The sequence below is a fragment of the Methylobacterium sp. CM6244 genome (assembly GCF_054817885.1).
In genome coordinates this window covers 2807963-2864543 of sequence record NZ_CM139247.1, presented here as the reverse complement: position 1 = coordinate 2864543, position 56581 = coordinate 2807963, and the positions used below count along the sequence as shown (strand labels likewise).

General features: G+C 66.7%; 55 protein-coding genes and 1 pseudogene (2 of these 56 cut by a window edge). 25 read left to right on the top strand and 31 right to left on the bottom strand.

Features of this window, described 5'->3' with window-relative positions; all coding sequences use genetic code 11:
- Positions 1-429: the beginning of a YhdP family protein gene (locus tag ACYQML_RS13325; RefSeq protein WP_461233075.1), read on the bottom strand. Its footprint begins 3027 nt before the window's first position; 429 of the gene's 3456 nt are visible here — the first part of the coding sequence; the start codon lies at positions 427-429; its stop codon lies off the left edge, out of view.
- Between the two features lie 169 nt (positions 430-598).
- On the opposite strand from ACYQML_RS13325, the gene ACYQML_RS13320 reads away from it, so the two are divergent.
- Entirely contained in the window at positions 599-1066 is a 468-nt protein-coding gene (locus ACYQML_RS13320) for a peroxiredoxin (protein ID WP_056423820.1), read from the top strand.
- 104 nt (positions 1067-1170) lie between these two features.
- Positions 1171-2442, top strand: a complete 1272-nt coding sequence (locus ACYQML_RS13315) for a M23 family metallopeptidase (protein WP_461233073.1) — start codon at positions 1171-1173, stop codon at positions 2440-2442.
- Between the two features lie 27 nt (positions 2443-2469).
- Here the strand turns inward: ACYQML_RS13315 and prfB are convergent.
- A protein-coding gene (gene prfB, locus ACYQML_RS13310) for a peptide chain release factor 2 (protein ID WP_461226523.1) occupies positions 2470-3598 on the bottom strand; the annotation gives its coding sequence in 2 pieces (ribosomal slippage) (positions 2470-3528 and positions 3530-3598; 1128 coding nt in all).
- A gap of 129 nt (positions 3599-3727) precedes the next feature.
- Between prfB and ACYQML_RS13305 the strand changes: the two genes are divergently transcribed.
- Entirely contained in the window at positions 3728-4153 is a 426-nt protein-coding gene (locus ACYQML_RS13305) for a ribosomal maturation YjgA family protein (protein ID WP_461233072.1), read from the top strand.
- Positions 4154-4156: 3 nt separating this feature from the next.
- Here ACYQML_RS13305 and ACYQML_RS13300 read toward each other — a convergent pair whose 3' ends face one another.
- On the bottom strand, positions 4157-4477 hold the full coding sequence (locus tag ACYQML_RS13300; protein ID WP_461233071.1) for a hypothetical protein: 321 nt from the start codon (positions 4475-4477) through the stop codon (positions 4157-4159).
- A gap of 223 nt (positions 4478-4700) precedes the next feature.
- Between ACYQML_RS13300 and ACYQML_RS13295 the strand changes: the two genes are divergently transcribed.
- Entirely contained in the window at positions 4701-4994 is a 294-nt protein-coding gene (locus ACYQML_RS13295; protein ID WP_461233070.1) for a hypothetical protein, read from the top strand.
- 105 nt (positions 4995-5099) lie between these two features.
- Here the strand turns inward: ACYQML_RS13295 and ACYQML_RS13290 are convergent, their stop codons facing one another.
- From ACYQML_RS13290 to ACYQML_RS13280, 3 genes are all read right to left on the bottom strand, one after another.
- Positions 5100-5312 (bottom strand): hypothetical protein, encoded by a 213-nt coding sequence (locus ACYQML_RS13290; protein ID WP_056423810.1) that lies wholly within the window; start codon positions 5310-5312, stop codon positions 5100-5102.
- A gap of 127 nt (positions 5313-5439) precedes the next feature.
- Complete coding sequence (locus ACYQML_RS13285; protein ID WP_311274703.1) at positions 5440-6657, bottom strand: LL-diaminopimelate aminotransferase; 1218 nt, start codon at positions 6655-6657, stop codon at positions 5440-5442.
- 107 nt (positions 6658-6764) lie between these two features.
- Entirely contained in the window at positions 6765-7136 is a 372-nt protein-coding gene (locus ACYQML_RS13280; protein WP_056423807.1) for a hypothetical protein, read from the bottom strand.
- Between the two features lie 114 nt (positions 7137-7250).
- On the opposite strand from ACYQML_RS13280, the gene ACYQML_RS13275 reads away from it, so the two are divergent.
- Entirely contained in the window at positions 7251-9053 is a 1803-nt protein-coding gene (locus ACYQML_RS13275) for a PHA/PHB synthase family protein (protein WP_461233069.1), read from the top strand.
- A gap of 248 nt (positions 9054-9301) precedes the next feature.
- Here the strand turns inward: ACYQML_RS13275 and ACYQML_RS13270 are convergent, their stop codons facing one another.
- Positions 9302-10624, bottom strand: coding sequence for an OmpP1/FadL family transporter (locus ACYQML_RS13270; protein ID WP_461233068.1), 1323 nt, complete (start codon positions 10622-10624; stop codon positions 9302-9304).
- Between the two features lie 390 nt (positions 10625-11014).
- Between ACYQML_RS13270 and ACYQML_RS13265 the strand changes: the two genes are divergently transcribed.
- The 3 genes from ACYQML_RS13265 to bioB all read left to right on the top strand — a co-directional run bounded on the left by ACYQML_RS13265 (position 11015) and on the right by bioB (position 14112).
- Positions 11015-11899 (top strand): fumarylacetoacetate hydrolase family protein, encoded by an 885-nt coding sequence (locus tag ACYQML_RS13265; protein WP_461233067.1) that lies wholly within the window; start codon positions 11015-11017, stop codon positions 11897-11899.
- A gap of 109 nt (positions 11900-12008) precedes the next feature.
- The gene (locus tag ACYQML_RS13260; protein WP_461233066.1) at positions 12009-13001 is read left to right on the top strand and encodes a DUF808 domain-containing protein; all 993 of its coding nucleotides are present in this window, start codon (positions 12009-12011) and stop codon (positions 12999-13001) included.
- 91 nt (positions 13002-13092) lie between these two features.
- Positions 13093-14112: a biotin synthase BioB gene (gene bioB / locus ACYQML_RS13255; protein WP_461233065.1), complete on the top strand. Its 1020-nt coding sequence runs from the start codon at positions 13093-13095 to the stop codon at positions 14110-14112.
- A 2-nt stretch (positions 14113-14114) separates the two neighbouring features.
- Here bioB and ACYQML_RS13250 read toward each other — a convergent pair whose 3' ends face one another.
- The 4 genes from ACYQML_RS13250 to mnmA form a co-directional block, all read right to left on the bottom strand.
- Positions 14115-15599 carry a sensor histidine kinase gene (locus ACYQML_RS13250; protein WP_461233064.1) on the bottom strand — a complete coding sequence of 495 codons (1485 nt, stop codon included), beginning with the start codon at positions 15597-15599 and terminating at the stop codon, positions 14115-14117.
- A 193-nt stretch (positions 15600-15792) separates the two neighbouring features.
- The gene (locus ACYQML_RS13245; RefSeq protein WP_056423796.1) at positions 15793-16575 is read right to left on the bottom strand and encodes a TVP38/TMEM64 family protein; all 783 of its coding nucleotides are present in this window, start codon (positions 16573-16575) and stop codon (positions 15793-15795) included.
- Between the two features lie 22 nt (positions 16576-16597).
- Complete coding sequence (locus ACYQML_RS13240; protein WP_461233062.1) at positions 16598-17248, bottom strand: class I SAM-dependent methyltransferase; 651 nt, start codon at positions 17246-17248, stop codon at positions 16598-16600.
- Positions 17249-17303: 55 nt separating this feature from the next.
- Complete coding sequence (gene mnmA / locus ACYQML_RS13235) at positions 17304-18461, bottom strand: tRNA 2-thiouridine(34) synthase MnmA (protein WP_207410508.1); 1158 nt, start codon at positions 18459-18461, stop codon at positions 17304-17306.
- 266 nt (positions 18462-18727) lie between these two features.
- Here mnmA and ACYQML_RS13230 point away from each other — a divergent pair, with 266 nt between their 5' ends.
- The 10 genes from ACYQML_RS13230 to ACYQML_RS13185 all read left to right on the top strand — a co-directional run bounded on the left by ACYQML_RS13230 (position 18728) and on the right by ACYQML_RS13185 (position 28461).
- Entirely contained in the window at positions 18728-20359 is a 1632-nt protein-coding gene (locus ACYQML_RS13230; RefSeq protein ID WP_461233061.1) for a flagellar hook-length control protein FliK, read from the top strand.
- Positions 20360-20369: 10 nt separating this feature from the next.
- Positions 20370-21050, top strand: coding sequence for a flagellar hook assembly protein FlgD (locus tag ACYQML_RS13225; RefSeq protein WP_056423787.1), 681 nt, complete (start codon positions 20370-20372; stop codon positions 21048-21050).
- A 104-nt stretch (positions 21051-21154) separates the two neighbouring features.
- Complete coding sequence (gene sciP / locus ACYQML_RS13220; RefSeq protein WP_018044452.1) at positions 21155-21430, top strand: CtrA inhibitor SciP; 276 nt, start codon at positions 21155-21157, stop codon at positions 21428-21430.
- 249 nt (positions 21431-21679) lie between these two features.
- Positions 21680-23293, top strand: a complete 1614-nt coding sequence (gene fliF, locus ACYQML_RS13215; RefSeq protein ID WP_056424440.1) for a flagellar basal-body MS-ring/collar protein FliF — start codon at positions 21680-21682, stop codon at positions 23291-23293.
- A gap of 55 nt (positions 23294-23348) precedes the next feature.
- Positions 23349-24398: a flagellar motor switch protein FliG gene (gene fliG, locus ACYQML_RS13210; protein WP_461233060.1), complete on the top strand. Its 1050-nt coding sequence runs from the start codon at positions 23349-23351 to the stop codon at positions 24396-24398.
- The gene (locus ACYQML_RS13205; RefSeq protein WP_056423783.1) at positions 24395-24988 is read left to right on the top strand and encodes a FliH/SctL family protein; all 594 of its coding nucleotides are present in this window, start codon (positions 24395-24397) and stop codon (positions 24986-24988) included. Before fliG ends, ACYQML_RS13205 begins: the two co-directional genes overlap by 4 nt.
- Before the next feature lie 45 nt (positions 24989-25033).
- Positions 25034-25378 carry a flagellar motor switch protein FliN gene (gene fliN / locus ACYQML_RS13200; protein ID WP_056423780.1) on the top strand — a complete coding sequence of 115 codons (345 nt, stop codon included), beginning with the start codon at positions 25034-25036 and terminating at the stop codon, positions 25376-25378.
- A 52-nt stretch (positions 25379-25430) separates the two neighbouring features.
- Positions 25431-26795, top strand: a complete 1365-nt coding sequence (gene flbD, locus ACYQML_RS13195) for a sigma-54-dependent transcriptional regulator FlbD (RefSeq protein WP_056423778.1) — start codon at positions 25431-25433, stop codon at positions 26793-26795.
- A gap of 145 nt (positions 26796-26940) precedes the next feature.
- Positions 26941-27240, top strand: coding sequence for a (2Fe-2S) ferredoxin domain-containing protein (locus ACYQML_RS13190; protein WP_244478134.1), 300 nt, complete (start codon positions 26941-26943; stop codon positions 27238-27240).
- Between the two features lie 144 nt (positions 27241-27384).
- Complete coding sequence (locus tag ACYQML_RS13185) at positions 27385-28461, top strand: lysylphosphatidylglycerol synthase domain-containing protein (protein ID WP_461233059.1); 1077 nt, start codon at positions 27385-27387, stop codon at positions 28459-28461.
- 7 nt (positions 28462-28468) lie between these two features.
- Here the strand turns inward: ACYQML_RS13185 and ACYQML_RS13180 are convergent, their stop codons facing one another.
- The 10 genes from ACYQML_RS13180 to ACYQML_RS13135 form a co-directional block, all read right to left on the bottom strand.
- Positions 28469-29275: an SDR family NAD(P)-dependent oxidoreductase gene (locus tag ACYQML_RS13180; RefSeq protein ID WP_461233058.1), complete on the bottom strand. Its 807-nt coding sequence runs from the start codon at positions 29273-29275 to the stop codon at positions 28469-28471.
- A 143-nt stretch (positions 29276-29418) separates the two neighbouring features.
- A complete protein-coding gene (locus tag ACYQML_RS13175) occupies positions 29419-29808 on the bottom strand; it encodes a glyoxalase superfamily protein (RefSeq protein ID WP_461233057.1) in 390 nt (129 codons plus the stop codon).
- 13 nt (positions 29809-29821) lie between these two features.
- Positions 29822-30475, bottom strand: a complete 654-nt coding sequence (gene gmk / locus ACYQML_RS13170) for a guanylate kinase (RefSeq protein ID WP_461233056.1) — start codon at positions 30473-30475, stop codon at positions 29822-29824.
- Between the two features lie 11 nt (positions 30476-30486).
- The gene (locus ACYQML_RS13165) at positions 30487-31365 is read right to left on the bottom strand and encodes a YicC/YloC family endoribonuclease (protein WP_311274714.1); all 879 of its coding nucleotides are present in this window, start codon (positions 31363-31365) and stop codon (positions 30487-30489) included.
- Between the two features lie 158 nt (positions 31366-31523).
- Positions 31524-32900 carry an endolytic transglycosylase MltG gene (gene mltG, locus ACYQML_RS13160; RefSeq protein ID WP_419952880.1) on the bottom strand — a complete coding sequence of 459 codons (1377 nt, stop codon included), beginning with the start codon at positions 32898-32900 and terminating at the stop codon, positions 31524-31526.
- A gap of 627 nt (positions 32901-33527) precedes the next feature.
- Positions 33528-34787, bottom strand: a complete 1260-nt coding sequence (fabF, locus tag ACYQML_RS13155) for a beta-ketoacyl-ACP synthase II (RefSeq protein WP_056424431.1) — start codon at positions 34785-34787, stop codon at positions 33528-33530.
- Between the two features lie 93 nt (positions 34788-34880).
- On the bottom strand, positions 34881-35117 hold the full coding sequence (locus ACYQML_RS13150) for an acyl carrier protein (protein WP_018044468.1): 237 nt from the start codon (positions 35115-35117) through the stop codon (positions 34881-34883).
- Positions 35118-35409: 292 nt separating this feature from the next.
- On the bottom strand, positions 35410-36150 hold the full coding sequence (fabG, locus tag ACYQML_RS13145) for a 3-oxoacyl-[acyl-carrier-protein] reductase (protein ID WP_461233055.1): 741 nt from the start codon (positions 36148-36150) through the stop codon (positions 35410-35412).
- 14 nt (positions 36151-36164) lie between these two features.
- Positions 36165-37106 (bottom strand): ACP S-malonyltransferase, encoded by a 942-nt coding sequence (gene fabD / locus ACYQML_RS13140; RefSeq protein WP_461233054.1) that lies wholly within the window; start codon positions 37104-37106, stop codon positions 36165-36167.
- Between the two features lie 241 nt (positions 37107-37347).
- Complete coding sequence (locus tag ACYQML_RS13135) at positions 37348-38070, bottom strand: carbonic anhydrase (protein WP_207410526.1); 723 nt, start codon at positions 38068-38070, stop codon at positions 37348-37350.
- A gap of 255 nt (positions 38071-38325) precedes the next feature.
- Between ACYQML_RS13135 and rpoZ the strand changes: the two genes are divergently transcribed.
- The 4 genes from rpoZ (at position 38326) to ACYQML_RS13115 (ending at position 42899) form a co-directional block, all read left to right on the top strand.
- Positions 38326-38736: a DNA-directed RNA polymerase subunit omega gene (gene rpoZ / locus ACYQML_RS13130; protein WP_019904660.1), complete on the top strand. Its 411-nt coding sequence runs from the start codon at positions 38326-38328 to the stop codon at positions 38734-38736.
- A 179-nt stretch (positions 38737-38915) separates the two neighbouring features.
- A complete protein-coding gene (locus ACYQML_RS13125) occupies positions 38916-41153 on the top strand; it encodes a RelA/SpoT family protein (protein ID WP_056423761.1) in 2238 nt (745 codons plus the stop codon).
- Between the two features lie 104 nt (positions 41154-41257).
- Positions 41258-41848 (top strand): orotate phosphoribosyltransferase, encoded by a 591-nt coding sequence (gene pyrE, locus ACYQML_RS13120; RefSeq protein WP_056423759.1) that lies wholly within the window; start codon positions 41258-41260, stop codon positions 41846-41848.
- Positions 41849-42200: 352 nt separating this feature from the next.
- Positions 42201-42899 (top strand): LabA-like NYN domain-containing protein, encoded by a 699-nt coding sequence (locus ACYQML_RS13115; RefSeq protein ID WP_056423758.1) that lies wholly within the window; start codon positions 42201-42203, stop codon positions 42897-42899.
- Positions 42900-42978: 79 nt separating this feature from the next.
- On the opposite strand, the pseudogene ACYQML_RS13110 reads toward ACYQML_RS13115, so the two are convergent.
- A pseudogene (locus ACYQML_RS13110) lies at positions 42979-43587 on the bottom strand (prephenate dehydrogenase/arogenate dehydrogenase family protein); the annotation flags it as partial.
- Between the two features lie 228 nt (positions 43588-43815).
- Between ACYQML_RS13110 and ACYQML_RS13105 the strand changes: the two are divergent.
- Complete coding sequence (locus ACYQML_RS13105; RefSeq protein ID WP_156467672.1) at positions 43816-43989, top strand: hypothetical protein; 174 nt, start codon at positions 43816-43818, stop codon at positions 43987-43989.
- Positions 43990-44212: 223 nt separating this feature from the next.
- Here ACYQML_RS13105 and smpB read toward each other — a convergent pair whose 3' ends face one another.
- Both smpB and dapA read right to left on the bottom strand, forming a co-directional pair.
- Positions 44213-44686, bottom strand: a complete 474-nt coding sequence (gene smpB, locus ACYQML_RS13100; RefSeq protein ID WP_018044478.1) for an SsrA-binding protein SmpB — start codon at positions 44684-44686, stop codon at positions 44213-44215.
- 136 nt (positions 44687-44822) lie between these two features.
- Positions 44823-45722, bottom strand: a complete 900-nt coding sequence (gene dapA, locus ACYQML_RS13095) for a 4-hydroxy-tetrahydrodipicolinate synthase (RefSeq protein WP_056424428.1) — start codon at positions 45720-45722, stop codon at positions 44823-44825.
- A gap of 185 nt (positions 45723-45907) precedes the next feature.
- On the opposite strand from dapA, the gene ACYQML_RS13090 reads away from it, so the two are divergent.
- Positions 45908-48214 carry a lytic transglycosylase domain-containing protein gene (locus tag ACYQML_RS13090; protein ID WP_461233053.1) on the top strand — a complete coding sequence of 769 codons (2307 nt, stop codon included), beginning with the start codon at positions 45908-45910 and terminating at the stop codon, positions 48212-48214.
- Between the two features lie 27 nt (positions 48215-48241).
- Here ACYQML_RS13090 and ACYQML_RS13085 read toward each other — a convergent pair whose 3' ends face one another.
- From ACYQML_RS13085 to ACYQML_RS13060, 6 genes are all read right to left on the bottom strand, one after another.
- Positions 48242-48625: a hypothetical protein gene (locus tag ACYQML_RS13085; RefSeq protein WP_461233052.1), complete on the bottom strand. Its 384-nt coding sequence runs from the start codon at positions 48623-48625 to the stop codon at positions 48242-48244.
- 12 nt (positions 48626-48637) lie between these two features.
- Positions 48638-50632 carry a BON domain-containing protein gene (locus tag ACYQML_RS13080; protein ID WP_461233051.1) on the bottom strand — a complete coding sequence of 665 codons (1995 nt, stop codon included), beginning with the start codon at positions 50630-50632 and terminating at the stop codon, positions 48638-48640.
- A gap of 810 nt (positions 50633-51442) precedes the next feature.
- Positions 51443-53257: an ABC-F family ATP-binding cassette domain-containing protein gene (locus ACYQML_RS13075; RefSeq protein ID WP_461233050.1), complete on the bottom strand. Its 1815-nt coding sequence runs from the start codon at positions 53255-53257 to the stop codon at positions 51443-51445.
- A gap of 57 nt (positions 53258-53314) precedes the next feature.
- Positions 53315-53545: a hypothetical protein gene (locus ACYQML_RS13070; protein WP_056162480.1), complete on the bottom strand. Its 231-nt coding sequence runs from the start codon at positions 53543-53545 to the stop codon at positions 53315-53317.
- A gap of 82 nt (positions 53546-53627) precedes the next feature.
- Positions 53628-53945: a polyhydroxyalkanoic acid system family protein gene (locus ACYQML_RS13065; RefSeq protein WP_027172816.1), complete on the bottom strand. Its 318-nt coding sequence runs from the start codon at positions 53943-53945 to the stop codon at positions 53628-53630.
- Positions 53946-54158: 213 nt separating this feature from the next.
- Complete coding sequence (locus ACYQML_RS13060; protein ID WP_018044485.1) at positions 54159-54464, bottom strand: septal ring lytic transglycosylase RlpA family protein; 306 nt, start codon at positions 54462-54464, stop codon at positions 54159-54161.
- A gap of 646 nt (positions 54465-55110) precedes the next feature.
- Between ACYQML_RS13060 and ACYQML_RS13055 the strand changes: the two genes are divergently transcribed.
- Positions 55111-56304: a DNA methyltransferase gene (locus ACYQML_RS13055; protein WP_461233049.1), complete on the top strand. Its 1194-nt coding sequence runs from the start codon at positions 55111-55113 to the stop codon at positions 56302-56304.
- 67 nt (positions 56305-56371) lie between these two features.
- Here the strand turns inward: ACYQML_RS13055 and mutY are convergent, their stop codons facing one another.
- Positions 56372-56581, bottom strand: partial view of an A/G-specific adenine glycosylase gene (gene mutY / locus ACYQML_RS13050; protein WP_461235723.1) — the end only. The gene runs 1116 nt beyond the window's last position; the window shows 210 of its 1326 coding nt (coding positions 1117-1326); its start codon lies beyond the right edge, outside the window — the gene reads right to left on this strand; the stop codon is at positions 56372-56374.

Genomic DNA, 56581 nt, shown 5'->3' with positions numbered 1-56581 from the left:
CCCGTCGCGGTGGACCAGGGCCGTCATCTGCAGATCGCGGAACTCGATGGCCCTCGGCTGGACGGCGAGGCGCAGCAGACCCCAGGTGTCCAGGCTCACCACCGCCATGGGAGCGCGTAGCACAAGGGCGCCGTCCGGGTTGTGGATGTCGAGGCCGACGACCTGAAGCGCCAGGGAATTCTCGGAATCGAGCTCGACGGTGCTGTCGCGCAGGTCCACCCGCCAGCCGGGGCCGATGCTGCCCGCGATGGCCGAGGCCACGCGTTCGGACATGCCATCGATGCGCAGGGGACCGTTGGTCAGACGCCAGAACGCGCCGGTAACGGCGAGCGTCAGGGCGACCACGAGCACGACCGAGCACCATAGCAGCGGGCGCCGCCGGCGGCGCGACCTGCACCGTCGCAAACCTGTGGCCGTGTCCTGGTTCATCGATCCTTGAGCCGCTGGATCGGACGGGCCGCTCACGCTATCGAGCGGGTGTCCGGGATTCGGGGTTGCCTTGACCCGGCAATCTTTCGGTCCTCAGCCGAGGGGTTACGTGCACCCCCCGATCAACGCCTCTTGTGGCACACTATCAATCGGCCGAAAGGAAGGCATCATGCCTCTCGACACCGGAGATCACGCTCCCGCCTTCACGTTGCCCGGAGCGGGCGGCGCGGAGATCAGTCTCGATGCGCTCTTGGGTCGCAAGGTCGTACTCTATTTCTACCCCAAGGACGATACCAGCGGATGCACCCTAGAGGCGCAGGGGTTCAACGCTCTTGGCGACGCCTTTGCAGAAGCCGGTGCCGTCGTGGTGGGCGTTTCACCCGATTCGGTGAAGAGCCATGACAAGTTCCGGGCCAAATACGACCTGACCTTCCCGCTCGCCTCAGACGAGAGCAAGGCGATGCTCGAAGCCTACGGGGTGTGGGTCGAGAAGAGCATGTACGGCCGTAAATATATGGGCGTCGAGCGCACCACGGTGCTGATCGACGCGCAGGGCCGCATCGCCCGGATCTGGCCGAAGGTGAAGGTTCCCGGCCATGCCGAGGAGGTCCTGGCGGCCGCGCGCGCCCTCGCCTGAAAGCTGTCCCCCTCCGGCATCATGGCTAATCCCCTGACGCGCGATTTTGCGCTTCTTTAACCCTGATCCCCTCCAATGGCGCGAGTTGGATTGGGGTTGCCCGTATGCGCCTGTCGTCACCTATCGCCGGAGGGTTGCGCTTGCCGAAAGCCAGGCGGCGCCTCGTGCCGGCTTTGGCCTGCGGGCTGGCGATCGCCACGCTCTGGGCCGGGGGCGCCACGTGGTACCTGGTGTTCCACGACGAGGTGCTGGCCCGGTTCGTGTCCCAGCAGACCGCCCTCCAATACGGGTACGAGGAGCGGATCGGAGCCCTCAGGCTTCAGCTCGACCGGGCGACGATGGAGCATCTGGCGACGCGTGAGGGCATCGCCGCGCGCATCGCCGATCTCTTGCAACGTCAGGCCGTGCTGGAGAAGCGTCAGGCCCAGCTCGCGCTTCTCGCCGGCGAGGCGCAACGCCCAATGATTGCCGCCGACCAGATCGGCGCCGACGATCCAGTCGAGACCGGGGCCCTCGGCTATGCCGGTCCGGTGGCCGATCCCGTTGCTAAGTCGTTTGCTGCGCCATTGCCCAAGTCGATGCCGAAGCCGTTTCCCACTCCGGATGCACTCGAACTGCGCTCGCGCGACACTGACGGACAGCCCGGCCGCCAATCCCTGCGGAAGAGCGAGCAGGTTCTGGCGGCGCTCGACCAGCGCCTCGATCGACTGGGAGCGGACCAGATCCGAACCCTGGACGGGTTGGGCGTGCGCGCGATCCGTGGGTCCCAGCGCCTGCGCGACATCGTGTTCCGGGCCGGCCTCGACCCGCAGCGTTTCGAGCGCCAGCGCGAGGCGGGCATTGGCGGGCCGCTCGTGCCGCTCTCTGCCGATCCGTTCGGCATCGCGGTTGGACAGGTTCAGCGAGCTCTCGGCGAGGAAGACCGCCTGCGCCGCATCGCATCCGCCCTCCCCGTCCGGCAGCCCCTGACCGGCAAGTACAGCCTGTCGAGCGGTTTCGGACCGCGTCTCGATCCGTTCACGCGCGGGCTCGCCCTGCATACCGGCCTCGACATGAAGGCCGAGTTCGGGGAAAGCGCGCGCGCGACGGCGGCCGGCCGGGTGACGGTCGCAGATTACAGCGGCGGCTATGGCAACATGGTCGAACTCGACCACGGCAACGGGCTCGTCACCCGCTACGCCCATCTCTCGTCGGTCTCGGTCGGGCCCGGAGAATGGGTCGAGGCCGAAGCCGCCATCGGCCGCGTCGGCTCCACCGGACGCTCGACGGGAAGCCACCTGCATTACGAGACGAGAATCGACGGCGAGCCCGTGGACCCGCTGCGTTTCCTGCGCGTCCTCAGCGGATCGGACGCGCAGTTCCTCGCCGCCCGCTAGGAGCGCACATCTGAAGGCAAGCGAGGATCAGTCGATGTCCTCGACCTCGCCGGCTCCGCCATAGACGCGCTGGGCCAGCGACGCTTCCATGAAAGGATCGAGCGCGCCGTCCAGTACCTCGTCGGGATCGGTGGACTGGGTGCCCGTGCGCAGGTCCTTCACCAGCTGATACGGCTGCAGCACGTAGGACCGGATCTGGTGGCCCCAGCCGATATCGGTCTTGGCCGCGTTCTCGGCGTTGGCCTTCTCTTCGCGCTTCTTGAGCTCGGCCTCGTACATCCGGGCGCGCAGCATGTTCCAGGCGGTGGCCCGGTTCTTGTGCTGGGACCGCTCCTGCTGGCACGCCACCACGATCCCGGTCGGGTTGTGGGTGATGCGCACGGCCGAATCGGTGGTGTTCACGTGCTGACCACCGGCGCCCGACGAACGATAAGTGTCGATGCGGCAATCCGATTCCTTGATCTCGATGACGATGCGGTCATCGATCACCGGATAGACCCGGACGCTGGCGAAGCTGGTATGCCGGCGCGCGCTGGAATCGTAGGGCGAGATCCGAACGAGGCGGTGAACGCCGGATTCCGTCTTGAGCCAGCCATAGGCGTTGTGGCCTTTGACCATGAGCGTGGCGCCCTTGATCCCGGCCTCGTCGCCATCCGACCATTCGACGATGTCGACCTTGTACTTCCGGCGCTCGGCCCAGCGGCCGTACATGCGCTGGAGCATGTTCGCCCAGTCCTGGCTCTCGGTGCCACCGGCCCCGGCATGGACCTCGACATAGGTGTCGAGGCCATCGGCTTCGCCGGACAGGAGGGTCTCGATCTGGCGGCGCGCAGCCTCCTTCTCGACGGCGCGAACGCCATTCTCGCCCTCGAGAATGGTGTCCTGGTCGCCTTCCATCTCGCCGAGCTCGATCAGCGTGACGGCATCGTCCAGATCTTGGGCGAGTTTTCTGATCGCAGCCACGGCCTCTTCGAGGGCGCCGCGCTCACGCATGACCTTCTGCGCCGCCTCCGCATCGTTCCAGAGGTCGGGGTCTTCGGAAGCCGCATTCAGCTCCGCGAGTCGTTTCTCGACGGTATCCCAGTCAAAGATGCCTCCTCAGCAGTCCGATCGACTGCTTGGCGGCATCCGAGAGTTGTTCGATCTCGGCGCGCATCTGGTGTTTCGGCTCGTGGTGAAGGTATGGGGCTCGGCGTGTGAGCGCGGGTGATACCGAGACGCCTGCCCGGTGTAAACGGCGGCGCCCGTCTTCCTTATCCGTCACGATCCGAGACGCTGCGAACGCATGGCGCCAAACATCGCTTCCAGATCCACCGGCCGCATGCGGGCACGCGCGCTCTATCTCGAGGCTGGCCTGGCCATCATCGGCGCGGGATTGACCCTCCGCTTCGTCCCTGTCGGACTGCCCTCGGGGATCGTAAAATACGGCGGCTCAGCCCTATGGGGGGCTATGGTCTATTGCCTGGTCGCGGTGCTGCTGCCGGGCCGGCGCACGAGGGCTATTCTCATCGTTGCCGGGACGATCGCCCTCTTGGTCGAACTCTCCCGCCGCATCCATACGCCAGCGCTCGACGCTTTCAGGCTGACGCTCGCCGGTGCTCTTTTGCTCGGACGGATCTTCTCGCCCTGGAACCTCGTCGCCTATGCGGCGGGCCTCGCCGCGTCGGCCCTCGTGAATCGTCTGGTCAGATCGCGGGCGGATGGGGAATAGAGGTCAGCGCCCGTAGGCGGGGGGCGCGACGCGCGCCGGGGCCAGGACGAATTCGTGCGGCCGCTTGCGTCCGTTCAGCAGACCTTCCGTCGGTGAATCCTCGAAATAGCTGTTGCCGCTGAGGCCGAACCCTCCGCCATTCATGACGCTCGGCACGGGAATCGCGCGCGCATCGTCAGGGACGGGACGGCCCGTCGCCCTGTCCGTCGGCAGGATGTAGGGGCCATGCGAGGCCGTATAGGAGGTCTGGGCGACCGCGCCGGTGGCGACGGACAGGCCGAGGCCGATCAGGCCGGCGGCGGCGAATGTCGAGAGATGCTGCACGGGTCGCTCCGTCGCGGTGTTCACATGCGGCCGCGGCCGCTCTTGCTCTTACCATGACTCAGGAGAGGTTGCCTGTCCGTGTCATTGGCGCGCCAAGCCGCAACTTTTTCACGTCCGCCCTCCGGGCTCGGGATGGGCGTCCGATCCCTGGGGCAACCGAGCCGGACGCGCCGCGTTAACCTCCCAAGCGCGATCTTCAAGCGCATCCAACAAGGAGCCCAACGTGACCGACATCAAGATTTCTGCCGCCGCTGCCGCAATGGTCGTTGCCCTGTCCGGTGCCGCCTTCGCACAGACCGGCATGCCCGAGAGCCACGGCACCAACGCCGCCGGTTCGAAGTCGGGTGTCGTGGGCAAGGGGGACAGCCTCGAGGCCGGCCCGGCGACCACCGGAACCGCGACCGCACCGGGTGCCCGCACGGCACCGGGCAATGCCATGCCGGCCACTCCCGGTATGACGACCAACGATCCGAGCGCGGCACCGCGCCCCGTGAGCCCGGCGCCGGCCGCCCGCTGAGGCAAGGTTCGACCGGTGTAGGAAAGGGCTGATCGCCCTTTGAAAAGAAAAGGCCGGAGCGATGCTCCGGCCTTTTTCCATGAAAGGGTGCTCCGTCCGGGCGGATCAGCCCTTGGAACGAAGCACGACCTGCGGCTCGCGATGAACCGGTTCGCAATTGCTGACGACCGCATTTAGAACGAAGGGCCGGGAATCGCAGACATAGCTCAGGCCCGGCTCAGGCGCGGGAACGGGGTCACGCGCGACGATCGGGTTCGGCGCACAAGCACCGGCCGATCCGGCCAGCAGCAGCGCGACGGTCAGGGTCAATCCGCGCATACGATCCTCGGTGGCAGGCGACATCCCGCGACCCTGCTCACCGGGACGGCATGTGACAAGCACATGAGAGGGTCACCGGCCGCTTTGGCGCGACCTGTCTCCTCCCCGCAACATCGTCTCCGATGCGTCAGCCCGCTTTGGTCAGCGGCACGACGTTGTGCAGCGTGCGGTCGGACGTCTCGAAGAAACGGCGAATATTTCGGGCCGCCTGACGGATGCGCTGCTCGTTCTCGACCAGCGCGATACGGACGTAATTGTCGCCGTGTTCGCCGAAACCGATACCCGGCGCCACCGCGACGTCCGACTTCTCGAGAAGCAGCTTGGAGAATTCCAGGCTGCCGAGGCTCTGATACTTTTCCGGAATCGGCACCCAGGCGAACATCGAGGCCGACGGGCTCGGGATCTTCCAGCCGGTCTTGTCGAACGACTCGATCAGCGCGTCCCGGCGTTTCTTGTAGATCCCGCGCATCTCGACGATGCAATCTTCCGGGCCGTTCAGGGCGGCCGTCGCCGCGACCTGGATCGGCGTGAAGGCGCCGTAATCGAGGTAGGATTTCACGCGTGTCAGCGCCGCGAGTAGGCGCTCGTTGCCGACAGCGAAGCCCATGCGCCAGCCGGCCATGGAGAAGGTTTTTGAGAGCGAGGTGAACTCCACCGTGCAGTCGATCGCGCCCGGCACTTCCAGAACAGAGGGCGGCGGCTCGCCGTCGAAATAGACCTCCGCATAGGCGAGGTCCGACAGGATGATGATTTCGTGGCGCTTGGCGAAGGCGACGAGGTCCCGGTAGAAATCGAGGCTCGCGACGTAGGCCGTGGGGTTCGAGGGGTAGCAGACCACGATCGCCACCGGCTTCGGGATCGAGTGCTGCATGGCCTTCTCGACGGCCGGGAAGAAGGCCGGGGTCGGCTCGGCCGGCACGGAGCGGATCACGCCGCCCGCCATCAGGAAGCCGAAGGCGTGGATCGGGTAGCTCGGATTCGGTACCAGCACGACGTCGCCCGGCGCGGTGATCGCCTGCGCCATGTTGGCGAAGCCCTCCTTCGAGCCGAGCGTCGCCACCACCTGCGTGTCGGGGTTCAGGCTCACGCCGAAGCGGCGCTTGTAATAATTCGCCTGGGCGCGGCGCAGACCGGCGATGCCCTTCGAGGACGAGTAGCGGTCCGTGCGCGGCCTGCCCGCCGTCTCCACCAGCTTGGCGATGACATGACGCGGGGCGTCGAGATCGGGATTGCCCATGCCGAGATCGATGATGTCGGCGCCATTGGCGCGCGCCTGGGCCTTGATCCGGTTGACCTGCTCGAACACGTAGGGGGGCAGGCGCTTGATGCGGTGAAAATCGGTCATGGGCTTCACGGGGTCCGATGCGCGAATCGCATGATTCGCGCGTTCAAAACTGTCATCACTCTGACGTGGTCGGCCTGTCTACCATTTCGGCGGCCCGGAGCCGACCGTTATTGTGCAGGCTGGATCTGGCCGGTGGCGCGGGCGGCGCTCTCGGCGGCGCGGCCCTTGGCCTCGTTACGCCCACGAGCGCCCATCAGATCGTTCTCCAGACTCTTGGTCCCCTCGGCGGTGCGGGCGCTGATGGGTCTGGCGGGTGCTGCGACGCCGACGGGCAGGTAATCGGCGTCGGTCTTGCGGGACTGCACCACGAAGTCGGGCGCCTTCACATCTTTCGGCCCTCCGCCGGCGAGCGTATAGGCGCCGCGCATGGCGTTGAGGTCGCCGGAGCATCCTCCTGCGGCGAGAAGTCCGCCGAGGACGAGGGCGAAGCGCGGAGCAAAGCCGCACCGCCTGTGATTCCGTGATGAAGGCTCTGACATAATGACCTGAAACGTAAGCCGCGCCCTGGCGGAAAGTCGAGGTGCCGCGTTAATTTGTCGAGAACGAGGACGGTTCGGCCGGGCCGTCCCACGGAATAGAGGGGAAATCCACGCGTGACGACCGACAGGACGACACCGCTTCCCGATATCGACGCCTTGTCCCGCAACGCGACGTTGCTGATCGAGGAGTTCACCCGGACTGCCGGCGCCTACATGAAGCCAATCAGCCAGGCCGACCCGCTCGACCCCGAACTGGCCAAGCCCCCGGAAGAGGTCAACGACGTCGTCAAGACCCTCGGCACCGTCGCCGAGCGTTGGATGGTCGATCCGCAGAAGTCCCTCGAAGCCCAGAAGAAGCTCAGCGACGCGTTCATCACCCTGTGGGGCTCGACCTGGCATCGCCTCCAGGGCGAGGAAGCCCCGCCCGTGGCTTTGCCCGAGGCGAAGGACAACCGCTTCAAACATGCCGAATGGTCTACCAACCCGATCTTCGACTTCATCAAGCAGAGCTACCTCATCACCTCCCGCTGGGCCGAGGAGCTCGTCGACGAGGCCGATGGGATCGACGAGCATACGCGCCACAAGGCCCAGTTCTACCTCCGGCAGATCGTCGGCGCGCTCTCGCCGTCCAATTTCGTGATGACCAATCCCGAACTGATTCGGCATACGCTGCAGGAGAACGGCGCCAATCTCGTGCGCGGCATGAAGATGCTCGCGGAGGATATCGAAGCTGGCAAAGGTCAGCTGCGCGTCCGCCAGACCGATCCGTCCGGGTTCGAGGTCGGCGTCAACGTCGCCGTGTCCCCCGGCAAGGTGGTGTTCCGCAACGACCTGATGGAACTGATCCAGTATTCGCCGATCACCGAGACGGTGCTGAAGCGCCCGTTCCTGATCGTGCCGCCCTGGATCAACAAGTTCTACATCCTCGATCTCAACCCGTCGAAAAGCCTGATCGGCTGGATGGTGTCGCAGGGCCTCACGGTCTTCTGCATCTCGTGGGTGAACCCCGACGAGCGCCATGCCGACAAGGATTTCGAGAGCTACATGCGCGAGGGCATCGAGGCGGCCATCGACGCGATCGGTGTCGCCACCGGCGAGAGCGAGGTCGCGGCGGCAGGATATTGCGTCGGCGGCACTCTGCTGGCGGTGACCCTGGCCATGCAGGCGGCCACCGGCAACAAGCGGATCAAGAGCGCCACCTTCCTGACGACGCAGGTGGATTTCACCCATGCCGGCGATCTGAAGGTCTTCGCCGACGAGGAGCAGATTCGCGGCATCGAAGCCCGCATGAAGAAACGCGGCTACCTCGAAGGCTCCGGCATGGCGGCCGCCTTCAACATGCTGCGCCCGAACGACCTGATCTGGTCCTACGTGGTCAACAACTACGTGAAGGGGCAGACGCCCTCGGCCTTCGACCTCCTCTACTGGAACGCGGACGCCACGCGGATGCCGGCGGCCAACCATTCGTTCTACCTGCGCAATTGCTACCTCGATAACACCCTCGCTCAAGGCCGCATGATCCTCGGGAACGTGCGTCTCGACCTGAAGAAGGTGAAGGTGCCGATCTTCAACCTCGCCACCCGCGAGGATCACATCGCCCCCGCCATCTCGGTCTTCGAAGGGTCGTCCAAGTTCGGCGGGCCGGTCGACTACGTGCTGGCCGGGTCGGGTCACATCGCCGGCGTGGTCAACCCGCCTTCCAAGCCGAAATACGGGTACTGGACCGGCGGGGCGGCCAAGGGACGCCTGGAGGATTGGATCTCGGCGGCGACCGAGCACAAGGGGTCGTGGTGGCCCTATTGGTTCGAATGGCTGGAAAAGCAGGCGCCCGCCCGCGTGCCTGCCCGGATTCCGGGAGAAGGAGGCCTCGCCTCCCTCGGGCCGGCGCCCGGGACCTATGTCCGCATGAAGGCGTGATCGGATCGAATGACCGGGTCGAGAACGCGACCGTCGGTGGCTCGTGCAGCCGGCTGACAGGTGTTCGACTGCCTTTTTTCGAATCTCCGTCACCTCATTCTGAGGTGACGGAGCGTAGGCTTCGAGGGAGCCCTCCAGTTCGCGCAACGGTGTCTGGAGGGCTCCTTCGGGGCGGCTATCGCTGCACCTCAGGATGAGGTCGAGGGGGGAAGTTCTCCTCAAAGCCGCGGTGTTCCGGTCGAGGACCCTCAGAATTTCCGCACCAGCGGCGCGGGAGCGATCGGAGCGGCCGGCGTTCCGAAGACGTAGCGGAAGCCCACTGAAACGATGTCCGCGCTGCCGCTCGTATCGGCCGCGAAGGGGATGTCGCGGAAGTTGTAGTCGCGGCCCGGCCCAGCGAGGAGCTTCGAATCGCCCACGAGGAAGAGGTGGGAATAGGCGATGTTCAGGGTCAGCTTCTCGCTCCAGCGATAGCTGCCGCCGAGCGAGACGTTGAAGCGGTCGCTGTCGGGCAGCCGCACCGAGCGGTTCGAGAAATCGATGGGCGATTGTTCGTAGGCGAGACCGGCCCGAACGGTAAGGGCCGGCGACCAATCGTACTCGCCGCCGACGGAATAGGTGTAGCCGTCCTTGTAGTTCAGGGGCAGCGTGGTCGCGATGCCGCCGGTGGTGCGGCCGACGATGCCGACATCGCCGAGCCTCGACCAATTGTCCCACTCGAAACCGAGATTGACACGGGCGACCGGGCTGACGGCCTGGGTCAGGCCGACGCTCAGCTTTTCCGGGGTGTTGAGGTTGGCGGTCGCCTGCTGGCTCAGGAAGGCCGCCGGCCCCGGCAATAGGAAGGCGCCCTCGATGTCGTGATGCACGGAGGAGCGATAGCCGACGCCCAAAGCCGTCCCGGCCCAGGGGGTGATGAGCACGCCCGCCGTGAATCCGACGCCCCAGGACTCGCCTTTCAACGAGGCATTGGGGGCGATGAGAGGGCTGAACGAGAGCGGGAAGGCTTGGCGAAGGGTCAGGCGGAAATACTCGATGTTCGGCCCGGCGGCGATCGAGAGCCACTCGTTGACCTTGAAGCCGATGGTCGGGTTGAACGAGAGCGAGAAGATTCGGCTCGACCGTCCATAGACTTCACCGGCCCAGTCATCGCGGGGCTTGGTCACGAGGCCGAACGGAGCGCCGGTATGGATACCGATCCAGAGCCTGTCGGTCAGCTGATAGGAGGTGGCGCCGGCCGGGATCACGGCTCCCTGGCCGATATCGCCGCTGCCGCCCAGTGGCGCGAATAACGGCGAGGTGCCGTCGGTCGGGGTGATCTTGGAGGAGAGGTTGATAAAGCTGAGATTCTGCTCGCTGACCCAGCCGGGGTTCATGGTGATCGTGGCCGGGTTCCAGAACATCGACGAGACGCCTCCGGAGCCGGATGCCGCACCGGCGAAAGCCTGACCTTCGGCAAGGGTGCTCTGTTCGCGGATACCGAACGCGCCGGCCAGGGCTCCCCCCGCCGTCAGGGTCAGGAGCACGGTAGAAATTCCCGCCAGAGCCGCGTTGCGAATCGTCATGGCCATGTCCTCTTCCCGACCCTTGCTTACGATGCTCGGATTTACCGTAGAGTGATCCCCGGCCCGCATCTTGAGCAGAAGAGTGCCGTTCTTGGTCGGTCTGTGCAATCCATGTTAGTTGAGGTGTTAATCGTTTCCTAATCTGAGGTTTACTTTGAGGATGCATCTGATGACATCATCGGCTTGTGTCACCGAAAAGCATCGCGGTAGATAGTTCACATCTAAACTGTCGGATTTACGTATCGGCGTTCATGCAAGAAAATGCGTATTCTGGCGGGTTTCCCGAGCAGTGTATGAATTATGCAACATGCGCGTGTCCGGCCTCGACACCTTGCCAGGGACGGTAGTGGGACCGATCTCAGTGCCAGTCCATCGATCGAAGGGGAGTGAGAGCCGATGAAACTGGTGCGTCATGGTGATGTGGGCGACGAGAAGCCGGGTCTGATCGATGCTCAGGGCGGATTGCGGGATCTGTCCGGTGTCCTGCGCGATATTTCCGGTTCCGCCCTCGCGACGACGTCGCTGGAGCGGCTGCGGTCCCTCGATCCCGAAACCTTGCCGCTCTTGTCGCCGGAGACACGCCTCGGTCCCTGTGTCGGCGGAACGCGCAACTTCATCGCCATCGGGCTGAACTATACCGATCACGCGGCGGAGATCGGCGCGGATATCCCGGCCGAGCCGATCGTCTTCAACAAGGCGCCGTCTTGCATCTCCGGTCCCAACGACCGGGTCATTCTGCCGAAAGGGTCGGCCAAGACGGATTGGGAGGCGGAGCTCGCCATCGTCATCGGCGCACGTGCATCCTACGTCCATGCCAACGAGGCTTTGTCCTATGTGGCCGGCCTCTGCCTCTGCAACGACGTCTCCGAGCGGGAGTACCAGTTCGATCGCGGCGGGACATGGAGCAAGGGCAAGGGCTGCCCGACTTTCGGCCCCCTCGGGCCCTGGCTGGTGACGCTGGACGAGATCCCCGACCCGGCGGCCCTCGACATCTGGCTCGACGTGAACGGCGAGCGGATGCAGACCGGGTCGACCTCGAGGATGATCTTCGACGTCGCCCAGATCGTCGCCTATCTCTCGCATTTCATGATGCTGGAGCCGGGCGACGTGATCACCACGGGAACGCCCCCTGGCGTCGGCATGGCGCGCAAGCCTCCGCGTTTCCTCAAGAGCGGGGACGTGATGACCCTCGGCATCACCGGCCTCGGTGAGCAGCGGCAGGAAATCGTCGCCTTCGACGATTGGACCGCGAAGGTCGCGGCCGGCGAACCGACTCATTGAAACGGGGCGGGGATCGAAATCCCCGCTCGCTCGTCTCCTCTGCTAGAGGCAGCTTGGCCGGTAACCTGCGTCGCGCGGCCCGGCCCATGGCAGTTGGAAGGACCTAACCTTGAGCATCGGACTGATCGCCCTCCTCGACGACATCGCGGGGCTCGCCAAGGTCGCGGCCGCTTCCCTCGACGACGTCGCCGGGCAAGCCGCCAAGGCCGGTGCGAAGGCGGCGGGGGTCGTCATCGACGACGCCGCCGTGACGCCGCGCTACGTCGTGGGCTTCGCGGCCGAGCGCGAATTGCCGATCGTGGGCAAGATCGCCATCGGTTCGCTGCGCAACAAGATGCTGTTCCTGCTGCCGGCGGCCCTGTTGCTGCAGGCCTTCGCCCCCTGGGCCATCACCCCGCTGCTCATGCTCGGCGGGGCCTATCTCTGCTACGAGGGCACTGAGAAGGTCTACGAGGCGCTGTTCCCGCACAAGGCGCATGCGCATGAGGCCAAGCTCGACGCCGATGCCGGCGACGGCGCGGCTATGGAAGCGCGCAAGGTCTCCAGCGCGATCAAGACGGATTTCATCCTGTCGGCCGAGATCATGGCAATTTCCCTGGCCTCCCTCCCGGAAGGCAGCATCTGGACGAAGGCGATCGTGCTCGCGGTCGTCGCCATCGGCATCACGGTATTCGTCTATGGCGGCGTGGCGCTCATCGTGAAGGCGGACGATGCCGGGGTCGCGATGGCGAAGAACAATTCGGCGTCCGTGTTCGGCAGCGCGATCCGCGGCTTCGGCCGTGCCCTGGTCAAGGGCATGCCGGTCTTCCTGCAGCTTCTGGCCATCATCGGTACAGCCGCGATGATCTGGGTCGGCGGCGGCATCCTCGTCCATGGTCTCGAAGGTTACGGCCTGCCCCAGGTCGCCCACGTGATCCACGAAGCCGCTGCCGGCAGCGCGAAGATGGTGCCGCCGGTCGGACCCGTCGTCGAATGGATCGTCACCGCCATCGGCTCCGGCATCGTCGGTCTGGTGGTCGGCGCTGCGCTGATTCCGATCACGAGTTACCTCATCGCGCCCCTCTGGTCGGGCCTGTCGGGATTGCGCGGCAAGACGGCGTGAGGGGGCTATCCTGGCCGGCCTGAAGCCAAATGCATCGGGTCATGCGGCCGGCCCGGCTTGATTTTCCGGCGAAGATTCGCCTCATGGGGCCATGACTGACACCGTGGCCCCCCTCGCCCCCTTCCCCGCCACCGCGATCCCTGCGATCCGGCACGATTGGACCGTGGCGGAGATCCAGACGATCCACGACCTGCCGCTCCTCGACCTCGTGTTCCGGGCGGCACAGGTCCACCGCGCGCATAACGACCCGGCCGATATCCAGCGCGCCGCCCTGCTGTCGATCAAGACCGGCGCCTGTCCGGAGGATTGCGCCTATTGTCCACAATCGGCGCATCACAAGGGCACCGGCCTGCCGCGTGAGCGCCTGATGGCGGTGGACAAGGTGCTGAAGGAGGCCGCCGCCGCGAAAGCCGCCGGGGCCCATCGTTTCTGCATGGGTGCCGCCTGGCGCCAGCCCAAGGACGGGCCGGAATTCGATGCGGTCCTCTCCATGGTGCGCGGTGTCCGCGGCCTCGGAATGGAAGCCTGCGTCACGCTCGGCATGCTCACCCCATCCCAGGCCGGGCGCCTCGCCGAGGCCGGGCTGACCTCCTACAACCACAACCTCGATACCGGCCCGGATTTCTACGGCGACATCATCTCGACGCGGACCTACGAGGATCGCCTCAACACCCTTCAGAACGTGCGCGATGCCGGGATCGGCGTCTGTTGCGGCGGCATCGTCGGCATGGGCGAGGGCGTGAAGGACCGCGCGGCGATGCTCCAGGTGCTCGCCAACCACGCCCCCCATCCCGAGAGCGTTCCGATCAACGCCCTGGTGGCCGTCGAGGGGACACCTCTCGAGGACCGTCCGCCCGTGGACCCGCTCGATCTCGTCCGGATGTGCGCCACCGCCCGCATCGTCATGCCGAAGGCGCGTGTGCGTCTCAGCGCCGGCCGCAAGGGGCTCACCCGCGAAGCGCAGATCCTATGCTTCCTCGCCGGCGCGAACTCGATCTTCTACGGTGAGCGTCTTCTCACCACGGCCAATAACGAGACCGACGCCGATGCGGAACTGCTTCGCGACATCGGCATCACCGTGCCGGGCCTGACCCTGGCGGCGGCGGAATAAGCTCAGAGCGAAGTCGGCGCGCGGTCCGGGATCACGATCCGGAAGCGGGCGCCCTCGCGTTCTTGCGTCTCATCGAGGGTGAGACGCCCGCCCTGAAGCTGGATCAACTCGGCGGCGATCGGCAGGCCGAGCCCCGTCCCCCCCGCGCGCATCGACCCCTCGAAGGGCGCGAACAGGTTCGCTCGCGCCCGTTCGGGAAGCCCGGGTCCGTTATCCGAGACGACAACGGTCAGGTTTCCCGAACCCGGCTTACCGTGGCGGCTGGCCTCGATCTCGATGACCGGATCGGGCGCTCCGGCTTTCTCGGCGCCCATGGCCTGCACGGCGTTGCGCACGATGTTGGTGAGCGCGCGCGAGAACTGGTCCGGATCGATCTCCACCTCGATATCCGGCTCGCATACGACGCGGATCGTCACGCGTGACGCGTCGTCGAGCCTCGCCAGATCGGACAGTTCAGCCAGCAGCGGTGCGAGCTGGATTGTGCGCCGCTGCGGCATTGCCTCGGTCGCCCGACCATAGGCCAAGGTCTCCTCGCAGAAACGGATCGCCCGGCCGAGCGTGGCGAGGAGGCGGGGGGCGATACGCTCCACCGCCGGGTCGGACACCGTCTCAAGACGGTCTCCGAGCAGCTGGGCGGTGGTGAGGAGGTTGCGCAGCTCGTGGTTGATCTTGCTCACCGACAGGCCAAGCTCGGCGAGGCGGCGCTTTTGGCGTAGCTCGCCCGCGAGCGCCGTCTCCATGCGGGCCAGGGCCACCTCAGCGTGGCCGATCTCGTCGGTCCTGCGCGAGGGTGTGATGATGCGGTCGCTCCCCTGGGGATCGTCCGCGAATTCCGTGATGTTGCGGGCGAGGCGCCGAACCGGCCGCACGATGATCCGCTGCAGCATCAGAAAGACGAGGCCGGCCACCGTGGCGGCGATCGCCAGCGACGAGAGCAGCAGACGATCGGCGAAGTCGATCAGCGCCTCGCGCAGGGGCGCCTCGTCGAGCAGGATCTCCACCAGGTCGAACCCGTCCCGCCCATGGCCAATGACCCGGATCGGACCCTGATTCTCGGAGAAAACGGTCCGCCATGCCCCCCCGATGGAGGTGATCCAGTCATGCGAGCGCAGATCGACATGGCCGGTGACCTCCGACGGCACGGCGTCCACCGCGAGCAGGCGGCGTGTGCCGTCGCCGCGAACCGCGATGGCGCTGGCGCCGACACCCTTCAGAAGATGCCGGGCCAGTTCATCCGAGACATGCTGATCCGGCGAGGCATCGAGGACCAGAGCGGCGATCTGCGCGGCGGCGATCCGGTCCGACAGCCACATGCGCCGGTAATTCGCGACGGTGGGCACGTAGATTAGGATTTCGACGAGGGCGACGAAGGCGATGGTCACGAGGAACAGCCGGCCCGACAGGCCGAGATGTCGGCCGATCCCCGCCCGAGCCTCCGCTGCGACGGGGACAGGTGTTTCCATGTCGGCGCGTGGCGTCGCGTCCATCACGGGGTCCCGATCATCCCTGCTCCCGGGTTTCTTTGCTCGTCCCGGTTGCTCCGGCGCGGCACCGGGCCAGCACCGGTATTCCGTTCCCTCGGCGTCGAACGACACATGTCGATCTTGTTGTTTGCATGACGGTTACGCTTCGCGCGCGGCCCCGTCGAGTACCCCCGCAATGGGGATCTGGCGTGAGGGGCTAGGACGGACCCGCGCGTCTGCGGGCGAAGCGGCGTCTCAACGCGATGGAGAGGAGCGCGAAGGCGGCGATCCCGCCGAGGCCCGCGGCTGTCTTGACGGTGACCAGCGACCGCAGGGACAGGGCCTCGTCGCACGCGACGGCGCCGCTCTCCAGGCAGGCCGCTTTGGCGGCTTCGTTGGCCGCGATGACGTCCTCGATCGCCGCTCCGGCCGCCGCATAGACGAAGGCGCCGGGGGCCAGGCCAAGAAACGTGGCGAGCACGAAGGTGCGCAGGGATACGCCGAAGGCCGCCGGGGCGAGGTTGGTCATCCAGAACGGAAAGATCGGCAGGAGCCGCAGGACGAGGATGTAGCCGAACGCGTCGTCGCGAAATCCGGCGGCCAGACGTCCGAGGCGCGGTCCGGCGCGGGTGACGAGAAACTCGGACATCGGACCACGGCCGATGGAGAAGACGATGGCCGCCCCGGTCGTCGCCGAGACGAGAGCGATCCCCGCCCCGGTAGTCGTCCCGAACAGAAAGCCCGACAGGATGGTCAGCACCAGCGAGGCGGGCACGGACACGATCACGCAGCCGATATAGACGAGGCAGGCGATCCCGATGGACCGCAACCGGTCCTCGGCCACCGCCTCCATGAGCGCTGCGCGATAGGACAGCAGGCGGTCCAGGCTGAAGAGATGCGGCGCTCCGGAGACGAGCACACCCAGCGACAGGGCCACCAGGGCGAGGACGGGCAGCCACCGCATGGCACGTCGGAGCGCGCCGCTCGAGTTGCGTGTCATGTCCCCGCTTCGCCGCGCCGGATCAGCCGGCCTTCCGCATCCTCAGGATCTTGAAGAATCCACCGGGAAAGGTCGGTGAGACGCCGATGAACTCGACGCCGTTGCGCTGAGCCCAGGCCTCGATCCGGGTCGATTTGAACGCCGAGGACCAGCCGATCTTGGTGCAGAGCGGCGCCACGATTTCCTCGACCTTGGCCACGGCCCCCTTGGTCTGGCCGAAATGGTTGGCGAGCACGATCTCTCCGCCCGGCCGCACCACCCGGAGGAATTCCGACAAGGCGGCCTCCGGGTCGGGCACCAGGGTGATCAGGAACTGCGCGACCACGGCATCGAAGCTGGCATCGGCATAGCCGAGACGGCACACATCCATCACTTGAAGACCGCGGACATGGGTGAGCCGGCGGCGGAGTACCTTGGCGCGGGCGCGCTTCAGCATGTCTTCGGAGAGATCGACGCCGCAGACGAAACTGCCCGGCGGATAATAGCCAAGGGACAAGCCGGTGCCGACGCCGGCCTCCAGGATGCGCGGCCCGCAGGCGGTGGCGGCCATCACCGCATCGCGCGCGGCAGGCTCGGTCAGCTTGTCGTAGACGACGTCGTAGACCGGTGCCCAACGGGCATAGGCCTTGCGCATCAGGGCCGTGCTCGGACCGGCCTGCGGCTCGCTCAGCATATCGTCTCTAGATCCTGCGGATGGGAAGGTTTTGGCTCGGGTCTGCGGGTCGGCGTCAGGCGGCTTGCGCCGCTCCGGCTGCCAACGCGTCGATGCGACGAATGGTGCCGCCGCCGAGCACACGTGAGCGTGGGCCGTCATCGGCATAAATGACGCAGGCCTGGCCCGGAGAGACGCCGTCTTCCGGTGTGGCCAGGACGACCTCGGCGGCCGCCCCGTCCCGATCGACCGTCAGATGCGCGGCTCGCGGCTCCCGGGTCGAGCGGACCCGCACGGCCACCGGCATGTCGACGACCCCGCCGGGGGGCATGCCGCCGAGCCAGTTCAAGTCGTCGAGCCGGATGCGGCTGGTGGCCAGGGCGGAACGCGGACCCACCACCACGCGGGCGGAACCCGGCTCCAGGCGGATCACGTAGAGCGGCTCTCCGACGGCGAGGCGAAGGCCCTTCCGCTGCCCGATTGTGTAATGGATGATGCCGTCATGCTGGCCGAGCACGCGACCTTCGAGATCGACGATGTCGCCGGCGCGCGCCGCATCCGGCCGCAGCTTGGCGATGACGTCGGCGTAGCGCCCCTGGGGCACGAAGCAGATGTCCTGGCTGTCGGCCTTCTCGGCAATGGCGAGGCCGAGTTCGCGGGCGAGGCGACGGGTCTCGTCCTTCGGCAGTTCGCCCAGGGGGAAACGCAGGAAATCGAGCTGCTCGGCTGTGGTGGCGTAGAGGAAGTAGCTCTGGTCGCGGGCCGGATCCAGGGCGCGGTAGAGACCGCGCCCGCCGGCTTCGAGGGGGCGACTGGCCACGTAATGGCCGGTCGCCAGCACGTCGGCATCGAGGTCGCGGGCGGTGGCCAGAAGATCGCGGAACTTGATCGAGCGGTTGCACTCGACGCAGGGGATCGGCGTCTCGCCGGCCAGATAGCTCTCGGCGAAACGGTCGATCACCGATTCCCGGAAGCGGTCCTCGTAATCGAGGACGTAGTGCGGGATGCCGAGCGTCTCGGCGACCCGGCGCGCATCGTGGATGTCCTGGCCGGCGCAGCAGGCACCCTTGCGATGGACCGCCGCCCCATGGTCGTAGAGCTGCAGCGTGATCCCAACGACATCGTAGCCCTGTTGGCTGAGCAGGCCTGCCACCACGGAGGAATCCACGCCGCCGGACATGGCGACGACGACACGTGTCTCGTGCGGGGCCTTGGGGAGGTCGAGGGAGTTCATCACGTCACGGGTTCGCCGGCAGGCCGCAGCGCCCGCATATGCGGAGTCTATAGCGATCCTGAGGTCGAACTTCCAGGCACGCGCGAGGCGGGGCTCGCATACCGGAGCACTGAACCCGGCAAATCCTGCCGGGACGGGGACGATTTCGCCGGGTCACGTCGGTAAGATTCAAAAGGCTTGGAAAAATGTTGCTGTTAAATCAACGGGTTGCGGCGTGTGGGCCGTGGCTCGAAGTTTGCGCGGTGGGGGCGAGGAGATGACGCCCCATGGCCACCACGTCGATCAGCGGAGAAAAGGGCGTGCGGTTGGCGAGCGCGGTCGCCGCGCGTCCCGCCATGCCTCTTTCGGCCGCTTCCGATGGCCTCGAACGTTTCAGCATCCCGGTCGAAGGGCCAAGCTCGGGCGCGATACCGGTCTCAAGCGGAGCGGCAGAGCCGAAGGCGGCGATCCGAGACGGTGCAGCAGCCAAACCTGTCGCTGCAGCCAAACCTGTCGCTACGGCGTCGCTGGGTTCGGCGATCGCGCAATCCGCCTTGCCGATCTCGGATCTGGTCCGGTTGGCAAAGGCTACGATCCCGTCGTCACAGCCTTCGACAGACAGTGCCGCAGGACAGATGGCGGATGCGGCCGAGACAGGACTGCCGCGAGCCCGAGAGGACGAGGATCCGGCGACGCCGCCGAGCGAGGCCGGCCTTGGCGGTTTCCCGTGGCTGAGCGAGCAGCAGACCAATGTTGTCGCCAAGCCAGCTCAAATGCCGCAGCAAGGTGGCAAGGCAGGCTTGCCGATCATCGACGGCGCCGAACCTTCGCCCGTGCAGGCTCGTCAGGGGCAGGTCCCGGACGCTCCGCCGGGTCAAGCCTTGCTGCCCATTGCGGGAAACGGTCGTCTGTCCGCCTCCCGGGTTCAGACCGGAAGTGCCTTACCTTCCTCGACCTTGCCTCCCTCGACAATGGTACAGGCGGCCGCGACCGCTCCGGTTCAGGCCATCGTCTCTGAGCCTGCGGAGGCCAACCCGATCACGACGGCGGATGAGCCGAGCGAGGACGTGGCGGTCCCAGCGGACGGTATGGTGCCCAATGCGACCGGCATGATGACTCTCGCCTTCGCTCCGCCCGAATCCGTCGCGCCTCCGCCCGCGGCGAACGCCCCCGCGATGGCGACACAGGCCGGTGCCGCGCCCCCTCCGAACACTGGCGAAATCGTTTCACACGGCATCGGTGCTGCGAGAGCCCCCGATGGTCGCCTTGCCGCCCTCCCCGCACTCGGAACCGACCGCTCGGCTTCTTCCGAGCGCGAGACCATATCGGTCAAGGCTTTCGATGAGTTCGCCTCCGGTTCGGCAATGGCCTCCGGCGATCTCGCTTCAGCCCCAGCCACGCCGTTCGGCCCTGCGCCGGCGGCCCCGCTTCCCGCGCCCGCGCTTGATCCCGCCGCCATCCTCCCCCAGGCCCAAGCTGTGCCGGTGCCCCTCGGCGCGGTGGCGATGACCATTGGGCTGCGGTCGTTGGCCGGGTCCAACCGTTTCGAGATCAGCCTCGATCCCAAGGATCTCGGACGGATCGACGTGAATCTCGACATCGACAAGGACAACGGCACGGTCACTGCGCATCTCACGGTCGATCGGCCGGAGACCCTGGCCCTGCTGCAACGCGATGTCGGCAACCTGCAACAGGCCCTGTCACAGGCGGGTTTCGACGCGGGTGAGGTCGGCATCAATCTGTCCCTGCGCAGCGACACCGGCTCCACCGGGGGCAACGGCGCCGAGCGGGATGGCGGGGGCAGCCGTGACGGCCGTTCCGGCAACGGCGGCTCCGACCTGAAAGAACAACGCCTTCCCAACGACGCCGTGCCGCTGCGAATGCTGCGCGGTCTCGGCGGTCTCGACATCCGAATCTGAGGACACTGCCATGACATCGGGCATCACCGGAGCTTCGAGCAGCTCCTCCATCACGAACCCGAATACCGCCACCGGCGCTTCGCAGGAGATCGCCGGTAATTTCCAGCAGTTCCTGACCCTGCTGACGACACAGCTGAAGAACCAGAATCCGATGGACCCGCTGGACACCAACCAGTTCACGCAGCAGCTCGTGCAATATGCCGGCGTCGAGCAACAGCTGAAGTCGAACGACCGGTTGGACTCGATCCTCAACAATGCGAAGGCGTCCAGCGCCGCCGCAGCGACCGGTTTCATCGGTCAGAGCGTGACGGCGGACGGGCGGGTCGCCAACCTGAAGGATGGTTCGGCGGTCTGGACGCTGACCCCGGCGCGGGCCGCCAAACAGGCGACGATGACGATCAGCGATGCCAAGGGCAACGTGGTGGCGACACAGTCGAAGGCGCTGACCGCGGGTGCGCAGACTTTCGCCTGGGACGGTCGATCCACCTCGGGTTTCACCTCCGCAAACGGCAGCTACTCGATCAAGATCGATGCCTTCGACGCCACTGGTGCACAGGTTAGCGTCGATACGCAGGTTGCCGGAAAAGTCGATGGCGTCGATCTCAGCGGTACAGAACCGGTGCTGCTGATTGGCAATTCGCGGCTGCCGATATCGAGCGTTCAGAACATCGGAGCCGGGTTGTCCACATGATCGTGGAAAAAACGAATCAGATGCAATCGATCCGCTTCAACATATCTTAAGCGGGCGCAAGTACCTTCCTGGCTCGACAGGTCAGTCGAGTTGTAGAGCGTATCATGACCGAACCAAGCCGCCCGAGAGTCAAATACGTCATCGGGCCAGATGGCAGTCCGTTGACCATTGCCGATCTTCCGCCGACCACGACCAGACGGTGGGTTATCCGCCGGAAGGCGGAAGTCGTCGCAGCCGTACGTGGCGGACTTCTCAGTCTCGAGGAAGCCTGCCAGCGCTATACCCTCACCACCGAGGAATTCCTGAGCTGGCAGTTCTCCATCGACCAGCACGGTCTCGCCGGATTGCGTACAACCCGCATCCAGCATTACCGCCACTGAGGTCAATGGAGTTCGGCGTCCGCTCCGGATGCCGAGACAATGCCTCGGACCACCGTCGATCCACGAAAGAACCGCGCCCCCTCAAGGGCGCGGTTCTTTCGTTACAGGGACCGCCGCGGCAGGACCGAGCCACACCCTTTTTTCATTCGTTAAGACAATCGTTAACCGAACGCTAACCACGGCCTGGGCAAATTTTGCCGAGTGAGCGCGGCCCTTCCGTCGCTCCGGTTCGGGTGGGTACGTCGCGTCGTGAAGTCGGTTCTCGAACTGGTGACGAAGTTGGGACCGGCACGGCTCGCGGCCATGGCGGCCGTGACGCTGACGTTGATCGGCTTCTTCGCCTTCGTCATCCTGCGCGTCTCGAAGCCCGATATGGGTGTCCTCTTCGCCGACCTGTCGATGCAGGATTCGGGTGCCGTGATCCGCGACCTCGATGCGCGCGGCATCAAATACGAAACACGGGGCGATGCCGGCCAGACCATCATGGCGCCTCGGGCCGACCTGCCGCGCCTGCGGATGGACCTTGCCGGCAAGGGTCTGCCCAGCGCCTCCGGCGTCGGCTACGAGATCTTCGACAAGGGCGATGCGTTCTCGTCGACCAATTTCGTTCAGAACGTCAATCATTTGCGCGCGCTCGAGGGCGAGCTCGCACGCTCGATCCGGGCCATCGGCCGGGTCCAGGCCGCGCGCGTGCACCTCGTCATACCGGAGCGCCGCCTGTTCGAGCGCGACCGCGAATTGCCGAGCGCCGCCATCGTGCTCAAGCTCGTCGGCGACATGGACCCGTCCCAGGTCCGCGCCATCCGTCACCTCGCCGCCTCGGCGGTGGAAGGCCTGAAGCCCGAGCGGATCTCCATCGTCGACGAGCGCGGCCGCCTGCTGGCGGACGGGGCACGGGGTGCTGAGGCCGAGACCGGCGCCGGCATGGAGGAGAAGCAGGTCGGCCTCGAGCGCCGTCTGCGGTCCCAGATCGAAGAGATAGTGGCCGGTATCGTCGGCACGGGTCGCTCGCGGGTGCAGGTCACCGCGGAGCTCGACCGGAACCGCATAGAGAGCCGTTCGGAGACCTTCGATCCAGAGAGCAAAGTCATCCGTTCGACCCAGACCCGCAGCGAAAGCGCGCTCACCGGGGGGACAGAGGGCGCCGTAACGGTCGGCAACGAATTGCCGGGCGCCAACCAGCCAACACCGAATCCCAACTCGAAGGATTCCACGAAGAAGGACGAGGAGACCACGAATTACGAGATCTCCCGCGTCACCAAGACGGTCGTCGAGGAAGGCGGACGTCTGAAGCGCCTGTCCGTGGCGGTCCTCGTCGACGGCGCCTACGTGCCGGGGGCCGATGGCCGGCCCGTCTATCAGCCGCGCCCCGCCAACGACATCGAGCGGATCGCCACCCTGGTCCGCACCGCCATCGGGTACGACAAGGACCGGGGTGACCAGGTCGAAGTGGTCAACCTACGTTTCGCCGAGACGCCCGCTCCCGTCGAGTTCACCGAGCCGTCGCTGATCCAGTCGTTCCTGGCGCCGTCCAAGGAAGACGTCATGCGGATGGTCGAACTCTCCGTGCTTCTGATCCTGACCGTGATCGTGCTGATGGCCGTGGTCCGTCCCCTTCTACGCCGCGTCCTCGCCTCGGAGCCCGCCCAGGCCATCCTGATGGCGGGTCCGGCACTGGCCGGCGGCGAGCCGGGCCCCGACCAGGTCCTGGTGGCACGCGACAACCCCACCGCCCGCCTCGTCGACTTCGCGCAGCTGAACGGCAAGGTCCAGGCGGAGACCGTCCAACGGGTGGTGGACATGGTCCGCGGCAGTCCGAGCGAGACGGTAGAGGTCCTGCGCAACTGGATCCACGACAGTTGAGCGGGTGGGCAATGGTCTTCGAAACGGCAGCCACAACGGTGAAGAGGAGTGAGGCATGTCCTCGGGGTTGAGCGTCATCCCGGATCAGGAACTCGGCAAGGCGGGCTTGAACGCCATGACCGGCGCCCAGCGCGCGGCTGCGCTCCTCCTGCTCCTCGGCGAGACGGAGGGCGCGCCGATCTGGCAGATGCTCGACGAGGAAGAGGTCAAGATGGTCTCGCACGCCATGGTCCAGCTCGGATCATTGGAGGCGGAGACCGTCGAGAGGCTGATCGTGGATTTCGTCTCGCGGCTCTCCTCGGGCGGCGGCATCACCTCGAACTACGAGCGCACCGAATCGCTGCTTCTCAAGATCTTTCCCACCGAGCAGGTCTCGGCGATCATGGCGGAGATCAAGGGCGCTTCGGGCAAGCGGGTCTGGGCGAGCCTAACGCAGATCGACCCCGAGATCCTCGCCTCGTTCCTGCGCAACGAATACCCGCAGACGGTGTCCGTCGTGCTGTCGAAGGTGCGGCCGGATTACGCCGCCAAGGTCCTGACGATCCTGCCCGAGGATTTCGCCATCGACGTCCTCAACCGCATGCTGCGGATGGAGACCGTGCAGAAGGAAGCCCTGCGCCATATCGAGGAGACGTTGCGCGTCGAGTTCGTCTCGACCATCGCGCAGACCACGCGGCGGGACGCCCATGAATTGATGGCGGACGTGTTCAACGCCTTCGACCGCCAGACCGAGGGCCGGTTCCTCGCGGCCCTGGACCAGGCCAATCGCGGCTCGGCCAAGAAGATCCGCCAGCTCATGTTCACCTTCGAGGATCTTCTGAAGCTCGATGCGGGCAGCGTGCAGACGCTGTTGCGCAAGGTCGACACCGATACCCTGTGCCGCGCGCTCAAGGGCGCCGACGAGCGCGTGCGCAACTTCTTCCTCAAGAACATGTCCACCCGCGCGGCCAAGAACATCAACGACGAGATGGGCTCGCTGGGGCCGATTCGGCTCAAGGACGTCGATGAGGCGCAAGCCAAGATGACCGAGCTCGCCAAGGAACTGGCCGAGAAGGGTGAGATCATGATCGCCAAGTCCAGTAGCGAAGAGGAGCTGGTCTATTGAACGCCCGCCGGTTCCTGTTCGACACCGATTTCCGGCCGCGCGAGGGCGCGACCGTCTCGCCGAAGGAAGCGGCGGCCCTGGCCGAGGCCGTGGCACAGGCCCATGCGAGGGGTGTCCAGGAAGGGCGCGCCCAGGCCGAGGCCCAGGCCCAGGCTCGCATGGCGGATGCCCTCACCCGCGTCGGCCTCGCCGCCGCCGGCCTCATCGGCCAGGCGGATTCGCGGGACGCGGCGCGCGAGGAGGAGGCCATGGCCTTCGCCGTATCCCTGGCGCGTCGTATCGCCGGCGATGCCCTCGATGCCCATCCGCTGGCGGCGATCGGCGACGCGGCGCGGGCCGCCCTGCAGCACCTGCGCGGTGTGCCGCATCTCGTCGTGCGCGTGAACGACAGACTGGTGGACGAAGTCGAGGCGCTGGTGAAGAGCCTCGCCCGCGAGCGCGGCTTCGAAGGGCGTCTGATCGTCCTCGGGGAGCCCGACCTCGCCCCCGGCGATGCCCGCATGGAATGGGCCGATGGCGGGGTGGTGCGTGACCGTGCCCGTATCGAGGCCGCCGTGCTCGAAGCCATCGGCCATCCTCTCGAATCCTGATCCGTCGACGACCCCCCCTGTAACGCGCGACTTTGAAAGATCCTGATGGCCGACGATTTCAGCCTGCCGCTTCTCAATGGCGGCGACGCGTCCTTCGACGGGCTCGGCTCCGAATCGATTCGTGAGGCGCCCACCACCCCGAAAAGCGCCGCCGATCTCGAACAGGTCTTCGATGTCCCGGTCATGGTCTCGGCCGTGCTGGGGTCGTCCCGCATGCCCATCGGCGACCTGCTGCGGCTGCAGCCCGGCGCGGTGCTGGAACTCGACCGCAAGGTCGGCGAGGCCATCGACATCTTCGTCAACAACCGCCTCGTCGCGCGCGGGGAGGTCGTCCTCGTGGAGGAGCGCCTCGGCGTGACGATGACCGAGATCATCAAGAGCGACCACTGATCCCGCCCGCCGCGCTGCTGCGCGAGGCTCCACCGACACAGGATAATAGACCATGCGGCTCCTCATCATCGGACGCTTGAGCGGCGAACTCGTCACCGCCTCGAAGATCGCCATGAGTCGCGGCGCGGCCGTGACCCATGCGGACGGGGTGGCGCAGGGTCTCGCCGTGCTGCGCGCCAAGGGCGCCGACCTCGTCATGATCGATGTGGGCCAGCCGATCCGCGAACTCGTGACCGCGCTCGCCGACGAGCGCATCCGCACCCCGGTGGTCGCCTGCGGCGTCGCCACCGATGCCAAGGCGGCCGTGGCCGCGATCCAGGCGGGTGCCCGCGAATACATTCCCCTGCCGCCCGATCCGGAATTGATCGCCGCCGTGTTGCAGGCGGTCTCCGAGGACGGACGCGCTTTCGTCTGGCGTGACGCCTCCATGGAGCGGGTGGTGAAGCTCGCCGAGCAGGTCGCACGGTCGGAAGCCTCGGTGCTGATCACCGGCGAGAGCGGCACCGGTAAGGAGGTGCTCGCCCGGCACGTCCATATGAAGTCGACCCGTTCGAGCCGGCCCTTCGTCTCGGTCAACTGCGCCGCGATCCCGGAAGCTCTGCTCGAATCCGAACTGTTCGGCCACGAGAAGGGCGCCTTCACCGGCGCCGTCGCCCGCCGGATCGGCCGGTTCGAGGAAGCCAATGGCGGCACGCTGCTGCTCGACGAAATCTCCGAGATGGATGTCCGCCTGCAATCGAAACTGCTGCGCGCGCTGCAGGAGCGGGTGATCGATCGGGTCGGCGGCACGGCCCCCGTGAAGGTCGATATCCGGGTGCTCGCCACCTCCAACCGCAACCTCATCGACGAGGTCCGCAAGGGCACGTTCCGCGAGGATCTGTTCTACCGCCTCAACGTCGTGCACCTGCGCCTGCCGCCGCTGCGCGAGCGCCCGGCCGACATCCTCGAGCTGGCCTCCCACTTCGCCAAGAAATACGCCGAGGTGAACGGCGTGCCGGTCCGTGTCCTGAGCCGCGAGGCGCAGGCGATCATTCGTGAGAATCCGTGGCGCGGGAACGTGCGCGAACTCGAGAACACCCTCCACAGGGCGGTCCTGCTGGCGACGGGCCCGGAGATCGACGCCGACGCGATCTCCACCCCGGAGGGCGAATCCTTCGCCCGTTCAGCCGGGCCGGTGGAACGCGCCGCCCAGGTCGCCGAGGCCGCCACCCGTGGCCTCGTGGGGCGGACGGTGGCTCAGGTGGAATGCGAGCTGATCCTCGACACGCTCGACCATTGCCTCGGCAACCGTACCCATGCCGCCAAGATTCTCGGCATCTCGATCCGCACCCTGCGCAACAAACTCAATGAATATGTCGATGCCGGCATCAGCGTCGCCGAGCCCGGCAGTGTCCGGGCCGTGGCGGCCTACGGCTGAACGGCGCGGAGCCGGCGAGGCGACACGCCCCGTTGCCGCCCCTCCCCCCCATGGTTAGGTGTGGCGGCGGCGGCGCCCACTCCCCTCGGCGCGCCGGATGTGGAACGGGCACCCGGATTTGGCAAAGCACGACAAGGACACGACCGTGCGGACGGCGAAGTCGGGTTATTCCGACATTGTCCTGGTCTGCGCGAAATGCACCAAGCGCGTCGGCCTGAAGAAGGACGAGATCCGGGGGCGGCTCAAGCGGGAGGCGAAAAGGCGCGGCCTCGGCGGGATGACCCGCGTGGTGTCCACGGGCTGCCTCGGCCCCTGCCCGAAGCGGTTCGTGGCGGTGGCGACCTCCTTCAGCCTCTCGCGCAACCGCATCGTGCTGATTGATCCCGAGGGTAATGCCGAGCAGGCCCTCGATACGGTCTATCCGCCCGCCCGCCGGTCCGAATGAAGCGATCTCCGATTTCGGCCCCAATGCCGCTTTAGGGCGGATCCGGGATCAATTTGGGTGGCAGACTTTGCGCCGGATGCGGTGCCCGCCGAGCAGAAGAGGATCGTCGCCCTTGGCGCTCGTCCATTCCACAGAGTTGTACCGGTGACGCGCCGGGTCGTGGCGCCTCCTCCCGCCCGTACGGGCGCCGTGAGGCACGTCCTGCGATACCTGCCCGTCCTGGGGACGGTACTCGGCCTCGTCCTGGCGATCTGGCTGGTGGCGACCCACGATATCGCCTCGGTGACGGATGCCTTCGGGCGGATCGGGATCGTCGGGCTCGCCGGCATCGTGCTGATGCGCGTCGTCATCCTGTCGCTCTGCGGTCTTGCCTGGGAGCGGGTGCTGCACCGGCTCGCTGCCACCGCCGAGGCGGGAGCGTTCCTCATCCTCCGTTTCGTGCGGGACGGGATCAACGTGCTCCTTCCGGTGGCCTCCGTCGGCGGTGACGTCGTCGGCGGGCGCCTCCTCACCTTCTGGGGGGTCCCGGGCAAACTCGCCGCGGCCTCGATCCTGGTGGACATGCTGATCCAAGTCGGCACGCAGGCCCTCTTCGTGCTCATCGGCGTCGCGCTACTGATGCAGATGGAAGGCGAGTCCGCCGCGTCCCTCGCGGCTTGGGCCCTGCGGGCGCTCGGCGTCACCGCCATCGTGCTCACAGCCTTCTTCGTCTTTCAGCGCAGTCCGCTCATCCGGGGTGTCGAGCGCCGCATCGCCGAGCTCGCCCGTCGCTTCCTGCGCGACCAAGAGGAGGCCGTCCCCGGCTCGGCGCCTGCCGATGCGGGCGTGCATGGCGCTCTCGACACGGTCTGGGCCCCGAAGCGCTGGCCCCTGCTACTCCAAGGCGTCGTCCTGCACCTCCTCGCCTGGATGCTCGGTGCCACTGAGATCTGGATCGCGCTGACCTGTATGGGCGTGGAGGGCGTGGGCCTCGCCGAAGTCATCATCATCGAGGCCTTGAGCCAGGCCATCAAATCGGCGGCCTTCCCGGTGCCCAGCGGATTAGGGGTTCAGGAAGGCGGGTTCGTTCTGGTTGGCGGCCTGTTCGGCATCGACCCCGGCACCGCCATCGCCCTGTCGCTTGCCAAGCGCGTGCCGGACGTGGTGCTCGGCCTGCCCTCCCTGATCCTGTGGCAGACCCTCGAGGCCCGCCGCGCCACGATCCTCCCGCCGCGCGGCTGAACCCTTTTCAGGTCGAGATCGTCGCGACCGATCCGCCATCGACGCGCAGATTGGCGCCGGTGACGAAGCTCGCCTGTTCGGAGCAAAGGAAGGCCACGGCCGCCGCCACCTCCTCCGCCCGTCCCCGGCGCTTGGCCACCATGCCGGGGCGCTCCTCGTCGAGGAAGCTCGCGATCGCCTCACCGAAGGAGGTCCCCTTCTCCTCGGCGCGCTTCTTCATCATAGCGTCGGTCATCGGTGTGGCGATGAAGGCAGGGGAGACGGTGTTCACCAGAACGCCTTCCGGCCCGTAGGCCTTGGAGAGACCCTTGGCGAGGCTGAGGATTCCGGCCTTCGCCGCGCAATAGGGCAGTTCCTCGACATAGGGCTGCACCGCGTCTTCGGAGGCGAACAGGACGATCCGCCCCCACCCGGCCTCGCGCATGCTGGGGATGAAAGCGCGTGTCACCCGCACCGCCGCCATCAGGTCGGTCTGGATCGTCTCCAGCCAATCCTCGTCGGTCAGGTCGAGGAAGTCGCCCGTAGCCCCGGTGATGCCGGCGGCATTCACCAGGATGGTCGGGGCCGCACCGAAGGCCTCGCGCGCCTTGATCGCCAGCGCTTCGACATCGGTACGCTGTGTGAGGTCGGCCATCACTGGCACCACGGCACCAAGACCGGAAAGCTGTGCGGCCGCCTTTTCCAAAGCCTCAGGGACCTTGTCGCTGAGGATGACCTTTGCGCCCTCCTTAAGGAGCAGTTCGGTCGTGGCGTAGCCGATGCCGGAATCGCCACCGGTGACCACCGCGACCCGTCCCTCGATCCCGAAATCCATTGCTCGCTCCGCTGGCCGCGTGGGTCCGACCGGGGCGACACGTTCTCCGGCCGGTCATGTGCGGGCCAACCCTGACCGGGCCGGGGGTGTTCCGGGCTGCGCGACTGTGACGGATCGGGCGCGTGTCCGGCCTCCGCGGTGACCTACGGCTCCGCAGGATCTTCGCAGAAATGCAGGGTGTTGCCGAAAGGGTCGGTCACCGTCATCACCAGCCCCCAGGGCAGGCTCTCTATGCACGGCTTGGCATACACATCGTTCTGGGCGCCAAGTTCCGCCTGGAAGGCGTGAATGCCCGCCATCCGCACGAAGGTCGTGGAGCCCGGCGTCGCATCGCCGTGATGGCCGCTCAGATGCAGGATGAGACCGGCGCGCGAGACCTGGGCGTAGAGCGGAAAGTCGGCGCCGAAGCGATGCTCCCAATCGACGCTGAAGCCGAGGAAGTCGACATAGAACTCGCGCGCCTTCGCCTCGTCGAAGATGCGCAGGATCGGGCAGGTCTGGTCGAAGCGGATGGTCCGGTCGGGTGTCGACATCGGGCTCGGCTCCTCAGGCGATCCTGTCGGGCTCGGCCAGAAGCCCGTCGACGAAATCCGACAGGCCGGTGTTGCGGGCACGCTTGAGGCGCTCGGCGGTAAGGATGCCTTTCAGCGAGTGGAAAGCATCGTCGAGGTCGTCGTTCACGAGGACGTAATCGTACTCGTTCCAGCGCTGGATCTCGACGCGGGAATTGGCGAGGCGCTTCTCGATGGTCTCCGGCGAATCCTCGGCCCGGCGTTCGAGGCGGTGTCGCAACTCTGCGAGGCTCGGCGGCAGGATGAACACCGTCACCACGTCGTCCGCGAGCTTCGCCCTCACCTGCCGCGTGCCTTGGTAGTCGATGTCGAAGATCATGTCTCGGCCGGCGCCGAGCACCTTCTCCACCGGGCGGCGCGGCGTGCCGTAGAAATTACCGTGGACCTCGGCCCATTCGAGCAGGTTGTCGGCCCCTCGCAGGGCGTCGAAGGCCTCACGGTCGATGAAATTGTAGTGCTTGCCGTCGATCTCGGAGGGCCGGCGCTGTCGCGTCGTCACCGAAATCGAGAGATCGAGCCCCCATTTCGGGTCGCTGGCGACCGCGCGCGTCAGCGTGGTCTTCCCCGCTCCCGAGGGCGAGGACAGGATGAGGATGAACCCGCGCCGCCCGATCGTCGTGGCCTGCATGTCCGAAAAACCTACTCGACGTTCTGAACCTGTTCGCGGAATTGCTCCACCACGGCCTTCAAGTCGAGTCCGATCCGCGACAACGCGATGTCTCCGGCCTTCGCGCAGAGGGTATTCGCCTCGCGGCCGAGCTCCTGGGCCAGGAAATCGAGCTTGCGGCCGATGGCGCCGCCCTTAGCCAGCAACTCGCCGACACTGTCGAGATGGGCGCTCAGACGGTCGAGTTCTTCGCGTACGTCGGCTTTCGCGGCGATGAGGACGGCCTCCTGGTGCAGACGGCCGGGATCGAGCCCGCCGGCCTCCATCAAGGCGGCGATGCTCGCGGACAGCCGCGCCTTCACCGCCTCGGGCTGGCGCCCGGGGCAGGCCTCGGCGGCTTGGCGGAGGCGGGACATGGCGACGAGCTGCCCCTCGATGATGGCGCGCAGCTGGCGCCCCTCGGCGCGGCGCGCTTCCACGAGGTCGGCCACGAGCCGGACCACGCCCTCGGCGAGGTCATGGGCGAGGCTGTCCGATTCCACCGCCGGCTCTTCGTCGGATTCGATGACGCCGCGGATGCCGAGCAATCCGTCGAGGGAGGCCGGGGCGAGCCCTTCCGGGCGCGGCACGCGCGCCGTGGCGGCGGCGAGCTCGGCCAGCAGGGTTTCGTTGATCCGCACCCGCGCCTTGGTCTCGGGCCGGGTGAGGTTGAGCGAAAGCTGGCACTGACCCCGCGTCAGGGTCTTCTGCAGGGCGGTACGGGCAACCTCGCCCACCGCCTCCAGGCCGTTGGGCACGCGCAGGCGCACGTCGAGGCCGCGCCCGTTCACGCTGCGGACCTCCCAGGCCCATTGCACCGGGCCGGTGGTGCCGGTGGTGCGGGCAAAGCCCGTCATGCTGGAGAGGATCATGATGTCTGAACTTTAGTCGGTCGTGCGAACCTCCCTCCCCCTTGCGGGGAGGGATCGAGAGTGGGGGTGGTTGGGCGACCATCAGGCAGCGGAGGCCAGCGGCACCAACCCCACCTCCTATTCCTCCCCACAAGCGGGGGGAAAGCGACGGCAGCGCCCTATTGCGGCTTCAGCGCCGGGACGCTTTTGGCCGAGTTGAGGTCGAAGGTCTTGTTGCGCAGCGGGTCGAGCTTGGTGCCCTCCGACGCGTCGAAGGCTTTCGGCCGCGGAGCCGACGGGTCGGGGGCGCCGCCGGCGAAGTTCGTGCCCTCCGGCGCATAGGCGGAGGCCCGGCCCGGCACGCTCGACGGATCGGCCGGAGGATCGGCTTTGTCCACGGGGGCGGCGTCGGTGGGCACCTCCTTGCGGGCGCGCTCCACCTGGCGCCAGCGGGCGACGTTGCGCGAATGGCCTTCCAGGCTGTCCGCGAAGGCGTGGCCGCCGGTGCCGTCGGCGACGAAGTAGAGGTCCTTGGTGCGCGACGGGTTGGCGACGGCCTCGAGCGCGGCGCGGCCCGGATTGGCGATCGGCCCCGGCGGCAGGCCTTCGATGACGTAGGTGTTGTAGGGCGTGGCCCGGTCGATCTCCGAGCGCTGGATGCCACGGCCGAGCGTGCCGCGTCCGCCCACCAGACCGTAGACGATGGTGGGGTCCGATTGCAGCTTCATCCGCTTGTTGAGGCGGTTCACGAACACCCCGGCGACGCGGGGGCGCTCGTCGGCCCGGCCGGTCTCCTTCTCGACGATGGAGGCCAGCGTCACCATCTCGGCCGGGGTCTTCACCGGGATCTCGGCCGAGCGGCGCAGCCAGATCTGGTTGAGCACCTCGCGCTGCTTGGCGCGCATCAGGTTGACGATCTGCTGACGGGTGGCGCCGCGCTCGAACTTGTAGGTGTCGGGCAGGAGCGAGCCCTCGGGCGGGATCTCGTTGATGTCGCCGGTGAGGATGTCGTTCTCGTTGAGACGCACCACGATCTGTTCGGAGGTCAGCCCCTCGGGGAAGGTGATGGCGTGCTGCACCTGCCGGCCGGTGGATAGGGTTTCGATGGTGTCGCCGATGCTGGCATGAGCCTTGAACGTGTACTCGCCGGCCTTCAGCGCCTTGCCGGAGAAGCGGGAGGCCCATTCGAACAGGGCGGTGTGGCTTATGACGCCCTCCCGGCTCAGAGCCTCGGCGATCTCGGAGGTGCCGCTGCGCGGCGGGATGACCACGACCTTGTCGGCGGCGAGCGGGCCGGGCTCGCGGATCTGCCGGTCGAACAGCGTCACGCCGATCATCGCCGCGATGGCCAGGATGACGGCGGCGGTGAGCAGGCCGCTGATCGTGCTGAGCAACCCGCCGCGCTCGCGCACCGGACGGTCCGGCGGGGGCGGCGCGGCCGTGGGCTTGATCGCCTCGCTGGGGCTGCGCGGCGACGCGCGGTTCAGCTGTGCCGGCTCTTCGGAGGGGACCGGAAACGGCGCCGGGTCCGGATTTTTGCGCTTGCGGAAGAACATGGACATCCTGTTCGGGCCTCGCCTCTCGCCAACCTCTTCTCGGCCCGACGATGCGGTCGTCGTGTTGTCATGTCCGACAGGGGCCATGCGTGCCACGAGTCTCAGGCAATGAGGTGCCGGTGCATGGGTGGACCTCCCGGATGGAGGCCACAGGTTCCGTGCGTCAAACCTGACTACACCCGGGCGGCCGGGTTATACGAGACGGAGTGAACCGGTTTTGTGGCAAAAAGGCGTATTACCGCTCCATCGTCACGGCCCCGCCCCCGTTGCCGACAGCCCTTTGGCGTGAACCTCACGAGGCGTTCGAGGAAGGCCCCCGCCTGCCGCTCGAGCAGGCGATACGAGGCTGGGGCGATCAGGATCTTCGCCGTGAGCAAGATGACGAGGTTAGGGAGCAGGTGGAGCGAGGAGGATGCATAACCGCTGATCTACAGCGCGCGTAATAAAGAAAGCCACCATGCAGAAGTAGACTTTCGCCTATGGGCGACTGGTTTCGGCTTTGCCGTCCGTTTCCGACGAATGTCGCTATCGATGGAAAACAGGACTTTCGGCTGGGGACCCTCGGGTCAAGCTGCGTTGGCCCTTACTGGGGCCGCCGTCCATCTCGCCGGTGACAGCATTCTGCCGTCAGACCCGCCGCATCACCAGCGACGCATTCGTCCCGCCAAATCCAAAAGAATTCGACAGCACGACATCCACCTGCTTGCGCTTGGCTTCATGCGGCACGAGGTCGATGGCCGTTTCCACCGACGGTGTGTCGAGGTTCAGCGTCGGCGGCATCACGCCGTCGCGGATGGTGAGGATCGAGAAGATCGCCTCGATGGCGCCAGCCGCGCCCAAGAGATGCCCTACCGCCGATTTGGTGGAGGACATGGCGGCCTTGGCCGCGTTGTCGCCGAGCAGGCGCTCGACGGCCTTGAGTTCGAGCTCGTCGCCCATCGGCGTCGAGGTGCCGTGCGCGTTGATGTAGTCGATGTCGCCAGCCGAGATGCCGGCGCGTTTCACGGCGGCGCTCATGCAGCGGAAGGCGCCGTCGCCGTCCGGGGCCGGCGACGTGATGTGGTAGGCGTCGCCCGTGAGGCCGTAGCCGACCACCTCGGCATAGATCCGAGCGCCGCGCGCCTTGGCGTGCTCGTATTCCTCCAACACCACCACGCCGGCGCCTTCGCCCATGACGAAGCCGTCGCGGTCCTTGTCATAGGGGCGCGAAGCCTTGGTTGGCTGGTCGTTGAAACCTGTGGAGAGGGCGCGGCAGGCGGCGAAGCCCGCGAGCGCGAGGCGGTTCACCGGAGATTCGGCACCACCCGCCACCATGACGTCGGCATCGCCGAACTGGATCAGCCGGGCCGCGTCGCCGATGGCATGGGCGCCGGTGGAGCAGGCGGTGACCACCGCGTGATTCGGCCCCTTGAGCCCGTGCGCGATCGAAACCTGGCCCGAGGCGAGGTTGATGATGCGGCCGGGAATGAAGAACGGCGAGATCCGCCGCGGCCCCTTGTCGTGCAGGGTCACGGAGGCGTCGTAGATGCCACCGATCCCGCCGATGCCGGAGCCGATCATCACGCCGGTGGCGCATTGATCCTCGTGGGATTTCGGATGCCATCCGGCATCGTCGAGCGCCTGGCCGGCGGCGGCCATGGCGTAGACGATGAACGGATCGACCTTGCGCTGCTCCTTCGCCTCCATCCACCGGTCGGGATTGAAGGTGCCGTCGCTGCCATCTCCGAACGGGACCGAACAGGCGATGCGGCAGGCGAGATCGGACACGTCGAAGGCTGTCACCTGCGACGCTCCGCTATCTCCCGCGATCAACCGGCTCCAGGTGGTCTCGACGTCGCTTCCCAGCGGCGTCACCATGCCTAAGCCCGTCACCACAACCCGACGCATCGCGTTATCCCGAACCGGTCCCGTCATCATCATTCCAAACGGCGCACGGGGCGATCGAGCCCCGCTTGTCGATGCGCCTTTTGCCCCTCGCGCTTAGGCGGAGTTCTTCTCGAGGAACTTCACGGCGTCGCCGACCGTCTGAATGGTCTCGGCGGCATCGTCGGGGATCTCGACGTTGAACTCTTCCTCGAACGCCATCACGAGCTCGACGGTGTCGAGGCTGTCGGCGCCGAGATCATCGATGAAGTTTGCGCCCTCGACTACCTTTTCCGGCTCAACGCCGAGGTGCTCGACAACGATCTTCTTCACGCGCTCAGCGATATCGCTCATCGTTCTTGGTCCTTAGCTATTCGATCGTGATGGTGAAGGCGCCGTGGCCGCCATCCCGCTTGTGAGGATTTTGAAGGCGGCCGGTGTCCGATCGCGCGTGGCCTTGAGAACCCGCAACACGCAGAACCGTCAACCCCCCTCGCACGGCAGCCGGGGTGGTAGCACAGGGTTTTCGTGCTGGCGAGGGGCGGTTCACAAACCGTTCATCGCTGTGGCTTTTTCGAGCGAAGGAACACTTATTTTTCGTGTGCAGTGCAGCAAAGTGCTCTGCGTTAAGGCAATAAAAGACGCCTCAATACATCGCCATGCCGCCATTCACGTGCAAGGTCTGGCCGGTGACATAGCCGGCCTCGGCGGAGGCGAGATAGACGGCTGCCGCGCCGATCTCGTCCCCGGTGCCCAGGCGGTTCATGGGCACGCGGGTGAGAATTCCCTCACGTTGCTTCTCGTTGAGCACATCCGTCATCGGCGAGGTGATGAAGCCCGGCGCGATGCAGTTGACGGTGAGGTTGCGGGAGGCGACCTCGGCGGCCAGGGCCTTGGTCATGCCGACGAGGCCGGCCTTGGCGGCGGCATAGTTCACCTGGCCGGGATTGCCGGTGGCGCCCACGACGGACCCCACATTGATGATACGGCCGTGCCGCCGCTTCATCATGCCTTTCACCGCCGCCCGCGAGAGCCGGAACGCCGCCGTGAGGTTCACGGCGATCACCGCATCCCACTCGTCGTCCTTCATCCGCAGCATGAGGTTGTCGCGGGTGATGCCGGCATTGTTGACGAGGATGTCGAGGCCGCCCATCGCGGCCTCGGCCGCCGGAACCAGGGCCTCGACGGCATCCTTGTCCGACAAGTTGCCGGGCACGAGGTGGACGCGCTCGCCGCCGAGTTCGGCGGACAGGGCTTCCAGCGCCTCGGGTCGGGTGCCGGAAATGGCGACGATGGCACCCTGCGCGTGGAGCGCCTTGGCGATGGCGCCGCCGAGGCCGCCGGTCGCGCCGGTGACGAGGGCCTTGCGGCCGGTCAGGTCGAACATGGGCAATCCTGTTGTCAGCTGAGCGTCGGGAAGGCGGCGACGTCGTCGGGCGTGCCGACGGGAGTCGCGGTGGAGCCGGAAGCGATCCGCTTGACGAGGCCGGTGAGCACCTTGCCGCTGCCGATCTCGTAGAACTGGTCGATGCCGGCGGCCGCCATGGCCTCGACGCATTCGCGCCAGCGCACGGTGCCAGTCACCTGCGCGACGAGGGCCTGCCGGATGGCGGCGGGCTCGACGAACGGAGAGGCCAGCACGTTGGAATAGACCGGGACCAGGGGTGCCTTCATGGCCACCCGGGTCAGGGCATCCTGCATGGCCTCGGCGGCCGGCGACATCATCGAGCAATGGAACGGGGCGGAGACGTTGAGCATCACGGCGCGCTTGATGCCGCGCGCCTGGGCGATCGCCACCGCGCGCTCCACGGCGGCCTTCCCGCCCGAGAGCACCACCTGCCCGGCGCCGTTATCGTTGGCGACGTCGCAGACATCCCCTTCGGCGGCTTCGGAGGCGATGGAGAGGGCGAACTCGGCATCGGCGCCGATCAGGGCGGCCATGGCCCCGGCCCCCGGTGCGACCGCGCCCTGCATGGCCTCGCCGCGAATGCGCAGGAGCCGGGCGGTATCGGAGATCGTGAACGTCCCGGCGGCGGCGAGCGCCGTGTATTCGCCGAGCGAGTGGCCGGCCACCGCCGCCACGTCGCGAACGAGATCGAGCCCGCGCTCGGCCTGAAGCACGCGCACGACCGCGAGGCTGGCCGCCATCAGGGCGGGCTGCGCGTTGGCGGTGAGGGTCAGTTCTTCCGTCGGTCCCTCGAACATCAGCGTCGAGAGGGACTGGCCCAAGGCCTCGTCCACCTCATCGAAGACGGCTTTCGCCTGGGGGAAGGATTCGGCCAGGGCCCGGCCCATGCCGACGGCCTGGCTGCCCTGGCCGGGAAAGAGGAATGCGCGCGCCATGTTCGTCGAAATCCTTTGCCACGTCGTCGCACGGGAAAGGGCGGCGCAGTCGCACCGTGTGCAGCAGGTGTCAACACAAGCGGAGACGAAGCGATGGACGAATACCGGTCTCGACCGGGGTTGAGACCGCGATGTCGGTAATAAAGCCGCGCTTTTTCTCTCGCGCCGCCATCGCCGGACGCCCATCACCGAAATGCGGGCGTCCGATGATGGGCGCGTGCCGGTTTCCGATAAATCCGTCTCAGGCCTCGTTGAAGAAATCCACCGTGCCGGTGTCGAGGCTGTAGGATGCCCCGACGATGCGCAGCTTGCCCGCCTTCAACGGGTCGAGCAGCGCCGGCTCCGAGGCGGTGCGCATGCGGTTCACCACGCGGTCGACATTGGCGCGTACGCAATTCTCCAGGAAATCGCCGGGCTTGCCGCGCACCGAGAGCACCGCCGGAACGATCGGTTCAATCATCCGGCCGATGGAGCCCGGATAGACGGTGTTGTTCTCGACCACATCCGCCGCGGCCTGCACAGCGCCGCAGCGGCTATGCCCCATGACCAGGATGAGCGGCACGCCGAGCTGGGAGACGGCGTATTCCACCGATCCGAGGGCGGCGGTGTCGGCAGTGTTGCCGGCATTGCGGACGATGAAGAGCTCGCCGAGACCGCGCCCGAACAAGATCTCCGGGGAGACGCGCGAATCGGAACAGCTCACCAGCACGCAGAACGGGGTCTGGCCGAGGGCGATCTCGATCCGGCGCTCACGCCCTTGCACCGCGCGGACCGGACTGTCGGTCTTGTAGAGCCGGTTGCCCTCCTTCATCAGCTCCAGCGCCTGATCGGCCGTCAGGTCCGTCTTCTTGGTGGACGGGCTGGCCGCCAGACCGAGATTCGGCATGGCGGTGGCGGCGAAGGCCGCTGCGCCGAGATGGCAGGCACAGCTGAACAGGCCGCGGCGGCTGAGCGTCTTCGTCATGAGGTTTGGGCCCTCTTCAATTCCCATGCGAAGGCTCGCACGAGCTTAACCGTGCCACGCATAACTGTGGGGCGGGGCGCTGTCTCCCGGGCGATAAGCAGCGGCCTCGGGCGGGAATGGAACGCCGGTCCCGAACGTGCCGCCCGTGGCGGCGTCGGGGGCAATATTCCGGTCGCGCTTGTTGCGCCACGCGAGGCGGTGTAAGAGGCGCGTTCAATCATACTATTCCCGGTCCTATGGAAGGAGCCGCTGCGCATGGCTCGCGTCACCGTTGAAGACTGCATCGACAAGGTCGAGAACCGCTTCGAGCTCGTCCTGCTCGCTAGCCACCGCGCCCGCCTGTTGGCCGCCGGGGCGCCGCTGACGATCGACCGCGACCGCGACAAGAACCCTGTCTGCGCCCTGCGCGAAATCGGCGACGAGACCATCACCGCCGACGACCTCAAGGAACAGCTGATCCATTCGATGCAGAAATACGTCGAGGTGGATGAGCCCGAGGCCGAGACGGTGCCGTTGCTGTCGAGCTCGCCGGCCGCTGCCGCCGTCGCACCGCAATCGTCCAGCGATGACGGCGCCGTCCAGTTCGACCGGATGAGCGAAGAAGATCTTCTGCGCGGTCTCGAGAACCTCGCTCCTCCGACCGAGACGGACGAAGAGGCCGAGTGATCGGACGACACGTTTATTACTGACGATCCCGCGAAGACCCGGCCCAGCGCCGGGTTTTTCGTTTTTCGGGGCGAGAAACCGGTGTCATGCGGCGCCATGGGTCTGGCGTGCCCGGCCGCGATGCGGGACAACATGAGACAGAGGCGGGCAGTGACGATGAGTGAAGGGTGTTGCGGCGGATGATGCGCCAGTACGAGCTCGTCGAGCGGGTGAGGCGTTACAACCCCGCCACCAACGAGGCCCTTCTCAACCGCGCCTATGTCTATGCCATGCGGGCTCATGGGACGCAGAAGCGGGCTTCGGGCGATCCGTTCTTCGCCCATCCGCTGGAAGTCGCCGCGATCCTCACCGATCTCCGGCTCGACGACGCCACCATCGTCGCCGCCGTGCTGCACGATACGGTCGAGGACACGGCAGCCACCCTCGACGAGATCAGCGAGATCTTCAGCCCCGAGATCGGCGCCCTGGTGGACGGGCTGACCAAGCTCAAGCGCCTGGACCTCGTCTCGAAACGTGCGGCGCAGGGGGAGAACTTCCGCAAGCTGCTGTTGGCCGTCGCGGCGGATGTGCGCGTGCTGCTGGTCAAGCTCGCCGACCGCCTGCACAACATGCGCACGCTTCATCACATGAAGCCGGAGAAGCGCGAGCGGATCGCCCAGGAAACGCTGGACATCTACGCGCCGCTGGCCGGCCGCATGGGTATGCAGGAACTGCGCGAAGAGCTCGAAGACCTCGCGCTGCGCAACCTCAAGCCCGAGATCTACGCGACGATCACCCAGCGGCTCGCCGACCTCGCCGTGAAATCCGAACGGCTGGTCGAGAGCATCGAACGGGACCTCACCGCCAAGCTCGCGGCCCAGGGCATCAACGCCGTCGTCACCGGGCGGCAGAAGCGGCCCTTCTCCATTTCCGCCAAGATGGAGCGTAAATCCGTCGCCTTCGAGCAACTCTCGGACATCTTCGGATTCCGCATCATCGTGGAATCCCTGTCCGAATGTTACGGGGCGCTGGGTGTCGTGCACACCACCTGGCCGATGGTGCCGGGTCGCTACAAGGACTACATCTCCACCCCGAAACAGAACGATTACCGCTCGATCCACACCACCGTGATCGGGCCGAAGAGCCAGCGCGTCGAGCTGCAGATCCGCACCGCGGCCATGGACGAGATCGCCGAATACGGCATCGCCGCGCATGCCCATTACAAGGAATCCGGCGGAAAGGACGAGATCGGCGGCGTCCATCCGCGCCTCGCCACGGAAAGCGGCGCCTATCAATGGCTGCGGCGGACCATCGAACTCCTGGCCGAGGGCGACAGCCCGGAGGAATTCCTCGAACACACCAAGCTCGAACTGTTCCAGGACCAGGTGTTCTGCTTCACGCCGAAGGGGCGCCTCATCGCCTTGCCACGCGGCGCGACGCCGATCGATTTCGCCTATGCGGTCCATACCGACGTGGGCAACACGGCGGTGGGGGCCAAGATCAACGGCCGCATGGCGCCGCTGCTGATCGAGCTCGTCAACGGCGACGAGGTCGAGATCGCCCGGGCCGATGGACAATCGCCTCCGGCCGCCTGGGAATCCCTCGTGGTCACCGGCAAGGCCCGCGCCGCGATCCGGCGCGCGACCCGCTCGGCCGTGCGCCGCCAATATGCCGGCCTCGGCCGCCAGATCCTCGATCGTGCCTTCGAGCGGGCGGCCAAGAACTTCTCCGAGGACAAGCTGCGCGGGGCGCTTCCTCGCCTCGCCCGGCAGAGCACCGAAGACGTGTTCGCGGCGGTGGGCCGGGGCGAGATGTTCTCGGGCGACGTGGTCCGCGCGGTCTATCCCGACCACAAGGACGAGCGCCGGACGGCGCCGGCAGCCCTGCAGCAGCCAATGGACGGGGGCGCCGGTCGCCTCAGCCTCGCCAAGGGGCAGGCCATGCGCCTCACCTTCCCCGAGGGCACCGCCGATATGGGCCGGCCGGACGCCATCCCGATCCGCGGCCTCGACAACGACCTGCCGGTGAGCTTCGCGCCGAACGGGGGCGCGGTGCCGGGGGACCGCATCGTCGGTATCCTCACCCCCGGTGTCGGAGTCACGATCTATCCGATCCAGTCGGCGGCGCTCGCGGATTTCGACAACGAACCGGCACGCTGGCTCGATGTGCGATGGGATGTCGAGGCGGGGGGGAGCGAACGTTTTCCCGCGCGCCTCGCCCTGCAATCGATCAACGAGCCCGGCGTTCTGGCCCAGATCGCGCAGGTCATCGCCGACCACGACGGCAATATCGACAACGTCTCGATGAAGCGACGCACCCAGGACTTCACCGAGATCGTGATCGATCTTTCGGTCTGGGACCTGAAGCACCTCAACGCCATCGTCGCCGAGCTGCGCGGTAAGCGCACTGTGAGCAGGGTCGACCGCGTCAACGGCTGAGCGTCCGTACCCCTCTGGGCGCGTCGTCGGCGCGCGCCTTGCGCCAGGTGGCCCGCGCTGCCACAAACGCGGCCCTCACTCGCTATCCAAGGAACACGTTTCTCATGACGCCAGACGCGGTGCTCGCGGAATTCCGCGATGCAGGGGCTCTGCTCGAAGGACATTTCGTGCTCAGTTCCGGGCTCCATTCCGGCGTCTTCCTGCAGAAGATGGCGATCTTCTCCGATCCGGTCCGGACCGAGCGCCTGTGCAAGGCCCTGGCGGAGGTCATCGTCGCCCGCTTCGGCCCGATCGACATCGTCGTGTCCCCGGCGATCGGCGGGATCGTTCCGGGATACGAGACGGCGCGTCATCTCGGAGCACGCGCCATCTTCGTCGAACGTGATCCCGGCGGGCCCTTCAGCCTTCGTCGCGGCTTCAGCATTCCGGCCGGCCAACGCGCCGTGATCGTCGAGGATATCGTGACGACGGGGCTTTCCGCCCGCGAATGCCTCGCATCGCTCCAAAGCGAGCCCGGGGAGGTCATCGGCGCGGCCTGCCTCATCGACCGTTCGGGCGGGCGCGGCGAAATCGGCCTGCCGCTCGTTACCCTGGTCACTCTCGACATTCCGGCTTATGCTGCCGATGCCTTGCCGCCGGAACTTGCCGCGCTGCCTGCCGTCAAGCCGGGTAGCCGGGTGATGCCTCCCGCCTAATCTTAAGCAAGGCTAAAACTGAATGTGGTCGATGAACTGATGCGCAATTGGGCGCAACAGTTGTAGACCGTCAAATATTCTCGGCAGAACCTGGTTTTATCCTCAATTTCAGGTGATTGTATACCAGTCGTGGTTGACAGGTATGTCAATCCGACAATAACAAAGGAGAGGCTTGGCCGTTGCCTGTGGCATTCGACCGGTTCTTAGAATTTATTATTAATTCTAACGTTCTGTCCGTTATCAACCTTGGGTTGTCAAGGCATCGGGCGGCGAATGATCAGTCAAATGTGACGAATTATTAGGACTGCAACATCTTACGTCTGAAAATTCTGATGAGAAAATGGATCTTTCAATGAGCGCACAACAGCGCAGTGCTCTGTTTATCGACGGAGCGAATCTTTACGCGGCAACGAAGGCGCTTGGCTTCGATATCGATTATCGCCGTCTGCTTAAGGAATTTCAAGCTCGCGACAATTTGATCCGGGCTTTTTACTACACAGCCATGGTCGAAGACCAGGAATATTCATCGATCCGCCCGCTGATCGATTGGCTCGATTATAACGGTTATCGGGTTGTGACCAAACCGGCTAAGGAATTCACCGATTCCGCCGGTCGTCGCAAGATCAAAGGCAATATGGACATCGAACTCGCCATCGATGCCCTCGAACTCGCGCCCCGCATCGATCATATGGTCCTGTTCTCGGGCGACGGCGATTTTCGCTCCCTGGTGGAGGCGATGCAGCGCCGCGGGGTCCGGGTCACCGTCGTCTCGACGATCCAGACACAGCCGGCCATGATCGCCGACGACCTTCGCCGACAGGCCGACGAGTTCGTCGACCTCGTCCACCTCATTCCCCGCGTCGGTCGCGATCCGGGCGAGCGCGGCGTCCGGACCCAGGGTGAGGGCCTGGCCCGCAATCCTCGGGACGTGCCGCGGGAGGCTCCACGGGACATGACGCGCGACGTGGCCGAGCGGCCGGTCGCCCGCGCCAATCCCGGACTGGAGACCCGCTACGGTATCCGTCAGGGCGACGACGTTAGCGAGCAGTAGACGTTCACTCGACCGGGGGAAGTCTGCGTCTCGCCTCCCTCCCCCCGGTATGCGGATGGCCGAAGCCGCGATTGCCGGTTCACCCCATGGCGTTGGAGCGAGGCTCCGAGAGTTCACGCTCCAGCCGTGATGCATGCGCGAAGAACCGGCGGCGCACATCCGCCGCGTAGGGGTTCGCGCGCTCGATCGCGTCGAAGACTTCCGGGGCATCGTTCCTGATCATGCCCACCGCCTGCATTAGCAGGTCGAAGCTCTTCGTCGTCATCCGGGTCGGGAGCGGCTCCATCTCGACGAAGACCTTGGCGATGAGATGCGTCAGGCCCTGAACCGAGGCGGCTGCCCGGTCATGTGCCTCGGGATCCGTGAGGATGACATCGAGGCCGAGATGCTTCCGTAGGAAGGCCGCGGCGCGCAGGCCTCCCCGCCCCCGGATCGGACATACGGCGATCTTCAGCCCCTTCAGGCCGGAGCGCGCGCTTTGCGGGCCGAAGAGCGGATGCGTGGCGACGATCCCGACGTGATCGGGCAACCCTTCCGCCATGATCCGCGCGGCGACCATCTTCACCGAGGCGACATCGAGGACGAGTGCGCCCGGCCGCAGGTGAGGTCCGATGGCGGAGACCACCTCGGCGAGCTTGGAGACTGGAGCAGCCAGCACGACCACGGGACAGTAAGCCACTTCGGCGAGCGAGCCGAGCCGCACCCCGGCTTTCCTCGCCCCTTTCTGCGTACTGGATTCACATATCTGGTCGCTGGCCGTTCTCCCTTCCCAAGCGGGTTCGACATGAGGCGCGCCGGGCTCCCTCTCTTGGAAGGAGAGGGCTGGGGTGAGGTGTGGTCCACCTCCGAAAAGGTCACACACCTCACCCTGTCCCTCTCCTTCCAGGAGTGTGGACCCGCGCATCCCGCGAGATGTGTGAACGCCGTTGCCTTCCAGGAGAAGGGACCCGTGCTGCCCGCGAGATGCCTGAATATCGTCGGCGTGCGGCAGGGTGGGATCGTAGGCGCGCAACGCGAAATACCGCCCGAGATGTTGGGCGATCAGCTGGCCGAACGCGCCGAATCCGATGATCCCGACGGTGATGCGTGATGGAGGGGACGTAACCAAAGACACGGAACTGACCTCTATGGAGCCGAGGGGCCAGCGGTGCTTGGAAGAGGGTCAACCGCCGACGACCGGGGCGGTTGAGACGTGACAGAGCACCTCGCCGCTAAGGGAGCAGCGCGTAATACAATCCGGAAAGGATCGGGTTCGTCGTCATGGGCGGTGTCTTGGCAGGACGGGCATCGCCCGTCAACGGAGCGTTCGCCGATCAGCCCTTGTCGCGCATGATCCGGGCGCGGTCGCGCTCCCAGTCCCGCTCCTTGGCGCTCTCGCGCTTGTCGTGGAGCTTCTTGCCCCGGCCGAGGCCGAGTTCGATCTTCGCGCGGCCCTGCTCGTTGAAGTAGATCTTCAGCGGCACCACCGTGTAGCCCTCGCGCTTCGTGGCGCCGATGAGCTTGTTGATCTGTTTGCGGTGGAGCAGCAGCCGGCGCGGACGCTTGGTCTCGTGGTTGAACCGGTTTGCTTCGAGATATTCCGGGATGTAAGCGTTGAACAGGAACAGCTCGTCACCCGACGGACCGGCATAGGCCTCGCCGATGGCCGCCTTGCCCTTGCGCAGGGATTTGACCTCCGTCCCGGTCAGGGCGATGCCCGCCTCAAGGACGTCGGAGATTTCGTAATGGAAGCGGGCGGCGCGGTTGTCGGCGACGACGCGGCGGGTGTCTTGCGGTTTGGGAGCCATCACATCGTCGGTTCTGGTGCATCAGCCTATCCGAGCCGATGCCCCTTGTCTGGAAGGAAGCTGATGCCGTCGCCGGCCGCGCGACGCGGCCGATCGACACTCATATGGTTCGCCGGGGTTTCGCCTGCGAGGGGGCTCAGCCGTCGATCAGGCCGGCATGGCGCAGGGCGGAATCGACGATCGCCTTCGTGGCATCGCTGACCGTGAGGAGCGGGAGGCGCACCTCGTCGCTCATATGGCCCAGCCGCGAGAGACCGTATTTCACCGGTGACGGGTTCGACTCCGCGAACAGACCCACATGCAGCGGCAACAATTGGTCCTGGATCCGCAGGGCCGTGGCGTAATCGCCGGACAGGGTCGCTTCCTGAAGCTTGGCGCAGAGGCGCGGCGCCACGTTGGAGACCACCGAGATGCAGCCGACGCCGCCCTGAGCATTGAATCCGAGCGCCGTCGCATCTTCGCCCGAAAGCTGGATGAAGTCTTCACCCATGGCTTGGCGTTGCAGGCTGACACGGTCGAGCTTGGCCGTGGCGTCCTTCACGCCGGCGATGTTCTTGAGTTCATACAGCCGCGCCATGGTTTCGACGCTCATGTCGACCACGGAACGCGGGGGAATATTGTAGATGATGATCGGAATACCGATGGCGTCGTTGACGGCCTTGAAATGCGCGTAGAGCCCGGCCTGCGTCGGCTTGTTGTAGTAGGGCGTCACGACGAGAACGGCGTCGGCACCGGCCTTCTCCGCGTTGACGGCCCGGTCGACGGCCTCGGCCGTGGAGTTCGAGCCCGCGCCCGCGATGACCGGTACCCGGCCGGCGGTCTCGGCGATGCAGGCAGCCACGACACGGTCGTGCTCGTCATGGCTCAGGGTCGGCGTCTCGCCGGTGGTGCCCACGGGCACGAGGCCATGGATGCCCTGCTCGATCTGCCAGTTCACGAATTTGCGAAAGGCGTCCTCGTCGAAGGCGCCATCGCGAAACGGAGTGGCGAGCGCGGTCATGGCGCCCCTGAGGCGCTGTGTCGTGGTGTCGGTCATCCTGGCGTTCCCGGCCGTCGATTTTTCGGTGGGCCGGTGTGCCGGCCGCATCACCGCTCTCGCGGACGGGCAGACATAGGGCCTTGCCGGCACGCGCGCAAACGCTCTGTCGGCGCGGTTAATGACTTCTTAATGCCCTCCGGGACAGCTTAGGCATGTCCGCATCTGACGGGACTTGAAGAACCATGGCGTTCTGGACACGCTCGCATCGTGCCGCCCTCCCCGTTTCCCTCGCCCTTGCCTTGGCGGGGACGACGATGCTGGTCGTGCCGAACACGATCTTCCCGGCCGCCGCGGCTCAGGGGGAGGATGTCACCACCCGCCCGTCGAGCGACGCCGTCGCCCCCTCCGTCATGGTGCCGGACAGCAAGGCCGCGGAGACCGAGGCAGTCGCCGCCGATGCGCTGAAGCTGGATGACCGCAGCGCCGAGACCGTGGCGAGCAAGGCCCTGCCCGCCGCCGCCAAGGCCTATGCCTCCGCCGATCCGGAAGCGCCGATCGCCTTCCCGCTTCCCGACGCCGCCATGACGCCGGCCGCGCCCGTACCGGAAGTGCCCGACCCCGCCCGCGCCGCGCAGGTCGCGCCGGATGTCGACCTCCCCGCTCTGCGCCAGGCCATCGACGCCTATCGGCGCGGCAAGGTCTCCGAAGGCGACCGCCTGCGCGACGGCTTCACCGATCCGGCGGCCCTCGCTCTGCTCGAATGGGTGGCGATCCGCGCCGGCTCCGGCATCGGCTTCGAGCGCACTGTCTCCTTCACCCGGACGAACCCGGAATGGCCGGCGGGTCCGCTCCTCCGCCGCCGCGCCGAGGAGGCACTTCTCACCGAGCGCAAGAACCCGGCGACCGTGCGCGCCTTCTTCGCCGGAACACGTCCGTCGAGCGCTCCCGGCAAGTTCGCCCTCGCGCTCGCCTTCCGGGCCGATTCCCTCGACGAGGACGCCGCCTCCCTGGTCCGCGACCTGTGGCGCTCGGAAACCTTCGGGCGCGCCCTCGAGACCAAGGTGATGGACGCCTTTCCGAATGTCCTCACCCGCGTCGATCACCGCTTCCGCATGGAGCGCGCGCTCCTGAAGGAGGATTACGAGACGGCCGGGCGGGCCGCCTCCTATGCCGGCGGCGGCTACGCCAGTCTGGTCCGCGCCCGCCGTGCCGTGGAAGACAAGAGTTCCTCGGCCGCCTCCGCGTTGAACGCCGTGCCGCCGTCGCTCCGCAGCGATCCGTCCTACATCCTGTCGCGGGCGCAATACCTGCGCCGGGCCGACAAGGCGGTGGAGGCCGCCGCGATCCTCGCCACCGCTCCCACCAACGGCGATGTCCTGGTGGATGGCGACGAATGGTGGGTCGAACGCCGGATCGTCGCCCGCAAGCTCATCGATATCGGCAATCCGAGCCTCGCCTACGAGGTCGCCGCCGGCCATAGCGGCCGCACCGTGGAGAAGCGGATCGAGGCCGAGTTCCATGCCGGCTGGATCGCCCTGCGCTTCCTCGACGATCCGGCCAAGGCCACCAACCATTTCGCCAAGGCCGCGACCATCGCCGAGACGCCGATCTCGCTGGCCCGCGTGGCCTATTGGCAGGGCCGCGCCGCCGAGGCGGCAGGCGAAGCCGGGCTGGCCAAGACCTTCTACGAGCGCGCCGCGCTTCAGCCCATCGCCTATTACGGGCAGCTCGCGCGGGCGAAGCTCGGGCAGGCGAGCCTGCCGCTCCGCGTCGTCTCCGATCTCGAACCCGCGGCCGCGGCCGCCTTCGACAACCGCCTGACCACGCGGGCGCTGCGGATGCTGGAGGCGGCTTCGCTGAAGGATCTGGCTTTGCCGCTCTACATCGACACGGCGAATCGCCTGACCAACCCGGCCGAGCTCAGCGCGCTCGGCAACCTCGCCGTGGAGGTGCGGAATTCGCGAGCCCTCGTGGCGGTGGGCAAGCTCGCGGTGCAGCGTGGGCTGCCCCTCGATGCCCATGCCTACCCGACCATCGGCATTCCCGATTACGAGGCCTCCGCCGCCGTTCCCCTGGTGGAGAAGGCCATGGTCTTCGCCATTGCCCGCCAGGAAAGCCAGTTCGATCCTCGCGCCCAATCGAGCGTCGGCGCCCGTGGGTTGATGCAGATGATGCCGGCCACCGCCCAGCGCACGGCGCGACGGGTCAGCGTCTCCTACGACCAGGACCGCCTCACCAGCGATCCCGCCTACAATGCCCGCCTCGGCCAGGCCCATCTCGGGGAGCTGATGGAGGATTGGCGCGGCTCCTACATTCTCGCCTTCGCCTCCTACAATGCCGGCGGCGGCAACGTGAAGAAGTGGATCGACGCGTATGGCGATCCGCGCCGGACCGGCGTCGATCCCATCGACTGGGTCGAGCGCATCCCCTTCACCGAGACCCGCAACTACGTCCAGCGCGTGATGGAGAATTTGCAGGTCTATCGCAGCCGGCTGGAAGGCAAGAGCGCGCTGCTGATCGAAGGGGACCTTCAGCGCGGGGCGCGGTGAGCGGAGGGTTTATCCCCCCCGGCCACCTCATCCCGAAACTTTCCCTCGAAGCTTCTGCTCGGCACTGGCAGCCCGTCTCGGTGATGGAGCGAGGCGGTCGGGGGAGCGGCCGACACCGTCGAGGCCCGACACCCTCGGCGATGGACGCGCCAGCCTCGCCAGGGCTCCGGTTCCGGCGCCGACGAGGTAGGCCGTCAGGTTCAGCACTGCGCTCTCCACCCAGAAGCCCGGACGGCCCGGTACGAGCCCGCTGAACGCGAGCCCAGCGAGCGCAACGGCCCCGGATCCGAGTCCGAGCCCGATGGCGGTCGAAAGCCGATCGCGTGGCGGTCCGAAGTGCCATCCGATGGCGGTGCCCAGTGCGAAGCTGGCGGCCAGCGCGGGCCAGAGAATCGTCAACAGCAGAAGCATCGGGACGATCTCTCAGGAGCGCAGGGCGAGGCCGACGCCCTGCCCGGTGGCATTGGCGCGACCGGCGGGCGCGGCGACGATCCTGTCCGCCGGGATGCCGGCTTGGAGCAGATACTCGACGATCACAAGCCCTCGCTGTCGAGCCATGTCGGGTTCCGGCTCCGCCGGTTTCGCCTCTTTCGGGGCCTCCGTCTTGGCATCCTTCTCCTTCGCCGCCTTGTCCTTGCCGTCTTTCGCCGGAGCCGGTTTGGGATCGGCGGGCTTCACCGGGGGCTTGTCGGCCTTCGCGACCACCGGTTTCGAGGCCTTGTCGGCGTCCCGAGCCTTCCCCGAATCGACGGAAGAAGTGTTCTCCACTCCCGCATCGAGGGCGGGTTTCGGTGCGCCCGCGGCACCGGCCGGGTCGACATGCCCCGTCACCTCGATGCGCAGGCCGGTGCAGGCTTTCGCAGCTGAAGCCACCGCGTCGAGGGTCGGATAGAACTCCGCCTTCAGGGTGACGCTGCCGGGGGCGAAGAGCAGGCGGCGCCCCTCGATCGCGCGGTCGAACGAGGCCCGGCAGGCCTTATCCTCCATGGTCTCGCTGGCTGGCGGCTTGACCTCGGCCTGCCCCTGCCAACCGGCCGGCATCCGCCGGGAGAGGTCCATTTCGAAGCGTCCGGCACTCTCGCGGTAGAGGCTATTCCCGGAGAGCGCGAGAGTCCTGTCCGAGATGCGGATTTCGCCCGTGGCGAGCAGGGACAGTGCGCTGATGCCGGCCTCGATGGCGCCGGTGAGATTGGCCGGCGCGCCCTCCGCGATGCGGCTTTTGTCGACGATGCGTTCGCGGAAGAAGCGCGGTCGCAGCGTCGCCAGGATACGGTCACGCGTCGTGCTGTCCGGCAGATGCCCGGTCAGGGTCACCGCGTCGCTCTCGCGGCGGACCATGAAACGATAGGGGGAGAGCGGCATGGCGGCGAGATCGACAGGCCCGGCCCTGGTGCCGGACGGTCGCCCGTCGCGCAAAAGCGCGTCGATCTCGCCGATGGCCTGCCCGTCGAGGGCGGTCCCCGAGACCGACAGGCGCGAGTCGGAATAGGTAACGCTGCCGTCCTGCAACAGGGACGAAAGCTGGAAGGCGAAGCGGCCGAGCGTGGTCGGATCGATCCCATCCGCAAGACCACGGGCGGTCTGCATCCGGTCGTCCACCGTGGCGCCATCGGCGGCGTCGTCGGCCATGGCGCGGATCTCCTCGCGTGCCGTCTCCGACACGACATTACCCGAAAGGACGAGGTTGCCGCCGCGCTCGCGGGTCACCGCAAACCGGAAATCGGGGGTGGCTGCCGGCCGGATGTCGACCTTGCCCATGGTGAAGCCGGTCGGAGGATGGGCCAAGGCCTGCCTGACGGCCTCGTAATCGGCCACCGTCGATGCCTCGCCGCTCAGCGACACCGTGGTGTCGGCGATGGTGGCGCTGGCGCCCGGAGCCAGCGGCTTCAGCTGTTCGAGCGCGAAGGCAGAGGCGGTGGAAAAGTCCGGCGGTGCCCCGCGCGCGGCTTTCGCCTGATCGACGATCCTGGTCTCGGAGGGAAGCTCCGGGGCGAGCTTCGCGGCAAGGGCACTCGGACCGATCTCGACAGGCCGGTTGCCGGTCAGTTCGATCCGTTCCGGGCTGGTGCGTGTCGCCGTCCAGACGAAGGGCGAGGCATCCTCGACGATCCCGATACGCCCGACCACGTGGCGCAGGCCAGGCAGGCGCTTGAGCCTGTCGAGGGCCGCGACGCGCCCGGCCTCGTCGGGCGCCTCCCCGGTGGCGATGAGGTCACGGCCGCGTACCGTCAGGCGCAGCCAGGGCTCCAACCCCGTCTCGGCCGTCGCACGCACGACAGCCCCGGCGTTGTCTTCGAGCCGCCGCTCCGCGCGGCTGGCGAGGAACGGCGTCGCAACGCCGACGATGAGCGCCAGTCCGGGCAGGCCGACGGCCCAGCCGAATTTCTGGAGCAAGGGGTAGGACGGGAGGGCGGGCAATGCGAACCTCGGGGATCGGCCGCCACCAGACACCCGCTTCGCGGCATCTTGAAGACGCCGCAGGCTCATTCCCATCGATCGCCGCCTCTTTCCTCGTTCACATGCCTTCACCCCCGCGCGCGACAGCGCCGGGGGCATGGCCCAGAAGAAGCCCCAAAAGGGGGACGCGGGACGCCGCGGAACCCATTGAGCGCTATAGTAGTGTGCCGGTCCCCCGGCGTCCCGTCAGGCTCCGGCGTTCCCGCCGGGGCCTGTTTTGCGTCGCGGTGTCTCCAGCGGTCCTCGCGTTGCGTCGCGCCTGAGGTGGTCGTGTTGCATCCCAGCCCGGCTGTTCGAACGGACTTTGCCCCGCACGCCCTCTCGTATTGGAGGGGCCGCAAACCTCGTCATGGCAGCCCAGAACGGGGTCGGTGCCGGGGCATTTAACTCCCGACCTACCGCGCCCCCATCCGAGCCCCCAGACTATCGAGCCGCCGCCCGGGGCGATGGTGACCGACACCACCGACGCAGGCACCGCCCCGCCGCCCCTTTCGGCCCACCCGGTCGGTCACCGGACAGGCCCCCTTCGCTGGGCGGCAGGTGTGGGGATATAGGCATGAAATAGGAATTTTATCAAGAAGTTTCATGTCGGGGAGAACGGTCTCGGCCATGGGACCGCGATCGGGAAGCCTCGGCGATCCTTGGCGTCACATCGGGGGCGAAGGTCTCGTGAACGCTCCGGCTTCCCCCGGTCGAGGGGGGCGCGTCACCGAGCGGGGGAGCCCGAGCCGACACGCTCTGCCGGGCGTCCGGTGCGGAGTGCGACCCGCCTCACCCTTCCCGCTGCATCTCCAGCTCCAGCCAGCGGTCCTCGGCCGCCGAGAGGTCGGCCTCCGCCGCCGCGAGGGTCGCCGAGGCCTTCTGGAACAGGACCGGATTGCGGCTGTAGAGCTGCGGGTCGGCAAGGACGGTGCGGATCTTGGCGATCTCGGTCTGCAGCTTCGCGATTCGCTCCGGCAGGGTCTTCAGCTCGTGCTGGTCCTTGAACCCCATCTTCGTCTTGGGCGCCGGGGGCGCGGACGTGCTGACGAGGCGGCCCGGCTTTACCTTGCCGTCGGGGCGAGGCGCGGTGGCGCTTTTGCGCGCCTCGACGCCCTGGCCGCGCTGCGTCACCATGTCGGTATAGCCGCCGGCATACTCGACCCAGCGCCCCTCCCCCTCGCTGACGAGGACGCTGCCAACGACTCGGTCGAGAAAGTCACGGTCGTGGCTCACCAGGATCAGCGTGCCGGAATAATCGGACAGCATCTCCTGCAGGAGGTCGAGGGTCTCTAGGTCGAGGTCGTTGGTGGGCTCGTCGAGGACCAGGAGGTTGGCGGGCTGGGCCAGGGCTCGGGCGATGAGAAGGCGGTTGCGCTCGCCGCCGGAGAGCACCCTCACCGGGGTCCGGGCCTGTTCCGGGGCGAACAGGAAGTCCTTGAGGTAGCCGATGACGTGACGGCTCACGCCGCCGACGACCACGCTGTCACCGCTACCGCCGGTGAGCACCTCGGTGACCGTCATCGATGGGTCCAGCACAGCCCGGGCCTGATCGAGGAGCATCATCTTGAGGTTCGTGCCCAAGGCGACGGTGCCGGAATCCGGTGCCGATTGTCCCGTGAGCAAATTGATGAGGGTGGTCTTGCCGGCGCCGTTGGCGCCGACGATGCCGAGCCGGTCGCCACGCATCACCCGGATCGAGAGATCGTCGACGATGCGGCGCTCACCATAGGCCTTGGCGGCATTCTTGGCCTCGATCACCAGGGCGCCGGAACTCTCCGCCTCGGTGGAGGTCATCGTCGCGGTGCCGACGGGGCGGCGGTCCTCCCGGCGGTCCTTGCGCAGGGCGTGGAGGTTGCCGAGCCGCCGGACGTTGCGCTTGCGGCGCGCCGTGACGCCGTAGCGCAGCCAATGCTCCTCGTCGGCGATCTTGCGATCGAGCTTGTGCCGGTCGCGCTCCTCTTCCTCGAAGAACGCGTCGCGCCAGGCCTCAAAGGTGGAAAAGCCCTGCTCGATCCGCCTCGTGATGCCGCGATCGAGCCAGACGGTGGTCTTCGACAGGGCCGAGAGGAAGCGTCTGTCGTGGCTGATCAGAACGAGTGCGCCGCGCACGGACTTCAATTCCGCTTCGAGCCATTCGATGGCCGGCAGGTCGAGATGGTTGGTGGGCTCGTCGAGCAGCAGGATGTCGGGCTCCGGTGCCAGTGCCTGGGCCAGGGCCACGCGCCGCCCTTCCCCGCCCGACAGGCTCGCCGGGTTCTCGGCGCCGGTCAGGCCCAGGCTCTCCAGCAGGTAGCGGGCCCGGTAGGCGTCGTCGCCATGGGTGAGACCGTGCTCGACAAAATCGAGGGTGGTGGTGAACCCCGAGAAATCCGGCTCCTGCGCAAGGTAGCGGATCGTGGTGCCGGGCTGGACGAAGCGCACGCCCTTGTCGGGCTCGATGAGCCCACAGACGATCTTCATCAGCGTCGACTTGCCCGAGCCATTGCGGCCGACGAGGCAAGTCCGTTCACCGGGGGATATCGCAAGGTCGGCCTGTTCGATCAGCGGAGTGCCGCCGAAAGTGAGCGCGACGTTCTGGAGGGTGAGAAGCGGGGGAGCAGCCATGATGCGGGCTTATGGCAGCGCAGCCGCTCCCGAACAAATGCGGTTTTGCCTGTGAGGCTACATCGTCGGGTTAGCCGGGCCGGTTGGCGACGGATCGGGCGAGACGGGAGCGGGGCTCGGGTCGATCACGGGGATCTCCGTTGGGCTCTCGGTGGGCGCCTCGGCCGGCGTCGACGCGGGGATATCCGGCCCTGGAGCCGGCGGCGGCGTCTGGGGGGCCTCGTAGGGCGTATCGGGAACCGGAGCTTCCGGGATGGGCGCGGGATCTATCGGGCCTGGATTCGACATGGGCGGCGCCACCTGCTCGCGAAGTTTCGGGAGAGGGCTGGAAACGGGCGAGTGCCCGTTGCCGTTCCCCCGATGGCGCTCCTCAGCCCTTCTTGATCAGGAGCTGGTTGCCTTCCTTGCCGATGATCTTCTTCATCCGCTCGGCGAACAGGGCCAGCAGCATCGGCAGGCGCACTTCGATACGGACCGTCTCGGGAAGGACGTCGACCTCGCCGTCCACCTTCTGGCCCATGGCGGACATGGCGAAGTTCAGACGGTCGTCTGTCCAGGTCATGTGTTCGACATTGATTCCGGCCTTGGCGCAGGCCGCCTTCGCCTTGTCCAGCCCGCTCGAGATCCGCCGTTTCGCCTCGACGGGACCGATCTCGTGGGGAATCTCGACGATCAGGGGCTTTGCCATGGGGGAACCATCCTCAAACACGCATCCAGCCGTCAAGATGGGGCCGATCGCCATCCATGCAACGGCAACCGGCCCCTTAGTTGATCAAGCGCGGCAGTGAAACCCGCCTTTCGCGGAATCACCATGCGGCATCAGGAGGATGAGGCATACCGCACGTCGTCGCGACCCGGCACCGCCATCCTCTGGCATGCCCATGACGTCACGGGTTCCGCGTCAGTTCACGACCTTGAGCGAGACGTAGGTCGTGCCGCCCATGCCGAGCGCTCGGGCAGAGCCTTTGGCGAGATCGATGATCCGGCCGCGCACGAAAGGCCCGCGATCGTTGATGCGCACCACCACCGAGCGGCCGTTGCGCTTGTTCTCGACCCGGACACGGGTGCCGAACGGCAGGCTGCGATGGGCGGCGGTCATCCCGTTCGGATTGAAGCGCTCGCCATTCGCGGTCTTGCGACCGCTGCCGTACCAGGAGGCCGCGCCGGATTGGGCTGCGGCCGGTGCACTGAGTGCGGCGAGAGACATGGCGGTTCCAATAGCGGCAGCGGTCCAACGAACAGGCTTCATATTCATCCGCATTCCCTTTGTTGTTGCAGAGGCTGCGGAACATAGAGCCAATGAAGGCTGAAATGAGATCAGCAGAATGTGGCAAGGCCTGCCTTCATTAGCCTTCGTCGGTCTCATGACGTGTGAATAAAATCTAAAGATATTGCAAATCGGGCGTACGCTGAAATTCTATATTGAGAGCGGATGGAGGCGGTCGTTGACAGCTTCGTTCCCGTTCTCCAACTCCGTCACGGCCCCTGCCACATTGATGGCGAGACATCGCCGTAACCCGGCGTGCGGTGCATGGGAGGCGCGCGTCGCCCGTGACCCTGACGATGCGGGAATGGCTGCCGATGGGGTGCGCGTGGGCTGAAAGCATCCGCGACGGGCCCGGACGAAGTTCCAAGTCGAACTCCAGATCGGCTGGTTGATATACGTTCGGCCGTGATTTCATGGTGAACAGATAGTTAAAAATATCAAGCAAGAGATGGAAATTCGTCAGTATTGGAGCGGGTAGGCAAAATCTGCAGCCCCAAATCGAGACGCATTGTCTACACCCCGGCAACCTGCCCTTTACGTTAACGGCCGCATGGTCTGCCGGTCAGTCGCGTAACCGGTGTTTGCCATGGCTTCCCTGCGTACCGCGGTTGCCGACACCGTCGCCCGGAAAAGTGTCTCGCGTACCGGGCGACTCGTGTCGGCGCCGCGGATGGGTCTCGTACCCACCGCCCAGCGTCTCCCTCTCGACGAAATCCTCGTCGGGGATTGCATCGCCGCCATGAACGCCCTTCCGGCGGCAAGCGTCGACTGTGTCTTTGCCGACCCGCCCTACAATCTCCAACTCGGGGACGGCTCGCTGTTGCGGCCCGACCAGAGCCGGGTCGACGCCGTCGACGACGCCTGGGACCAGTTCTCGAGCTTCGCTGCTTATGACGAGTTCACCCGTGCCTGGCTCACCGCTGCCCGCCGGGTGATGAAGCCGAACGCCACCCTCTGGGTCATCGGCTCCTACCACAACATTTTTCGCGTCGGCTCGGTGCTTCAGGACCTCGGGTTCTGGATCCTCAACGACATCGTCTGGCGGAAAGCCAACCCGATGCCGAATTTCCGCGGCAAGCGCTTCACCAATGCCCACGAAACCCTGATCTGGGCCTCCCGCTCGGCGGAATCGAAGGGCTACACCTTCCATTACGAGGCGCTGAAGGGCGGTAACGATGACGTCCAGATGCGTTCGGACTGGTTCATCCCGCTCTGCACCGGCGATGAGCGCCTGAAAGGCGCCGACGGCCAGAAGGTCCACCCGACCCAGAAGCCCGAGGCCCTGCTCGCCCGGACCCTGCTCTCGGCGACGAATGCCGGCGACGTGGTGCTCGACCCGTTCTTCGGCACGGGCACCACCGGGGCCGTCGCCAAGCGGCTCGGCCGGCGCTTCATCGGCATCGAGCGGGAGACGGTCTATGCCGAGGCGGCCCGCGCCCGGATCGACGCCGTGGAGCCCCTGTCCAAGGCTGCCCTCCTCGTCGCCCCGACCAAGCGGGCCGAGCCACGCGTCGCCTTCCTCAGCGTGATCGAGGCCGGCCATATCCGCGCGGGTGAGATCCTCACCGATGCGCGCGGTCGCCACGAAGCCGTGGTGCGTCCCGATGGGACGCTGATGGTCGGGCCGGCCATGGGCTCGATCCACAAGATCGGCGCCCTCGTCCAGGGCTTTCCCTCCTGCAACGGTTGGGATTTCTGGCACGCCAAGCGTGACGGAAAACTGGTTCTGATCGACGTGTTCCGGGGCCGGATGCGGGCCGCTATGGGTTCGGCCGCCTAGCTCTCTCAACGGTGAGAGGATCGGACGCGAGCCGACTTCTCCCGCAGGGTGGGGGTTCGCGCTTGTCCTATCGAGGACGCGTTTTCGGCCTGCCGCGCTTGCGCGGCGCCACAGGCGGGGGCGATTCCTCCGGCTCGCTGAAAAACCCCTCCCCGTCCTCGATCGGCGGCTTTGCCACCGCGCGCGGCACCGGCTTGGGCACTGGGCGAAAGCTCGGGCGCGGCTCGGGCGGCGGAGCCTCGACTTCTGCGAAGAGTGGCGTGTCCTGGACCGCCCG

Bases quoted from the DNA above. Each gene is read 5' to 3' on its own strand.
- fabG (WP_461233055.1), bottom strand. From the start codon at position 36,150: ATGTTCGACCTGACCGGCCGCAAGGCCCTCGTCACCGGCGCGACCGGC.
- ACYQML_RS13060 (WP_018044485.1), bottom strand. From the start codon at position 54,464: ATGTCTCTCGCCGCACTCAGTGCACCGGCCGCAGCCCAATCCGGCGCG.
- ACYQML_RS13320 (WP_056423820.1), top strand. From the start codon at position 599: ATGCCTCTCGACACCGGAGATCACGCTCCCGCCTTCACGTTGCCCGGA.
- ACYQML_RS13290 (WP_056423810.1), bottom strand. From the start codon at position 5,312: ATGCGCGGATTGACCCTGACCGTCGCGCTGCTGCTGGCCGGATCGGCC.
- ACYQML_RS13285 (WP_311274703.1), bottom strand. From the start codon at position 6,657: ATGACCGATTTTCACCGCATCAAGCGCCTGCCCCCCTACGTGTTCGAG.
- pyrE (WP_056423759.1), top strand. From the start codon at position 41,258: ATGACGCCAGACGCGGTGCTCGCGGAATTCCGCGATGCAGGGGCTCTG.
- ACYQML_RS13055 (WP_461233049.1), top strand. From the start codon at position 55,111: ATGGCTTCCCTGCGTACCGCGGTTGCCGACACCGTCGCCCGGAAAAGT.
- sciP (WP_018044452.1), top strand. From the start codon at position 21,155: ATGACCGAACCAAGCCGCCCGAGAGTCAAATACGTCATCGGGCCAGAT.
- gmk (WP_461233056.1), bottom strand. From the start codon at position 30,475: ATGCAGGCCACGACGATCGGGCGGCGCGGGTTCATCCTCATCCTGTCC.
- ACYQML_RS13270 (WP_461233068.1), bottom strand. From the start codon at position 10,624: ATGGCCATGACGATTCGCAACGCGGCTCTGGCGGGAATTTCTACCGTG.
- ACYQML_RS13240 (WP_461233062.1), bottom strand. From the start codon at position 17,248: ATGCTGAGCGAGCCGCAGGCCGGTCCGAGCACGGCCCTGATGCGCAAG.
- ACYQML_RS13065 (WP_027172816.1), bottom strand. From the start codon at position 53,945: ATGGCAAAGCCCCTGATCGTCGAGATTCCCCACGAGATCGGTCCCGTC.
- ACYQML_RS13280 (WP_056423807.1), bottom strand. From the start codon at position 7,136: ATGTCAGAGCCTTCATCACGGAATCACAGGCGGTGCGGCTTTGCTCCG.
- ACYQML_RS13125 (WP_056423761.1), top strand. From the start codon at position 38,916: ATGATGCGCCAGTACGAGCTCGTCGAGCGGGTGAGGCGTTACAACCCC.
- ACYQML_RS13305 (WP_461233072.1), top strand. From the start codon at position 3,728: ATGGCGCCAAACATCGCTTCCAGATCCACCGGCCGCATGCGGGCACGC.
- fliN (WP_056423780.1), top strand. From the start codon at position 25,034: ATGGCCGACGATTTCAGCCTGCCGCTTCTCAATGGCGGCGACGCGTCC.
- rpoZ (WP_019904660.1), top strand. From the start codon at position 38,326: ATGGCTCGCGTCACCGTTGAAGACTGCATCGACAAGGTCGAGAACCGC.
- ACYQML_RS13085 (WP_461233052.1), bottom strand. From the start codon at position 48,625: ATGCTTCTGCTGTTGACGATTCTCTGGCCCGCGCTGGCCGCCAGCTTC.
- flbD (WP_056423778.1), top strand. From the start codon at position 25,431: ATGCGGCTCCTCATCATCGGACGCTTGAGCGGCGAACTCGTCACCGCC.
- dapA (WP_056424428.1), bottom strand. From the start codon at position 45,722: ATGACCGACACCACGACACAGCGCCTCAGGGGCGCCATGACCGCGCTC.
- ACYQML_RS13315 (WP_461233073.1), top strand. From the start codon at position 1,171: ATGCGCCTGTCGTCACCTATCGCCGGAGGGTTGCGCTTGCCGAAAGCC.
- ACYQML_RS13150 (WP_018044468.1), bottom strand. From the start codon at position 35,117: ATGAGCGATATCGCTGAGCGCGTGAAGAAGATCGTTGTCGAGCACCTC.
- ACYQML_RS13225 (WP_056423787.1), top strand. From the start codon at position 20,370: ATGACATCGGGCATCACCGGAGCTTCGAGCAGCTCCTCCATCACGAAC.
- ACYQML_RS13135 (WP_207410526.1), bottom strand. From the start codon at position 38,070: ATGACGAAGACGCTCAGCCGCCGCGGCCTGTTCAGCTGTGCCTGCCAT.
- ACYQML_RS13115 (WP_056423758.1), top strand. From the start codon at position 42,201: ATGAGCGCACAACAGCGCAGTGCTCTGTTTATCGACGGAGCGAATCTT.
- ACYQML_RS13175 (WP_461233057.1), bottom strand. From the start codon at position 29,808: ATGTCGACACCCGACCGGACCATCCGCTTCGACCAGACCTGCCCGATC.
- mltG (WP_419952880.1), bottom strand. From the start codon at position 32,900: ATGTTCTTCCGCAAGCGCAAAAATCCGGACCCGGCGCCGTTTCCGGTC.
- fliG (WP_461233060.1), top strand. From the start codon at position 23,349: ATGTCCTCGGGGTTGAGCGTCATCCCGGATCAGGAACTCGGCAAGGCG.
- fabF (WP_056424431.1), bottom strand. From the start codon at position 34,787: ATGCGTCGGGTTGTGGTGACGGGCTTAGGCATGGTGACGCCGCTGGGA.
- mnmA (WP_207410508.1), bottom strand. From the start codon at position 18,461: ATGAACTCCCTCGACCTCCCCAAGGCCCCGCACGAGACACGTGTCGTC.
- smpB (WP_018044478.1), bottom strand. From the start codon at position 44,686: ATGGCTCCCAAACCGCAAGACACCCGCCGCGTCGTCGCCGACAACCGC.
- ACYQML_RS13075 (WP_461233050.1), bottom strand. From the start codon at position 53,257: ATGGCTGCTCCCCCGCTTCTCACCCTCCAGAACGTCGCGCTCACTTTC.
- ACYQML_RS13265 (WP_461233067.1), top strand. From the start codon at position 11,015: ATGAAACTGGTGCGTCATGGTGATGTGGGCGACGAGAAGCCGGGTCTG.
- ACYQML_RS13180 (WP_461233058.1), bottom strand. From the start codon at position 29,275: ATGGATTTCGGGATCGAGGGACGGGTCGCGGTGGTCACCGGTGGCGAT.
- ACYQML_RS13230 (WP_461233061.1), top strand. From the start codon at position 18,728: ATGGCCACCACGTCGATCAGCGGAGAAAAGGGCGTGCGGTTGGCGAGC.
- ACYQML_RS13090 (WP_461233053.1), top strand. From the start codon at position 45,908: ATGGCGTTCTGGACACGCTCGCATCGTGCCGCCCTCCCCGTTTCCCTC.
- ACYQML_RS13165 (WP_311274714.1), bottom strand. From the start codon at position 31,365: ATGATCCTCTCCAGCATGACGGGCTTTGCCCGCACCACCGGCACCACC.
- bioB (WP_461233065.1), top strand. From the start codon at position 13,093: ATGACTGACACCGTGGCCCCCCTCGCCCCCTTCCCCGCCACCGCGATC.
- fabD (WP_461233054.1), bottom strand. From the start codon at position 37,106: ATGGCGCGCGCATTCCTCTTTCCCGGCCAGGGCAGCCAGGCCGTCGGC.
- ACYQML_RS13250 (WP_461233064.1), bottom strand. From the start codon at position 15,599: ATGGACGCGACGCCACGCGCCGACATGGAAACACCTGTCCCCGTCGCA.
- ACYQML_RS13245 (WP_056423796.1), bottom strand. From the start codon at position 16,575: ATGACACGCAACTCGAGCGGCGCGCTCCGACGTGCCATGCGGTGGCTG.
- ACYQML_RS13070 (WP_056162480.1), bottom strand. From the start codon at position 53,545: ATGTCGAATCCAGGCCCGATAGATCCCGCGCCCATCCCGGAAGCTCCG.